Genomic DNA, 55632 nt, shown 5'->3' with positions numbered 1-55632 from the left:
GAGTCTCCGCCGATGACGCGCGCCGCATAGTTGACCTCATTGGGCGCGTTGCCTCGGTCTCCGTCGAAACCGTGAGAATCGCGAGCACCCTGCCTTCGTACGAGCAACTCGAGCAGCAAGTTTGGGGTCGGGAGAGCTGATCCTGACCAATCAGACGGGCCTCAGTGCGCGGCCGATCACGTGTGACACTCGTGGCACGGCAGGAAACACCGAGAACCCAAAGCGCCGCACGCGTTGCAACCGAAACCCAGCGGCGACGATCGCCCCAACGGTGTCGCGGTTGGGGTGACAGTTTCCCGCGATTCGGCGCCAGACCGGGGTCACAAGATCCTCAATCGCTCCGCTGAGAGGGCTTCTCGAGCGCACGTGCTCATAAAACGCGAGCACACCGTCGGGTCGCAACACCCGTGCCGCCTCTGCAAGTGCCGCTGCCTGATCCCCGACGCTGCAAAGCACCAGGCTGAAGACGACGGCGTCAACCGTGCCGGTAGGCACGGGGATCCGCTCCGAGGTGCCCGCTACGACACGGATGGGAACGGAGCTTGCCGTGGCAGCCAGCTGCGCCCGGCGACGCAGCCCTTCGTCTGGCTCAACGGCAGTCACCCCTCGCACCGCCGAGGAGTAGAACGGAAATGTTGCTCCGTATCCTGCCCCGACTTCGACGACCTCACCCGAGAGCCCTGCCACAAGTTCGCGGCGATGCTGATCGGCGCCACGCTGATCCATCGTGGGCCCCACCCGCGCGAACGCGGTAGCAAATCGCGACTCTGCGTTTTCCATCGTGCTCCCTTCTGCAGCTGCCTAGACCTAGCCCCTAAATACACCTAGGGGTATTCTCGTCATCATAGCGTTGTCGAATCTGCGCGGCGAAAGGACGAGCGATGGTTCAGCACTCAAGCAGCATCCCGAATCGAGACACTGAAGCTGAAGCGATCGCGATGCACGCGAGGGCCGGGAGGTTAGACCTCGGTGACCCCGATATCCGTCGCGAAGCGACTAGTGCCGTACGCCACACCTCCCGTGCTGACGTATGGGGCGACAGCAGCAGTCGACGCGTGGTTCGTTGGGCGATCACCGCGGGTCTAGCCGCACTGGTGGTGTGGGTGGTGGCCCTGGTCGTTCCGGTGCTCATGACCGCAACCTCGTGACGGCGGCGCACGGGGGCCTCTTGTAATGAGATACCCCTGGGGGTATTCTTGAGTATGAAACCGAGGTGCCGAGATGAACATGAAACTCGCAGTTGTAGCCATCACGACGGTCGTGGCTCTGGGGGTGACGGGGTGTACGGCGGCCACGCAGTCGACCGAATCTGCCACTGCCCCCTCCGCAACAAGCTCCACCCTCGATCCTCCAGGCGAAACTTCTGCCACCGAACCGGCCACCGAGGCTCTGCCCGATGCGCCTGCACCCGGCACTGTGGCCGCGATCGTCTGGGAGGCCCTGATGGGACCCGACGGCGAGTACGCAGCTTCTGCAAGCTATCTAGACGTCATTGAAGAGTTCGGCAACGTCGAGCCCTACGTGTCGATCCAGGCAGCAGAGGATCGCCACAGTGAGGCGCTGATCAAACAACTGAACAGGCTCGGCGTTGCGGTGCCCGACAACCCCTATCTGGGCAACATCCCCGCGCCTGATGACCTCGAATCTGCCGCGATGGCGTGGGCCGAAGGCGAGGTGGCGAACGTCGCCATGTATGACGACCTTCTGGCACAGACCGACGACACCGCGATAGTTCGCGTGTTGACGAACCTGCGCGACGCGTCAGCCGACTCTCACCTGCCGGCATTCGAAGCAGCTGCAGCGAACGGCGGAACCCTCACGTCTGATCAGATGACGAGCTACCTCGGCGCAAACTAGAGGCGCGTTGGCTATCGTTTCGCGTGCCCGGCGATTGGCCACCCTCGCCTGACCATCGCGAAGAGCGCTATGCCGCGTCGCCCTCCCAGGCCGCGGTGAGAGCGCCGATTGCGCCATCCACTTCGCCGAGAAGCGCGCTCTTCTCATCGTCGTCGCACCAGGCAGCTTCAAATCCCGCGCGCGCGATTCGCGCACCTTCGGCTCCGCCGAATCCCATCGCCGGCAATGCCACGCTGTATTCCTTGCCGATGTCGGTCTTGAAGAAGACTGCATCATCGGTCGCGAGCGTCACGAACAGGCCCGCGCGAATCATCTGAGCGATTCGGTGATCGGGCGTGAACTGCCAGCTCGAGAGCATGTCTGTCGAATGAGGTGTGCAGGTGTAGGCAACTCCGCTGGCAGCGACTTTTTCGAGCGCTGCGGCGTCATCCACGACGCGGTACCCGTGGTCGATGCGATCGACATTCAGAACCTCAACAGCATCGACGACGTTCTGCGCAGATGCGTTCATTGTTTCGCCCGCATGGGCGCTGCGACGCAATCCGTGCCGTTCCGCCAACGCATAAGCCTCGCGAAACCGCAGCGGGTCTTCGGTCAACTCGGGCGTGAGGTCGTCCTGCCCGATACCGACCACAGCGTCACGAGGATGGTCAATGACCGTCTGCACCATTTCGACGGCGGTCGTGGGGGGCAACGAGCGGTTAATGGCGGCGACGATCCGAAACCCGACACCGAAGTCGCGTTTGGCCTGTGTGAGGCCGTCTGTCATGGCGTCGATGAGCGACGGGTAGTCGAATCCGAGCGGTGTGAAGTTGTCAGGGTTCACGAAGTACTCGCGATAGCGCAGATTGCCGTCGCGCACGGCATCGTGAACACCTTCGTAGGCAACGCGCGCGATCTCATCACCGGTGGTGAGCACCTTGTGCGCAGCATTGAAGACATCCAGAAAGTCGGGCAGTCCCTCATAGTCAAGCAACGCCGAAAGATCGTCCGTCTTCAACGGCACGTCGTGTGCCGCGGCAAGCTCTTGCAGTGTCGTGAGTCGCATTGTCGCCACGAAATGGCAGTGCAACTCCGCTTTGGGCAGAAGCCGCAGGTAGTCAGTGAGGCTCAACATGGTGTGTCTCCCGGGTATTGATGTACTGCACGCTCGTCCTGCACGATGGTCCTGCACGCTGGCGCGGAGCCTAAAGCCTAGCCAACCCCGCGCACTGCACCGAGCCGCGGCGGCGAGCGAACGTCACATGCTCGCTTCGATGGCGGCGGCGAGCGCACGGAAAGTCTGGTCTGCGGGATGCGCTCCGTCTGCCACGTTCGACTCGTTCATGTACACGACGATGCTGGTGCCAGTCTCGGGCTCATAGAACGTTGCGGCAGTGAACCCGATGCCCTCGCCGTTGTGACCCCACCACCCATCGGTAGTGCCAATGCCCACTGCATAGAGGTCGTACGGTGGGCTGGGGATCTGGTGGCCGACCTCGCGGATCTCCTGCATCTCCGGCGTCACGAGTGCGCCGGTTCCGAGTATCTCGGCCCACACTCGACCGTCATCAAGGGTCGAGAACATCGAACCCGCCGGGCCGAAGATCGAGGCGTTCTCCTGCTGTGCAATCGGAACACCGTCTTCGACGATGTAGCCCACCGCGTGAGGCTCAGCCCAGTCGTCAACGTCGGTGATGTAGCTCGTTCCCGTCTGCGCGAGAGGTTCAAGAATGCGCTCGGTGAGCACCTCGGTGAACTGCTGCCCCGTGACCTCTTCAATCACCGACCCCAGAAAGTTGATATTCGAGTTCGTGTAGAGGTACTCACTGCCGGGCGCGAACTGCGCCGGCTGCCCGATCGCAGCTGCATTCAGTTCGTCGAGCGTGAAGACTCTCGTGGGATCGGCGACGAACTGCTCAATGAAGCCTTCATTCACATAGTCAGCATTGCCGCTCGACATGTTCGCCAGTTCGAGCAGGGTGATCTCGTCGCCGTTCGGCACACCGTCAATGTACTGATCCAGGGTGTCGTCGAGACTCAACGTGCCCTCGTCTGCCAGTTGCAGCAGCAGGGTGACCGTGTACGACTTGGTGATGCTGCGGATCGGCCACACCATGTCAGTTGTCGCCTCGACGCCGCCTTCGATGTCAGCGATCCCCGCCGCGGTGGTCCATGAGCCTTCACCCGGGATCCACACACCGGCCACAGCCCCCGGCACGTCATACTCGGCCATCTTCTCGTCGAGTGTTGCCTGCAGTTGCGACTGCAGCGACTCCGACAACTGCCCCTCCGGCGCGGCCGGGCGCAAGACGTCGTCGGGCGCAGCATTCGTTTCGGCGTCACCGCCAGCAGACGTGCATGCGCTGAGAGAGAGGCCCATCACTGCGATGGCAGAAAGAGCAAGTGCCCGGCGTCGGTGCGGGTTACTAAATCTCATCGGCATACTCGTCTCTGCTGCTGTTCCACGCGGGGCTACGTCTCCCATGATCTCAGCGCCAGACGCTCGCGCCCATAGACCTAGGTCGCGCTTGACTCTAGGGCGTCACTGTTTCGTGAATTCGACAGTGGTGCTCGGCTTTTGCACCACCGCGGTAAACCGACCGCTGATGTGCGCCGCTGCGGCCAGTAGCGCCATCGTGAACATGACCACCGCGAGCGGAAGGGTCGCCTCGCTGCCCCCCAGCCCGACAAGCGGCGAAACAATCGCGGCAAACCCGAATTGTGATGCCCCGAGCACCGCAGACCCAGTGCCAGATGCACCGGGAACCGCTGAAAGCGCGAGAGCCGTCGCCGGCCCCATGACAAATCCGAGCGATGCAACCGACACGAAGATGGGCAGCATCAGCCAGGCCGCGGGAAGCGCTGAGAGCGCGAGGGCCAACACTGCGGTCGTCGAGCCAACGAGCCCAATCACGCCCCAGCCGAGCACTGTGCGGGCGGTAAACCGACGCAACAGCCGGCTGCCGATGAAACTGCACCCCGCAAGCCCGAGGGCGTTAAGGCCGAAGAACATTCCATAAACCGTCGGCTCCAGCCCAATCACGTCTTGATAGAGAAATGGGGATGCTGAGATGTAAGCCATCATCACCGAGAACCCGAACACGAAGGTTGCTGCAGGCGTCAGGTACCGCGCAGAAAGCAAGAGGCGAAAACGGCCGGTCCCTGCTGCAGAACGCTGCTCGCGGGGCAAGGTCTCTTTCACGACAAACCATGAGCCCAAAAGCATCACGACTGACAGCGCGACGAGCACTCCGAGCACTCCTCGCCACCCCAACTGATCAAGCACGAGGCTTCCGGCAAGCGGCGCGATCACGGGGGCGATGCCGCCCACGATCATCATCAGGCTGAACGCTCTCGCCGCCGCGTCGCCCTTCTCGCGGTCCGCAACAACGGCACGGCCGAGCACCATGCCTGCCGCTCCGCTGACGCCCTGCAACAGTCGCGCGGCAATCAGCAACTCGACCGACGGCGCGAGCATCACCGCAACGCTCGCGAGCACAAACACCGTCGAGCCAATGAGAAGCGGCCCGCGCCTGCCCACCCGGTCCGAGATCGGACCGAAGACAAGCTGACCGATCGCGAGTCCTATCAAGAAGCTCGTCAGGGTCAGCTGAATCGTTGCCGCCGAGGTGTTCAATTCCTCTGCCATGACCGGAAACGCCGAGAGATACAAGTCGGTCGAGAACGGCGCCACACTTGCCAACAGGGCCAAAGTGACCAACAGCAGCGGGCCTAGGCCTGTCGATCGCGAGGTGCGATTCATGAAACTCCTTATCAAAGGTTAACTATCCACAGATAAGGATATAGCATGGCGTCATGGATCAGCCCCGCTCACCATCGCTGTTCGCTCTCGCTGATCTGATCCATGCGGTCTCACGGCAGATGAACTTCAACGACGACAGCGGGAAGCCAGTTCTCACGCCGCTCGAAACCACCGTGCTTCGCTATGTTGACCGCCACCCCGGCACCGCCGCCGGTGCGGCCGCGAAAGCAGTGTCGCTCCAGCCGAGCAACTTCAGCCGGGCCCTACGCAGCCTTGAGACCAAGGGATACCTGCGCCGAGAGCAAGACGCTCAAGACGCGCGCGCAGTTCGCTTGCATCCGACCGAACTCGCCGCCAGAAACCTCGAGATACTCGATGCCACATGGACAGCCATGCTTCAAGGCATCGTCGATGACGACACTCGCGACACCATGATCACGGGCCTGGAACGCATCGAGCATGCACTTGTCGAGCGTCATCGCCACCGCTGATCAACGAGATGTGAGCCGGCCCGACTCCAACCCCAGCAGTGGCTCAACAGCTCGCTCAAGCAGCTCGCGCCGCCCCCCTGGCTCACCCCACCGCACTAGCGTATGGGCGCTCAGCCCGTCGATCATGCCAAGGAGCAACCACGCGACTCCCTGGGTGTCTTCGACGCGAAAGTCACCCAGAGCGACGCCGGTATCGAGCAATGCCGCGATGAACTGCTGCCACTCATCCATGCGTGAACGCGCTTCGGCCGCGAGCGCCTCGTTGCGCTCTCCCATCCCCCAAGACTGCACCCACACCAGCGTGACATCAGTTCTCGACCCGTCGAGCACTGTCGCCAACAACGTCGCTACTCGAGCTGTGGGGTCGGCGATCGTGCTGAGCAGAGCCGACAGCTCAGCCAACTCGCCACCGACAATGTCGCCGAAGGTTGATGCCACCAACTCATCCATGCTGGGCGCATAGTGCGCAACCAGCCCAGACGCGACGCCAACTCGCGCGGCGACCGCGCGCAGGGTGACAGCCGCGAGCCCGTCGGCGAGCGCAAGTTCACGAGCCGCATCCGTAATTTCGGCTCGGCGCTGCTCGGCCGATCGTCGAGTGCGTGGTGCGGGCATGACAGCGATTCTGTCGCTTCCGCCGTGATTGATCAAGTGATCAACATGCCCGAGCAGACTAGAAGCTACCGATGCCCTTCCCGATGAGATTGACGCCAATCACGAGCATCAGCAGTGCCATGATGAGCGCATTCTCTCGTGCGAGCCACTCACGCATCTTGCCCAGGGGCGCCCGAAGCTTGTCTGGTGCGATCAAGTAGGCAATCACGGGAACAGCGACAGTGGAGGCGCCAATCACGACGAAGATCACGATCGCGATCACCGTCGACCCCACGTCGAGTCCCGCCGTGCCGATGCTGACACCGGCAGACGCGGCCAACAGCAGATTCTTCGGGTTGACCGCTGCGAGCAAGAACGCGAGTCCGAACGCACTGAAGAAGGTCACACTGTCGATGGCCTTCATCCATTTCGGCAACTTCGGCGTCTCGCCTGCCTTGGGTCGGCTCTTCCACTGACGAACAGCCACCACCAACAGCAGCAGGCCCAGCACCAACTGAATCGTGCCAACCACCGGGTTTGACCCGTTGGAGTTGTTCGCAGGAACCACCGACGACAGCAGCGTGAATGCAGTGACCGCCACCACAATGCCGACAATCCAGCCCAGCATGAAGCCGACACCGGTCACCTTCGCTTTGGGCGAGAGCAGCATCAGGATTGCCGCGATGATGGGCACAACGCTGATCGCTACCCCCAACGCGAGCGGTAGAACTGATCCGATGACACCGTTCATGCCGAAACCCCATTCGTTGATCACCGCCAGCCTATGGCCCTTGCTTGATGGCTGATGTCGCAGCGGTCAGAGAGCATTGACGCCGCGGTGCGATCTGAGTATTCTCAGTTCTAATTGATCAGGCGATCAATTAAGAAGAGGATGCTATGAACTGGCGCATGCCCGCAGAAACCGCACCCCACGCCCGCACCTGGATGGCATTTCCTCGTGAGGGCGTCACCCTCGGCGCATCCACCGCCGAGCGAGAAGCTGGCTATGCCGCATGGGCCGCCGTGGCACACGCCACCGCTCAGTTCGAACCCGTGACAATGGTCGTTGACCCCACCGAGTTGGTTCGCGCCCGACGCATGTTGAGCCAAGACATCACGATCCTCGAAGCGCCGCTCGACGAGTTCTGGATGCGCGACATGGGCCCCACCTTCGTGGTCGACGATGAACGACCAGAAGTGCTCGGCGCAGTCGATTGGACGTTCAATGGCTGGGGGGCTCCCGAATGGGCGGAGTGGCGGGTTTCTGCTGAAATCGGCCGCTTCGTGGCTGACGCGCGCGGCGCAGAACTGGTGAGCTCGTTGCTCGTCAACGAAGGTGGCGGCATCCACGTCGATGGTGAAGGCACCGTGCTGCTGACAGAAACCGTGCAACTCGACCCGCGCCGAAATCCCTTCGCCGATCGCGCCCGCGTCGAAGCCGAAATGCTGCGCACCCTCGGTGCGACGCGCGCGGTCTGGCTTCCTCGCGGCCTCACTCGTGACTACGACGACTTCGGCACCAACGGCCACGTCGATATCGTCGCCACGCTCACCTCGCCGGGCACGCTGTTGCTCCATGACCAGCCGAACCCCGCCCACCCCGACCACGCGGTCATGCAAGAGATCCGCGAGGCGCTCAGCGAGCAGACAGATGCCGCAGGTCGACGTCTTGAGATCGTCGACATCGCCGCACCCGAAACTCTGCGCGACGACGAAGACTTCGTCGACTGGAGCTACGTTAATCACCTTGTTGTGAACGAAGGCGTGATCGCCTGTGGGTTCGGAGAAGACCGGGCGGATGCTGCGGCGCGCGCCACGCTCGAACAGGTCTACCCTGGGCGCCAGGTCGTCACCGTTGACGCGCGTGACATCTTCGCGCGCGGTGGCGGCATTCACTGCATAACCCAGCAAGAACCCGCGCTCACGGAAGGTGCCGCATGATCGACGTCGTCGAAGCATCCATCGCTGATCTACGGGCTGCGCTTGAGTCTGGCGAGGTGACTGCCGTGCAACTCGTTGACGCCTACCTGGCACGCATCGACGCTTACGACGCGCCAGATACGGCCACCGCCCTCAACGCCATCGTGGTGCGAAACCCCGACGCACGCACCGAAGCTGCGGCCTCCGACGCACGGCGCGCGGCAGGCGAGACGCGCGGTGCGCTTGACGGCATTCCGTACACCGCGAAAGACAGCTACCTGGTCGCGGGGCTCACCGCGGCAGCTGGCAGCCCGGCATTCGCTGAGCTCGTCGCTCAACACGATGCGTTCACAATCGCGCGATTGCGGGCGGGCGGCGCGATCTGCCTCGGTCTGACGAACATGCCCCCGATGGCGAACGGCGGCATGCAGCGCGGCCTGTACGGACGCGCTGAGAGCCCTTACGACGACGGCTACCTGACCGCCCCGTTCGCCTCGGGCTCGTCGAACGGCTCGGGAACAGCGACGGCCGCGAGCTTTGCAGCATTCGGGCTCGGCGAAGAGACGTGGTCAAGCGGTCGCGGCCCCGCCTCAAACAACGCGCTGTGCGCCTACACACCGTCGCGCGGCGTGATCTCTACCCGAGGCAACTGGCCGCTCGTTCCCACCATGGATGTCGTAGTGCCCCAGACGCGGACGATGGCTGACCTCTTCGAGGTACTCGACGTGATCGTCGCTGATGACGCGGAGACACGCGGTGACTTCTGGCGCGCGCAGCCATGGGTGTCGCTACCCGCAGCATCCACTGTTCGTCCCGATTCCTATCCTGCTCTCGCCGCAGACGCCGACTTGCTGGCTGGCGTACGCATCGGCATCCCTCGCCTTTACATCAACGCCGATCCTCTCGCTGGAACGGCAACGGCGCCCGGAATCGGGGGGCCGACCGGGCAGGCAATCGACACGCGAGAATCCGTTATCGCGCTCTGGCAATCAGCCCGGCAAAGCCTCGAAGCTGCGGGCGCAACTGTTGTTGAGGTCGACTTTCCCGTCGTGTCGAACTACGAGGGCGATCGCCCAGGGGCACCGACCATCGCCACTCGCGGACTCGTGAGCGCGGAGTTCCTGCAGAGAGAGATCGTCGACCTCTCGGCGTGGGGCTGGGAAGACTTTCTCAGCGCGAATAACGATCCGGCCCTGGATTCTCTGGCCCCCATCGACGGTGCCACGATCTTTCCCCACCCCGAAGGCGCGCTTGCCGACCGCTACACCGGCTTCGATGATGACATCGCCGAGTATCCCGACTGGGTTCGCGAGAACCCAGGTGCTCGCTTTGAAGACATGCCCGAGCTGGCAGCCGGTCTGCGCGGGCTTGAAGAAACACGTCGCGTAGATCTCGAACAGTGGATGGATTCACATCACCTCGATACCGTCGCGTTTCCCGCAGTCGCTGATGTCGGCGCCGCCGACATGGACGTCAACCCCGTCTCAGCCGACGCGGGGTGGCGCAACGGAGTGTGGATCGCCAACGGCAATCTGACAATCCGTCACCTCGGAATCCCCACGGTGACCGTGCCGATGGGCATCATGGAAGATATCGGAATGCCGGTCGGTCTCACTTTCGCGGGCCGAGCCTACGACGACTCCGCCCTACTCAGCATCGCGGCAGCGTTCGAAGCCACCGGCGCCCGCCGCACGGCACCACCCCGCACCCCACCCCTGTCTGGAGATCCGTCATGACCCACGGTGCCAACCCCGCCCGCATGCACGAGATCAGCGAGGAGACGACCGCGATCGTCGACCTCGTGCTCGCCTATTCACGCGAGCGACTGCTCGCCACCGAGAATCCGCTCGACAAGCCACTGCCCCCGGCTGAGCTGGCTCGCCTGGCCGGACGCACGATCAGCGAGAACGGCATCGGCGCACGCAAAGCGCTGTCGACCTTCGAGCATGTGCTCGCACCATCGTGTATCACCACCGATGACCCGCAGTACCTGTCATTCATCCCGTCTGCACCAACGAAAGCGTCGGCTGCTTTCGACGTCGTCGTCTCGGCGAGCGCACTCTATGGTGGCTCGTGGCTTGAGGGCGCAGGCGCAGTGCACGCCGAGAACGAGGTGCTGCGCTGGCTTGCAGGCGAATTCGGCCTGCCCGCGACCGCCGGTGGTGTTTTCGTGCAGGGCGGCACGCTCGGCAACCTTTCAGCCTTGGTCGCCGCCCGCGAAGCCGCGCGCGAACGAGGCATCCGCCCCGACAGGTGGCGCGTCGTGTGCAGCGTCGAAGCGCACTCGTCGATTGCGTCGGCGGCTCGCGTCATGGATGTCGAGATCGTCAGTGTGCCCTCCGGAGACGATGGGATGCTGCGCGGCGCGGCCGTGCGCGACGCACTCTCTGCCCACGGCGACAGCGTGTTCGCCGTTGTAGCCACCGCCGGCTCAACGAATTTCGGCATAGTCGATGACATCGCTTCGATTGCTGAGGTCACCACCGAGTTTGGCGTCTGGCTGCACGTTGACGGCGCCTACGGCCTTGCCGCCATGCTCTCGCCCGTTGCTCGATACCGCTTTGCCGGTGTCGAAAGCGCTGATTCCGTGGTGGTCGATCCACACAAGTGGCTGTTCGCGCCGTTCGATGCGTGCGCGCTGATCTATCGCAACCCCGAGCTGGGCAAGCGCGCACACACCCAGCACGCGGAGTACCTCGACACCCTGACCGAGACCGACGACTGGAGCCCATCTGACTACGCGGTGCATCTCACCAGACGGCCGCGCGGGTTGCCGCTCTGGTTCTCACTCGCGACATATGGTGCAGCGGCATACCGCGACGCCATCACATCCTCGCTAGAACTCGCGCAAGATATTGCCGACGAGATCGACGCGCGCGAAGAGTTCACGCTCGTCAGGCGTCCACAGCTGTCTGCCGTCGTTTTCGAACGCAACGGCTGGCAGAAGGCCGACTACGGCGCATGGTCGAGTCGACTGCTTGACCAGCAACACGCGTTCGTGACACCAAGCAGTCACAAAGGACGCACGAATGCGCGCTTCGCAATTCTCAACCCGCGCACCACTCGCGAACATCTGACCGCGATCCTCGACACGATGTAAGGGCGGCGTTACGCGAGCGGTTCGGCCGTCTCTCGCGCGGCGCGATTCGATGAACGCACCGCGCCAATGCTCGCGACGACAACCAATGCAATGCCGAGAAGCTCGAGCCAAGACAGGTGCTGCTCAAGAAGCAGAAAGCCCGCTAGCGTCGCGGTCGCTGGCGACGAGGCCATCAGAATGGCGAATACCGCAGCGGGCAATCGACGCAAAGCGACAAGCTCGAGCGCGTACGGGATCGTTGACGACAACATTGCCACTGCGGCCCCCATCATGATGATCTCGGGGCGCATCAGCGCCGGCCCCGCATCGATAATGCCGAACGGCAGAGCCATGATTGCGCCCACAGCCATCGCGAGCGCGAGTCCGTCGAGCTTGGGGAACGCTTGACCGACCTGGGCCGAGGCGAGAATGTAGAACGCCCAACTCGCCGCTGCCCCGAGCGCAAAGAGCACCCCGAGCGGGTCGAGTCGATCCCAGCCTCCGCTGCCGAGGGCCAGCACCCCCGCGAAAGCGAGCAACGCCCACAGCCAGGCCGAAGCGCGCCGGCTGGCGACGATCGACAACACCAGCGGCCCGAGCACTTCGATGGTGACCGTCACCCCGAGTGGGAGCCGTTCCAGCGCGAGGTAGAACAGACCGTTCATTACGGCGAGCACGACACCGAACCACAACACAGCCGTCCAGTCTGAGCGGGTGTGTCCGGAGAGCTTCGGTCGAGCGATCAGCAGCAGGACTATCGCCGAAAAGACCAGTCGCAGCATCACCATGCCGAGCGGTCCCACGGCGGGGAAAAGAAGTACCGCGAGCGAGGCACCAACCTCTTGGCAGGCCAGCCCGACCACCACGAACAGAATCGCGGTGGTCTGCCTCGGGCCGGTCACCGAGGTGCTCGAAAAGCCGCGCGGTCAGTCACCGACGGTCATTCAGCAGGAGCCGAGCAGATCGCACGCTCGGCAAGGTCCGCTTCGTATTTTTCTGCAGTCCAGGGCAGGCCCGCTTCGGGTGCAGTCTCGTCCGCTGCTGCCGGCGCTTTCGAAGCGATTGCCGCAAGTTCCCAAGCCAAGTTGCGAACGAACGTGGAGCCGATGGCCGAGTTGTTGAGAACAACGGCTACCGTCATGCCAGTTTCAGGATCCGAAAACGCTGCGGTGAGATAGCCAGGAACCGAGCCGTACTGACCGATCAATGAACCTGCCTGGAAGGACCCACCGATCGTGGTGTACCAGGACGGCGATCCGGAGGAAGGCGGCTTGGGGTTATCGAAACGATCTGAATCATCGGGCATGAGTGACTGCGCCGCAAGCGCCCGCGCATAGCGGCCCAAGTCCTCTATGTCGGTCACCGCGCCTGAATCAGTGAAGCCCGCACTCGTCGAAAGCGAGGTGATGTTGAGGGGCTCGAGGCAGTCATAGGCGCCGTCCACCTTGCGTGAAATATGACCCTCAAGCACCGTGTCGCCGTAGAACGCGCTACCGAGCCCAGTTGCCGAGAGGTCGAGAGGCTGCGTGATGTAGTGCTCGAAGTAGTCGGCAGCGCTCATTTGGGTAGCTCGTTCAAGCGCCATGCCCAACAGCACGTATCCGGTGTCCGAGCTAGAAAAAACCTCACCCGGGTCGTTTGCACGTTCTTTGCCGAGACCGAAGCTCGCAAGCTCCTGCGGATCCCAGACGCGCTCCGGGTTCTGCAACCACATGTCGAACAGTGTGCTCGTGTGCGAGCCAATCCCCGAGGTGCTGTCGCAAAGTTGACGAAGCGTGACATCTTCAAGATCTGGCACACCGGCGACGTAATCCACAACGCTGTCGTCGACATCGAGCTTGCCTTCTGCCTGTGCGACAAACAGCGCGTCACAGGTCATCTCGCGTGTGACAAGTCCCGCACGAAACTGCATGTCAGTGGTTACGGCTGCTCCGTCGCCCACCTCTTGCGTGCCAAGCCCTGCCACCCAACTGCCGCTCCACGGCGCCCATACTCCGACGATGGCGCCGGGTGAGCCCGATCCGATCATGGCCGAGGTGACCGCCTCTTCGAGGCTTGCGACAGTCTCGGCCGGCAGGGATTGGTCCACCTGTTCAGGAACATCAATGGTGGCTTGCGAGCCACCTGAGCAGCCCACGAGCGCTGCCGACAGCGCGAAAATAGCGACCGTCGCGCCTGCGACTCGACGTCGAGCTCTTGTCATGCTCACTGAATACACCCCTGGTACTTGTACCATCCAGCCTAACCGCGATTGTTGCCCCTCCAATGCGTACTCTCAATACATGACCCTTCTTTTCGACGATTCCACTGTCGCGGGCGTGCTGACTCATATGAACGGCGACCACGCCGACGACAATCTGCTCATCAGTCGTGCGTTCGCCCCGGATTCAGACATCGTGTCAGCCACCATGGTGGGCTTTGATGGCGAGAGCGGCCATTGGATGGCGCAGCTAGCGAGCGGCCGCGAGCTTCCTGTCAGCGCAGCGTGGCCATCCGGCCCGATCTCTGCACGCCCCGACGTGAGACGCGAGATCGTGGCGTTGTATGACGAGGCCTGCCGCAGACTCGATGTCGTTCCGCGACCTCACTCCTGAAACTGTGCTGGGTTAGGTCACCCTAAACCCCTACTATGGGACTCATGACCGACCCGATCTCGTTCTCCACCGCGTTGCGTGACCGCTCGAGCAAGGCGCACTCCTCAAGCGAGCACGCTGGTTTCATGGCCGATCTGATGAAGGGTGAGGGCACCCGCGAAGACTATGTCGCGCTCGTAGTGCAGCACTGGTTCATCTATGAAGCGCTCGAGCGCACCGCAGATCAGATGCGCAACGACCCGGTCGCGGCGGTCTTCATCACCGACAACCTCACTCGGCTTCCCGCCCTTGAAGCCGATCTCGAATTCTTGATCGGTCCGGATTGGCGTGACGAGGTCACCGCCCTTCCCACTACGCAACGCTACGTGCACCGGATCAACGAGGTTGGCGCAACGTGGGCTGGCGGGTTCGTTGCCCATCACTACACGCGCTACCTCGGTGATCTGTCGGGCGGTCAGTTCATCGGGCGCCTGATGGCGCGTCGGTTCGGCTTCGAAACGAACGGCATCGGGTTCTACCTGTTCGATGACATCGCCGACCCCAAAGCGTTCAAAGATGTCTACCGTGAGCAATTGGATGCCGCACCCTGGGATGCTGCCGAGCAAGAGCGCGTCATCGACGAGGTGCTGCTGGCTTACCGCTTCAACACTGAACTGTTCGACGACCTGGCAGACGCAAAGGCTTCGCAGGTCGCCTAGCAACTCCCCTCGGGCCCCACGTTGATCTGCCTGAATTGTTGACGTGGTAACAACGAAGAATGCTGACACTCTCGGGCGCAAAAAGTATCTTCGTTGACTCGTCTACCGAACGAACCGGCGACCTGGTCATCGCCGACGATGGCGCCGTGGTCGCTGCACCGCCCGCCGGAACTGGGTCAGAGGTTCTGGATGTCAGCGGGTGCGTGATCACCCCCGGACTCATCAACGCACATCACCATCTGCTTCAAACCGGTTTTCGCACCATTCCCGCAACCCGTGGCGTCGCAATGCGCGACTGGCTGCCGCAAATGGCCGCCGCCTATGCGTCTGCCGGCATCGACGCGTCTCTCACGCATGCGACAGCTGCCGCAGGCCTCGCAGAGTCGCTGCTAAGCGGCGTCACGACAGTTGCCGATCATCAGCTGAATTGGCCCAACCCGGCATCGTCGGCCGATGGCGTGGGCGACACCGTGCGCATTGCGCAGGCAATCGCTGCAGCGGCCCGGAGCCTTGGTGCGCGGCTGGTTTTTGTGCGGGGTTCGGCGCGAGACGATCCGCGCCAGGCTGCCGAAAGCGCCGAGGCGATCGTGGAATCTCTCGTCGGCACCCAGGCTGTCGGGGGAATCTCGCTCGATGGAATGCTGCAACTGGCTGTCGGCCCTGCGGGCGTGCACTCCGACTCTGAAGAAACGTTCCGTCTCATGGGGGAGATCGCAGCACGCTTTGGGTTGCGTCGCCGCACGCAAGCCAACGAGCAAGTCGACACCGAAATAGCGCTTCAGAAGTACGGCCGCCGACCCCTCGACCTGCTCGACGAATGGGGGTGGGTTGCCGACGACGTGACAATTGCGCACTTGTGCGATGTGACGCAACCCGAAATCGAACTTCTCGCATCGCGTGGTGTGACCGCGACGCATGCACCGGGCTGCGATGTTCCCATGGGTTGGGGCATCTCCCCCGTGCAGGCACTGCGCGAAGCGGGAATCGTCGTCGGGTTGGGAACCTCAGGCGGTGGCTCAAACGACGCAGGACACCTTTTGGCTGACGCCCGTCTCGCGATGCAGGTGTCGGGCCTCATCAATGCACCGCTCCCAGCGCGCACGGCGCTCGAGATGGCGACATCCGGCGGCGCCATCGGGCTCGGGCGCACAGACATCGGGCATCTTCGCCCCGGCGCGCGCGGCGACATCTGCGTGTGGGACGTCTCGGGCGTTGCCGATGCAGGAGTGACGGATGCTGTCGCTGGCTTGCTCTGGGCCGCGCCAGGGCGGCGACCTCGCCACGTCTTCGTTGATGGCCGCGCGGTCGTTCGTGACTACCAGCTGGTCACCGCCGTCGAGACAGAGGTCGTCAGCACTCTGAACGATCGCCTCGCCCTACGCGATTAAGGTGCGGTCGGAGTAACCAGGATCTGCTTGCGCATCAGATATCGAGCACGATGCGCTCGCACGCAGCACGCGATACGCAGGTCATGAGAGCCACACTTTGTTCACGCTCGAGCGGCGTGAGAATCGAGTCACGATGCTCCACCTCACCCTCGAGGATGGGAACTTCGCACGTGCCACAGGTTCCGCGTCGGCAGCTCGAAAGCACCATGGTCTCAGGGGACTGCTCAGCAATCGCGTCGAGAATTGATTCGCCCGGGTTCACTGTCACGACATCGCCGCTGAGCGCGAGTTCGACCTCGAAAGACCCCGACCACACTGGTTCGCCGAACTCCTTCGCCTCGAAACGCTCAACGTGAAGCGATTCTTCAGGATGGCCATCAAGTGCGTTCTCGAGCGCTTCAATGAGCCGCGCTGGTCCGCAAGCGAACACAACGGCGTCTTCGGCGATTTCGGCCGCGAACCCGGCAATGTCAAGGCGCTCGCCCTCATCACCTGCGTGAACGCGAACCCGGTCAGGATGCGCTTCAGTGAGCTCGTCAAGGAACGCCATTGTTGTTCGCGAGCGACCGGAGTAGTCGAGAATCCAATCGACATTCGCCTCGTCGACAGCTTTGATCATCGCAAGTATCGGGGTGATCCCGATTCCACCCGCCACAAACCGGTAGGTCGCGCCAGCGCTGACAACGAACGGAAAGTGGTTGCGGGGTCCGCGCAGTCGAATTCTCTCGCCGACGGCGAGTTCATTGTGAATGCGCGCCGAACCGCCACGGCCTGCATCTTCTTTGAGCACAGCGATTCGCCAAGTGCCACGCTTCGAAACATCGCCACACAACGAATACTGTCGTTCAACCGGCAAAGCGCCTTCGCGCGCGCGAAGGATGACATCTACGTGCGAACCTGGGCTCCATGCGGGCAGATCACGGCCGTTGGGCGCAACCATATCGATTGCAACCACACCGTCTGCGACAGTCGTTCGGGCTGCGACAACGAGGTCGCGTTCGACGTCACTGAAATAACTCACGGAAACTCCTGCTCACTTTTGCTGGACAACGGTATCTCGAAGACGACGTTCCCAGATACGCCGGGCAAGGCGTAACAGAGGCGCAACAACCATTGCGCGTCGTGGAAACAAGATGAGCGTTGAATGCTCAGTAATTGTTGGTCACGCCAACAGCTTGCCATTACTTCACCACCCGCGCGAAAGCGAGCGTCATGCCCCCCATACGCCCAGAGCACCTCCTGCCAGGTCAAGATCTCATCAACCTGCACGGAGTCCTTACGCTCGACGGTGAGCTCGTCTCAATCTCGATCGCGAACCAGCACGTCGCCACGCGCGAACTCCACGTCGGTGCGCCCGCCGACGGAGTCGATGCGTCGGGTTGGATCATGCTTCCGCCCTTGGCCGACCTGCATGCCCACATTGACAAGGCGTACACCTGGAGCATGGCTGGCGGACCTGAGGGCTCGCTAGAAGACGCGGTCGCCTGTTGGCAGACCTTTGGCGCTGAACTGACCTACGCACAGATCAAGATCAACGCACGACGCCAATTGACCGCGGCGCTCAGCGCTGGGGTCACCGCCATGCGCTCCCACGTGAACTATCACGTGGGGGATGACCCCCTCCGTGGAATTCGCGCGGTGATCGAGCTACGCGAAGAATTTCAGGGAGCGGTCGATCTTCAGGTCGTCGCCATGAACAGTCACCTCACCGAGTCAGCGCTCATCCGCGAGGCGATGGCGATGGGAGTCGATCTGCTCGGCGATGCGCCTCACCTCGGGCCCGATCCGCGGGGCGAGCTGGAGCGCACTATTGCGCTCGCCGACGAAGCCAGCATCGGTGTTGACATTCACACCGATGAAACGCTCGACGTGAACTCGCTCGATCTGCGCGACCTCGCCGCGCTCACCGCGAGCTGGCCGCTCGAGCGCACGCGCTCTGCTGGCCACTGCGTGAGCCTTGCCGTGCAGCCCACGGAAGTACTTGCCGAACTTCTCGATGAGGTTGCCGCAGCCGGGGTCAGCATCATCACCAACCCCCTCACCAACCTCTATCTCCAGGGCTGGGAGCACCCAGTTTCAATGCCGCGAGCTATTCCCCCGCTGCTCGCAATCCGCGATGCGGGGGTGCACCTGGCGGCGGGCGGTGACAACGTGCAAGACCCGTTCAATCCGCTCGGCAACGCTGACATGGTCGACACGGTTGCGGCGCTTGTCCTCGCCGGCCATGTCACCCCGCGCACCGCCTGGGAAATCTCGGCCGCTGGTCGTGAGCTCATGGGCCTGCCTAAGGCAAGTGGGCACGTCGGCGATCCAGCCGACTTGATTCTGGTGCGCGCAACGTCCGTTGCTGAAGCGATCGCCGAACGCGCGCCTGATCGGGTCGTGATTCGCGGCGGCCGCGTCATGGCTACCCGCGCACTCACTATCAACGCGATTCAGATCCCCCCGCTAGAAACCCCCACCACCAAATTGCATACGCACGCCACGAAGGAGATGCAGCTATGAGCAGCCCCACACCGACGGCGACCCCGACGGCGAAGTCATCTTCCGCCACTCCTACCCTCAGCTTCCGCAATGTCACCAAAGACTTTGCAACGGGAACGCGTGCACTCACGGGAGTGTCACTCGACATCTCTCGCGGCGAGTTCGTTTCGGTGGTTGGTCCGTCTGGATGCGGCAAGTCGACCCTGTTGCGACTCGCCGCGGGCCTTGATGACGTGACCTACGGCACACTCAATGTTGACGCCGATGTGACTAGCTTCGTGTTTCAAGACCCCACGCTGCTCGAATGGCGTAGCGCGCAAAAGAACGTCGAGCTCGTTGGTGAATTGGCCGGCGTGTCTGCCGAGGAGCGCAGGCGACGCGCCAAAGAAACGCTTGATCTGGTGGGACTGACTGGGTTTGAAAACCAGCACCCTCGCGAGCTTTCGGGAGGCATGCGTATGCGAGTGTCGATCGCGCGCGCGATCGTCGCCGAACCGCAGCTCGCACTGTTCGATGAGCCTTTCGGCGCACTCGACGAGATCACGCGCCTGAAGATGCAAACAGAGCTGCAGCGCATCTTTCAAATGAAAGCGTTCGCCGCGTTGTTCATCACCCACTCAATCTCTGAAGCGGTCTACCTGTCGAGTCGCGTCATCGTCATGAGTGGTCGGCCCGGAGAAGTCGTCGACGACATCGAATTGCCCTGGTCGTATCCGCGCCCGCCCGAGCTCAGATACGAACCCGAGTTCGGCCGAATCGCGGGCCACCTTTCTCAGGCATTGGAGGCGCACTCATGAGCGACCACACTCTGATCACCGGGTCGAACAACGCTTCGTCGACCGACGGCGTGATCACGCGAACCGCCCCGATCGACATCGACGCCCCGCCGCCACCGCCCGTGGCAACCGTAAACGCCGATCGCTCGGCCCGGCGCGCCGCGCGAGCTGCGCGCGAGCGAGCATTTCCGCTGCTCACTGCACTGGTGGGCATCATCGCCGTCTGGTACTCAATCTCGTACTTGCTCCTCACTGAAAGCCGCCGCTTTCTGTTGCCACCGCCGCACGAAGTGTTTCTTGAGACACTCGGAAACCCGCAGATTCTCGGGCCAATGCTCGCGGCACTTGGTCAAACGACGATGGTGGCGCTGATCGGACTGACGCTCGCCGTTCTCATCGGAATGGGCTGGGCGATTCTGATGTCGCAATGGAAGATCGCGGAACGCGTGCTTTACCCGTACGCGGTCATTTTGCAGACCATCCCCATCCTTGCGCTCACCCCGCTAATCGGTATTTGGATGGGCTACGGCATTCCCGCCCGCGTGGCCGTCTGCGTGATCATCGCCGTCTTCCCCATGATCTCCAACACGCTATTCGGCTTGCAGTCGGCTGACCCTTCGGCTCACGACCTATTCACGTTGAAGAAGGCTTCCAAATGGCAGCGGCTCACAAAACTTCAGCTTCCCGCGGCCATCCCGTCAATCTTCACAGGACTGCGAAATGCAGCCGGCCTCTCGGTCGTCGGCGCGATCGTCGGAGACTTCTTCTTCCAACAGGGCTCGCAGGGCATCGGTGGGTTGCTTCGTACCTACACTCTGCGCCTGAATATGGAGCCGTTGTTTCTCGCAATCATCTTGACCGCGCTGTTCGGAATCATCGTCTTCTCGGTATTCGCTGCCCTTGATCGCGCCGTCGTCGGGCGCCTGTTCGGATCGCGTCAGCGCTAGCACCCCCTTTCTGTCCCACCCGCTCCACACCGCACCACCACCCACCAGGAGGAATCTGTGTCAACTATCTCGTCCGCGCGTCGCTTCCGACGCGCTCTCGCAGCCGGCGCCGTGCTATCGGTCGCCATCAGCCTCGCGGCATGCTCAAGCGATGCTGAATCTGAAGAAACTGAAGAAACTGAGTCATCCGGCTCGAGCGCACCTGCCGCCGAAGCTGGTAGCGCACTAGATCTGGCAGACTCTTGCCCCGCGACGGTCGTTATGCAGCAAGACTGGCAGCCCGAAGCAGAACACGGCGCCATGTACGCGCTCGTTGGCGACGATTACACCATCGACACCGAAGTGAAGTCTGTTACCGGAACGCTTGTCGCTCAGGGCGTCGACACCGGCGTAGACATCGAGGTTCGACCCGGCGGGCCGAACGTCAACTTCCAGCCGGTTCCGGCACTGATGTACCTCGACGAAGACATCTTGATCGGCGCGGTCAACACCGACGCGGCGATTGTTGCCGCCGACGGCCAGCCCACTGTCGCTGTCACATCGCAGCTCACGTACAGCCCTCAGATCTTGATGTGGGACCCCGAGAGCCACGATGGCGCCGAAACGATCGCCGAAGCAGCAGCCGACGGTGCACCAGTGGTAACAGCCGGAGATGTCATCCCCAACCTGTTGCTCTCGCAGGGGCTCATCGAGCAGTCACAGATCGACTTGAGCTACGAAGGCACGCCTTCACGCTTCGTATCTGACCCGAGCATCTTGCAGCAGGGGTTCGCGACCGCAGAACCTTACATCTATGAGAATGAGCTTGAAGACTGGGGCAAGCCTGTCGGCTACCAGCTGGTCTCGGACGTTGGATATTCCATCTACCCTGAGCCGCTCGCCGTGCGCGCTGACGCTATCGACGAATACAGCGAGTGCCTGTCGAAGCTCGTTCCGATCATGCAGCAGTCTCAGATCGACTTCTTGAACGACCCTGACTACGGAATTGCGCTGATCGTCGAGCTCGTCGAAGCCTATGACACCGGTTGGACCTACTCGAAAGAGGTCGCAGAGTTCTCCGTCGAGCAGCAGATGGCACTCGGCATTGTCGAGAACGACCCGGCGTCGGGCGTGTTCGGTCAGATTGATGGCGACCGCATGCAGGCCATCGCCGATGATTTCATGCCGTTCCTCGTGACAGCGGGAAGCATCAGCCAGGCCGATGCCGACGCAATCGATATCGAGTCGCTTTACTCGAACGAGTTCATCGACTCCGGCATCGCGATCAACTAGTTCTTCGCGTCAACGATATGAGTGCCTCCTTCTTCCCTCGCGATCGTCGCGTAGGCGACTGCGGGCAGAGGGGGGCACTCTTGTCGGAGCGGAAGCTAGCGCGGGCGACTTGTCATCTCAGCGACTCGCCCGAGGTTCTCGGCAAGCCGAACTGCGTCGGTAGAAGACGAGCGCATGTCAGACGTGGCATCAGCACTACCCGCCTCCTGACATGCAGCCGAGGTCGCGGCCACGTTGGCATCGAGATTAACAACGCTCGCTCTCACCGCAGCAGCCATGAGGTGCGCGGCTACCGCGACATCGGGCATCAACCGAGCCTCTCCGTGAACAACCAACCACTCGAGCACCGGCAACACCGGCTGGGCAAGCTGTGCAACAGCAATGCTCGAACGCGCAGCTGCGGCAAGCGTATCGACACGCATCGCAGCGGAGTTCTGATCTTGCGACCGATAGGCGGCGGACAAAGCAGCGGATGCTGCTGCATCAGTATCGGCAAGGATGATCGCTTCGGCCCGCGCCGCAGCCAAAACCGCAGCGAACCTGTCGCGCTCAGCGGACTCAGCCGCATAGCCAAGAGCCATCTGACCAGTCGCCACGCCCAACGCCATGACCACGGCCGCCCCCGCACCGCCGCCAGGGTCAGGAGTGGGCCCAGCCAGCTGGTCAATCCATTCGGGAACAGAAGCGTGCGCCACGGAAATGTACGTCGAGTCCACGCCGGAAGTCTAGGCCCCATACGCGCAGGAAGGCACCGCGATGTCGGCAGCCACTGAAGCCTGCGCCAAGCGGATGGTCTACGGTCCGTGTGGCGGCGTGCGGGCAAACGGCACCTGTGAAGTTGCAGACACCCGTTGTAGTTTTCTCGATGCTCCCGTGCGGGCATGGTCAGCATCCGATCTGTTCATTTCACCTGTCGACGGACTCGCCGATCTGCGCACGCAGAACCCGGGGCACCATCCGAGCGCGGCGAGGTTCGCCCAGCGCACGCAGACAGAATTTTTGGTCACAGCAGACCTCACCGCGAAGGCTACGACCTTCAGTGACCTGCAGCGCGCTAGCGAAACGCTGGGGGAGTCGCTGACCGCGGTGGTCGCCGGTGAAGCGCCCGGTGTTGATTCCGCGCTAGCTCCCTCACACCGCGCAGCGCTGCTGCGCGATCTCGGCCTGCGAGTGATCGCAGGAATCACCTGCCGCGACCGCAACCGCGTTGCGCTCGAGGGCGAACTTGCGGCGCTCGCTGATCTGGGCGTCGAGGGTGTGCTCGCGCTCACCGGCGATCATCCCCTCAGCACTCTGCGCGCTTCATCGAAAGCAGTGTTCGATCTCGACTCCACCCGGTTGGCTGCGCTTGCGCACCGCGCTGGCCACTTCGTCGCGGTGGCAGAGCAACCCGCCGCCCCACCTCAACATTCACGAGCCGATCGACTGGTTCAAAAAGTGCGGGCTGGCGCGGAGCTGTGTTTCGTAAACCTCTGCGGAGACGCGCAACTGATCGCCCACTTTCAGCGCTCCGTTGCCGCGCACCAAAGCACCATTCCTCTCGTTCCCGTAGTGCCGATCATCGCCTCGGCGAGCGCGGCGGAACGCCTAGCCTCACTGCCCGGCATTACGCTGCCACCCACGCTCATGCGGGCGGTCGCCGAGGCAAGACACCCCGAACGCGAAGGCATCGAGCAGGCGATCATCTTGGCGCGACAGTTCGCCGACATCGCGGGAGTGGCCGGGGTACATCTCAGTGCGGTGGGCGTTCCCGACGACGCCGACGGGGTTCGCTCCATGGCGCTTGTGAACAACGTCGCGACGGCGCTTCGTGAGGAACAACAATGACCACTGCCACCTGCCCCAAAGAGATGTCCTACGGCCCGTGCGGAGGAGTGAATCCCGACGGAAGTTGCGAGGTAGCAGCCCATCCCTGCACTTTTTTGCAGCGCGATCTGCCGATCCGGTGGGCGGGGCATTCAACGTTCGAACCCAGCCTGGCTACCAGCGCTGCGCGCGAACTTCGAGAGATCATGTTTCGTCGGCCAATCGTTGCGACCGGCTTCCCGGTGCGCGCTATGGTCTCGGCTGACGTTCCCGCCGTCGCCGAGGTACTGCGCGAATCAGTAGATGTGGTTCTCTCCGGCGATGCCGGCCGCTCTCGCACCCAGTTTCCGCCGTCGTATCGCGCGATGCTGATGTCACGAGCAGGCATGCGAGTGTGGATGGGATTCAACGCTCGCGACCGCAACAGTGTCGCGCTCGAGCGAGAGCTGACGTCGCTTCGGGAGATTGGGGTCGCCGGCGTGCATTGCGTCACGGGCGACCACACTTTCACGGGTGATCGCGCCGATGCCCGTCCCGTATTTGATCTTGAGTCGTCGAGCATGCTTCCGCTCGCCCGCGCACAGGGTTTGTGGACGTCGTTCGCGGAGTCGCCGGCTGCGCCGCCGCTTGGCCTTCGTGGGGCTCGCGTGAAGCAGAAGCAACGAGCCGGCGGGCATCTCTGCTGGACGCAATACTGCGGCGATGCTGAAGACGTCACCACATTCATCGACCTGTGCCGAGCTGCGGGTGCCACCGTGCCTGTTCTGCCCGGCATTCCCCTCGTCGTCGACCGCGACGGGGCTGAGCTCCTGGCCTCATTTCACGCGGCGAAGCTACCAAGCGGACTGGTCGATCGGCTTCTGAGCGCTCGAGATGTGCGCGCAGAAGGTATTCGCGCAGCGATCGAATACGGACAGTCATTGCTAGGCCTCGACGGCGTCGGAGGCGTCGTTGTTGCGGGAGGAGCGCGCTACGGAGACGAAGCTCAATATGCCAGTGACCTCGCAACGGTGGCACGAGAACTCGGCGGGGGGTCTTGATGCCGCTTCTAGCTACTCGCAGCGGCGCCGTCGTGCTGTTGCTCCTTGACGACCAGAGCGCGACAGGGCTTTCCAGGACTCGTTCGCCATTTGTGCCGCACGCCGCTCTCGAAGTACGTGGCGTCGCCAGCTTCAAGAGTCGCTACCTTGTCGTCGATGGTGACGATCAGCTCTCCCTCGAGGATGTAAACAAACTCTTCTTCGTCGTGTTGCCACCAGAGACCATCTTCGGGAAACTCGCCCGCAAAGATCATCGGCAAAAAACGCGCGCGCTGTTGCGCAAGCACGGTAACGGCACCGCTACCGGCATCGACCGGGGACGCCGCCTCACCACGGAAGACATGAAAGTCGCCGCGTGGTCGCTCGTCAGGCTCCGCAGTGAGCAACGCCTGCTGCGTGGTGCCAAGGGTGCGAGCCACCCGGTACAGCGACGACATGCTGAGCCGTTCCAGCCCGCGCTCCACCTGGCTCAAGAACGAATGCGACAGACCCGCTTCGGTCGCTGCCTGCATAAGCGTCATCCCACGACTCTTGCGCAGAGCCCGGATGCGGCTGCCCAACGCCTGAGCCAACTCTGCAGGATCAGTCGGCTCCGGCAGATTCGTCGGCTTGGCGGATTCGGGCACGTGACCAGGATATGCGGCACAAGTACACGCCCACCGACCACGGCGACCCCAAGCCTGATTCTTGACAGCCCAATGAGGGACTCATCACCCGACTCATTGCGCTCACCATCCGGGAGATGCGAAAAAGGAGAAACCCCGTGACCGCACCTGACTACCCCGCTCTTGAAAGCGAGCTCATCGCGCTACTCGGAGCGCGCGGCGCCACCAGTGACATGCGCCAACGAGAAAAAGCGTCTGTTGACGGCGCAAGAATGTCACCGATCATCGCCGAGCAGCTACCGCTAGGAATTGCAGATCTCGTCGCCTTCCCCACGACGGCGGAGCAGATCGCTCAGGTGGTGGGGCTTGCCGCAAAGCATGGCGTTGCCATTACTCCTCGCGGAAAGGGAACGGGTAACTATGGCCAGGCCATCCCGATGCCGGGCGGCTTGGTTCTCGACATGTCGCGTGCCCGCACCGTATACGAAGTGACCGAAGACACGATCACCGCAGACGCGGGCGCTCCGATGACCGTTCTCGAGCAAGCCGCAAAAGCCGCCGGAAAACAACTGTGGATGTATCCGTCGACCGTGCATTCCTCTCTCGGCGGTTTTCTAGGCGGAGGCTCAGGCGGCACCGGGTCGATTGCGCATGGCAGTAACGACAACGGCTTTGTTGTTGCGCTCGACGTTGTCACACCCGAATCCGGCGGCCAGCTTGTGCACGTTGAAGGCGACGAAGTGCTCGGCTACGTGCACAACTATGGCACTGCGGGAATCATCGCCCGAGCGACGGTGCGCGTCGAACCCGCCCAAGACTGGCGCGCTCTCTATGCGTCGTTCGACGACTTCTATGGCTCGCTGTCGGTCTTGCGCGAACTGGGAAAGCTCACACCAGCGCCACGCCTCGTTTCGGCTGACACCCCACACATCAGCGCGCAGCTGCCGCCGGATGACGCGATTCCGGCTGACCGCAGCTCGCTTCGCATGATCGCTGATCCCGCGATCGTGACCGAAGCGTCTGCCATCATCGAAGCAGCGGGTGGGCGCATCGAAGAGGTACACGAAGGCGCCGGCGTATCGGCAGCGCTTTCCGTGCTGAGCTACAACCATCCCATCGAGTGGTTGCAAAAGTCTGAGCCTGGCGTGTACTTCCACGTGGAGGTGTCAGGCGATGCTCTTATCGATCGAATTGACGAGGTACATGCGGTGTATCCCGGCGGTCTTCTTCACGCCGAAGCTGCCTACACCACCCCCATTGGCATGCTGGCCGGTATCTACGAAAGCCCCGAAGCGGTCTATGCCGGCATGGACAAGCTTCGCGCCCTCGGTGTCGGCGTTCATAATCCGCACCAGTGGAACGTCGACTTCAGACTCGCCCAGACCTTGGAGCTGGCCGCTCAGACTGACCCTCGGGGTCTTCTCAACCCTGGAAAACTCAACCCCGACTACGCGGGCTCTACTAAAGGAGCAATCGGATGACCTCCGAATTCACCCCAGCATCACGTCTGTGGGCAGACTTGTCTGGCCCGGCACTGATCTCTGCAACGAACGAACGTTCGATCGCCGTCGTTCCCATTGGTGCAATCGAGCACCACGGCCCGCATCTGCCGCTTCGTACCGACGCGCTGGTTGCTGAGACAGTCGCCTCGGCCGCCGTAGAGCGCGTCGCCGCGGCCGGGATCGATGCCTGGCTTCTGCCGACTCTTTCGTACGGCAAGTCTGACGAGCACTACTGGGCGCCTGGCACGCTGTGGATGGAAGGCACGACGCTGCTTGACCAACTGATCGAGATCGGTCGTTCTATTGCGATGACCCCGGTCAAGACGATCGCGTTCGTCAATGGCCACGGCGGCAATGTCATGTTGCTGGGATGGGCCAATCGCGAGCTTCGTCGCCAGTTTGGGCTGCGCACTTTTTCTATGTCATCAGGAATTGGGCTTCCGGGCGACGGCGTCGATGGACGGCCCGATGAGCAGGGGCAAGGCATCCATGCGGGTTTCGCAGAAACGTCGATGGTCATGCATATCGCGCCTCACCTGGTCGCCCCTGAGATGCCACCGCGAAACGTTCCCGAGAAGATTGCGAAGCTGAAACACATCGGCTTCAACCGCAAACCGGTGATGTTCGGATGGACCAGCGACGACTTTGGCCCCACCGGTGTCATTGGCGACGCAACCGGCGCCAATGCAGAGCACGGCAAGAAGCTGTTTGAGGCGAGCGTGAATTTTGTAGGCGAAGCGCTCACCGAAATCGACGGATTCGAGTTCGCATGAGTGCAGCGGCGCCCGATGAGCCTCTCGCGAACCCGCTACGCATGCAGGTAGCCGAAGCCCCGGTCATCGATCATGCAAACGATCCGGTGCAGTCAGACCACCAGGCCTCCGATCCTTCGGCGCTCGCGCTTTCGTGGTTGCCCAAGTCAGACGAAGACCGCATGCTCATGACAGTGTCGACGATCGATAGTGAAGGCTTTCCACGCGCACGCACAGTGATGCTGAGCGAATTCGACGGCGAGCATTTCTTCTTTCATACCGACGCAAGTAGTCAGAAGGCGCACGATATCTCGGCGAACCCGCGAGTCTCGCTCAGCATTGTCTGGCCCGGGTTCACCCGACAGCTCGTGGTCCAAGGCACCGCCCTGATCGCTCCGCCCGACGAAGTCGCCTCAGCCTACGCAAAGCGATCTCCCTATTTGAAGCAGCTCGCATGGCTCAACACGCCCGAGTACGCGCTATTGCCCCTGCGCGAACGCGTCTCGGGTTGGCGCGATTTTGCGGCTACCAACCCGACGCCAGCCCAGCCACGTGCTTGGGCTGGGTTCGCGGTGCGCGCTCACAGAATGCTGTTCTGGGTATCGAACCCCGATGCTGCCAGTCGACGCATCGAATACCGCCGAGGTGAAGCGGGGTGGTCCCGGCAGATTCTGCCCGGCTAGGGCATTTGCTGTTGTGCGCTCAGCATCCATCTCTGCACATCAGCATCGACACGTATATCGCTCGGCCGTAGTGGCCGGGAAAGATACAGCCCATCGAGCGAAGTAAGCCGAGACAGCGCGACATAGGTTTGCCCGGGCGCGAAGGCCCCCGAACCCAGGTCGATCACGGCACGGTCATACGTCTTACCCTGCGACTTATGGATGGTCACCGCCCATGCGAGTCGCAATGGAAATTGGGTGAACTCTGCAACAACATCGCGAGAGAGTGACTTGGATGCTGAATTGTACGAGTATCGGAATCGTTCCCATACGGCGGGCTCCACGTCGAACTCTTCACCATCGACATCTACCCGTACTGTCTCGCCGGCAATGCGCGTCACGGTGCCGATCGTTCCGTTCACCCATCTCGGCGGCTCGCCATATGACCCTGTGTCGTTGCGAAGAAACATCACCTGCGCTCCGACCTTGAGCTTCAGTTCTGCATCAGCGGGGTAGCCCGCCTCACCTCGGCCGAAGTCGCCGCTGATCTCGGCAGCCGCCGTCTGCTCTCGGCCGACCAATTCATTGAGGTGGCGGCGGTTAATGTTGTTGACGATGTCGTTGCGCGTGGCGAGGGTGATAATCGGGTGCTCGCCATCGGCCGGGTCAGGTGGCGTGCGCGCGCCGGTGTCATTGAGCACCTGGGCGATGTCGGCGGTCACGCGGCCATACCTCACCGCATTGAGCATTGCTTTGAACGCCGGGTCTGCCTGCCGGTGAATGTCGACGAGTTCACGCACGTGCAACTCTGCGCCGTGGCGTCCGACGTCCAAGATTCCATCGCCTGCGCTTTCGCCCACCCAGACCTTGGCATCGAAGAACCAGAACGAGCGATAGTGGTCGCGAATATACATCAGCTCGTCGCCGCGCGGCGGCACCGGAGCGAGTTGGTAGGGATCGCCGAACATGACAATCTGCACGCCCCCGAACGGCTCACCTCGGCGCCCACGCGCTTGGCGCAACGATCGATCGATGGCGTCCATCAGGTCGGCGTTGACCATCGAGATCTCGTCGATCACCAGGGTGTCGATGGCGTTCATGATCTTTCGTGCCGGGTCAGACTGTTCGATCTGACTCCCGGCGATGAGCCCGACTGGCAGACGGAACAGCGAGTGAATTGTCTGACCCTCGACGTTGAGCGCGGCAACGCCTGTGGGCGCGCACACCGCTACCTGTTTTTTGGTGTTCCACGCGAGGTGCTGCAGCAGAGTCGACTTGCCCGTTCCTGCTCGCCCCGTGACGAAAACGTGCTCGTTCGTGTCTTCGATAAGCCGAAACAGCGCCTCTTGTTCTGCGGAGAGGGCGGGGGTAGTCACTGATTCATGCTATCTGCGCCCACGAGGCGCGCGGACTATGCCCAGGCCATCAGGCACATCTTCAGGCGTACCTTCTTAGAATATGAGCGTGACCGAAGACGCGCTGAGCGAAAAATCGGACAGCGACTCTTCGCTGGCCGTTCCCTCAGCTGGGCTCGTGACACCGCCCGCGAGCAGCCGCACCCGCCGCCGCATCGCGATTGACCTATCGCTCCTCACCGTCGTCGGGGTTGTGCTCATTGGCGCCGTCGCGGCAGCCTATGGAGCGGTCCAGCGAGAGTTTTACAGCCCCACGGCGTTTGTGGAGCAGTATCTCTCGATGCTTGAAGAGGGCCGAACCTCTGATGCCCTTAGCGTTCCCGGGGTGGCCGTCGCATCAGCAGACCTCGAAGCGGCCGGGCTCCCGCCCACTGCGCACGATGCCCTGCTGCGAAGCACCGCCCTTTCCACGCTCACCGACGCACGTGTTGTGTCAGAAGAGCAGAACGACGAGTTCACCACCGTGAACGTCGCCTACACGGCGGGTGGCTACGCAGGCACTGCATCGTTCGACGTAGAGCCAAACGGTTCCATCGGTATCGCACCCACGTGGCGTTTTGCATCGAGCCCGCTCGCCGTGTTGAGCCTTGACGTGGGTGGGTCGATGTCATTCAACGTGAACGGCTTTGCTCTGGATAAGAGACAAGTCTCTCCCGAGGGAGTGGATGCTGACCCCACCGAAGCTGTCAGCCTGCTCGTCTTCTCCCCTGGCCTCTACTCAGTGTCGGTCGAGACCGCCATCGCCTCGACACCCGGTGTCGCGGTGCTGTCAGACAGTCCGTTCACGAGCGTGCCGGTCACCGTGCAGGCCCAGCCGACACAAGAGTTCGTTGAAGTCGTGCAGGAGCGCGTCGAGGAGTTTTTGACGACCTGCGCGAGCCAAGAAGTGCTTCAGCCGACCGCCTGCCCCTTCGGCTACGTCGTCGAGGACCGGATTGCGTCGCTGCCTGAGTGGACGATCGAAACGCAGCCCACGATCTCCATCGAGTCCGACGGCGCCGACTGGAAGATTCCTGCGACTGCAGCGGCGGCACGCTTGAACGTCGACATCCAGTCGCTCTTCGATGGTTCCATCACGAACGCGAACGAGATCGTGCCTTTCTTCGTGACGGGCACGATTCGAGTGCTTCCCGACGGAAGCGTCACTATTTCAGTCGGAGGCACCGAGGGCGAGTAGCTTCGACTCAGTGCCTCTTCGCGGCCTCACGCTCATCGCGCTCAGCGAGCGCTGCGAGTTTCGCGTTGTAGGCGTCGAGTTCGGCATCACCCGTGCGATCGGCGTGCCGGTCACGACGCTTCTGAGTGCGTTCATCGGTGCGATTCCATTGAATCGCCACGGTGATGGCCAAGATCAAGGTGGGAATCTCGCCGATCGACCAGGCAATACCGCCGCCGGTGGCTTGATCTTCGAGCGGTGTCTCACCCCAGGTGCGCCCCATTGAGCCAAACCACTCCGCGACCATCAGACCCGGTTGCATCATGATGGCAATGCCGAAGAAAGCGTGCATTGCCATGATGCCGATCAGCAACAACAGCCGCCCGGGGTAGGGCAAGCGATACGGCACGGGGTCGATGCCGGCGAGGCTGAGCACGAAAAGATAGCCGGTGATCAAGAAGTGTGCGGTCATCCACTCGTGACCGAGGTGATCATACAGAGCCCAGCGGAAGAGGTCGGTGTAGTAGAAGATCCACAGCGAGCCGATGAACAGCCCTGCTGCCACGAAGGGGTTGGTGAGCACGCGCATGACGGGCGAATGGACGGTCCACAGAATCCATTCCCTGCCGCCCCTCGTTCCATCGTCGCGTTTGTGGATCGCACGCGCAGCCAGCGTGACGGGCGCCCCGGCAACCATCAATGGCGGAATAGCCATCGTCAACAGCATGTGCCCAATCATGTGGTAGCTGAACAGATACGCCTGATAGACGTTGATGATCCCGCCGGTCACCCACAGCAGCAACACCATGCCGAACACCCATGAGAGGGTGCGATGCAGTGGCCAGGCATCACCGCGGCGGTGCAAACGCCATGCGCCCGCCAAATAGAAGAAGGTGCCGAAACCCGCGACGGTGGCCCACACCCAGTCAATGTTCCATGCGATGAGCCAATCGATCAGCACCGGCTCATCGGGCAACGGAGCGTAGGTGAGAATCTCGGCTGGAGTGCGCACGAACGCCGGCAGCTCTCCAAGCGGCGGAGCCGTACGGGCGAGGGCCGCGGCGGCACCACTGGCAATTCCCATAATCGCCAGCTCACCCGCAATCAGAATCCAAAACGCACGAGATGCGGAGTCTTCGCGCAGTCTGCCGATAAGGCGGCGGCGGTACCACGCGCCGAGCAGCCCGAGTGCTATCAAAGCGAGGACCTTCACAGTGAGGATCGCGCCATATGGCGAGAAGAATGCTTCCCACGATCTGAGCCCCACGATCGCGCGCACCACCCCCGACACGGCAACCACGACGAAGGCCGCAACCGCGATGCTGGAGTAGCGAGCCACCACATCAGCAAGCGGGCCGCGTTTGAGTGCCGGTCGCACGATGACGAGCAACAATAGGCCACCCAGCCACACGGCAGCTCCGATGATGTGCAAAATGATCGCAGTCATCGCGATGTGGTGGTCAGCTTCGTCGCCGGAGTGGCCCTGAGTGCCCATGGGCACCAAACTCGCGAGCGCAAGGATCGCCACGAACAATGTTGCCGTCCACGATCGAACAGCGAAGGTCAGGACCGTGAGCGCAGCACCGGCGACCGTTGTGATGAGCCAGGTTCGACCCACCTCGGTCTCGATCAGATAGCGGCCCAGCTGTGCGCCGAATTCGGGGCCAGCGTTGATCACGGGGTTGAATGCGTCAATAAAGGTAAGGAACCCAGTGGCTGCCGCAGTGACGGTGAAGATGGCCGCAGAGATCGAGGCAGTGTCCAGTGCCAGATCGAACTCGCGTTCACCTGCTTTGAGCGTGAAGAGTGCCGTCACCAGCACGCCTGCCATGCCAGCCGCCGAGAGGTTGACCAGAAGTTTTGCGGTGGGCAGACCCCACCGTGCGAACGGACCGGGGTCGCCGATTGTCAGGGGATCTGCTCCGCCGCCGTAGGCGAGGGCGATCGCCATGGCCACCAGCGCGACCACAACGAGGATCGCAGGCCCGACGGCCCGCAGGAGGCGGGGGTTCACCCCTCCAGCCTAAGCCGAAGGGGGACACCGCTCGCGCGGTATCCCCCTTCGGTAAAGCGTCGTCGAGTGTTACTTGACGGCAGCCTTGAGCTTCGAGCCAGCGGTCACCTTGACGCGCTTGCCTGCAGGGATCTGAATCTCTGCGCCAGTCTGGGGGTTGCGACCGGTACGAGCCGAGGTCGCAACCTGCTCGAACGCGATCCAGCCGGGGATGGAGACCTTGCTGCCCTTGGCAACAGCCTCGGAAACGGTGGCGAACAGTGAGTCAAGCACGCCCGATACGGCAGCCTGGCTCTGTCCGGTGGCGCTCGCGATGCTCGCGACGAGTTCGGTCTTGGTGATGGACTTGTCGGCCATGGGTGTTCCTCCAAAGGGGGCGGAATCGCCGCCCTCTCATTGCTGGGACCGGGCAGCTGAACGCTCCCGGCTGGTCGGATCGACCGCCTCGACTATAGCCAATTTGCCCCGTAATCACGCGGATTTCAGCGGGTATTGGCGCTTTTGGTCGGCGTGTCGTGGCTCAGATGGGGTTTTTGTGACGAATGTGACTCCATTTGAGGCGCGCAACGCGAAAGGCCCGCAGTTCCGAGGAACTGCGGGCCTTTCGACGTAAGCGGTGCTTACCAGCTGGACTTGGTCACGCCGGGCAGCTCGCCACGGTGTGCCATGTCACGGAAGCGGACACGCGAGATGCCGAACTTCGTGAGAACACCGCGGGGGCGCCCGTCGATGACGTCGCGCGAGCGCAGACGAACCGGCGACGCGTTGCGGGGAAGCTTCTGCAGACCGAGACGTGCAGCTTCGCGCTGCTCGTCGGTCGACGTGGGGTCAACAAGAGCCTTCTTCAGCTCCAGGCGCTTTGCGGCGTAGCGGTCAACGACGGCCTGACGCTGCTGGTTGCGCGCGATCTTGCTTTTCTTAGCCATGGATCAACGCTCCTCTCGGAATTCAACGTGCTTGCGGATAACCGGGTCATACTTCATCAGCGTGATGCGGTCAGGGTTGTTGCGACGGTTCTTGCGCGTGACGTAGGTGTAACCCGTGCCAGCGGTCGAACGCATCTTGATAATCGGGCGAACTTCCTGTGACTTCTTAGCCATTAGAGCTTCACTCCCTTCGCGAGGAGGTCCTTGACGACGGACTCGATGCCGCGTGCGTCAATGACTTTGATGCCCTTTGCCGAAACGTTGAGCTTGATGTTGCGACCAAGCGACGGAACGAAATAGGTCTTCTTCTGCACGTTCGGGTCGAAGCGGCGCTTCGTCCGGCGGTGCGAGTGTGAGATGGTGTGACCGAAGCCGGGAACAGCTCCAGTCACCTGGCACACTGCTGCCATAATGATTTCTCCTTAGTACCGTGGCACCGGACGGTGCCACCCAAGATCCCTTGTCTGCACCCCGCGCAACAGCGGGCCATTTCCGGCCGGAATGTGGTGTGGGGGGCGAACTGCGTGCTGGAGTGCGCGCAGACAAGGAGTCAGTCTAGCATGCCCGGGCGTGTCGCCCCGCTAGTCGCCTGCTGTCACGATGGCTGCTGCGCCGCGACCCCAACGAAACGCCGATACCGTTGCATCGCCAGCGATCCAGAAGCGCCACGGAAAGGCGTCGGTTCCCGCCACCCCAGCCACGCCCACACGTGGTCCTGATGCGTACGCGGTCACGGGTGACTCGCGAATGAGCAATCGTGCAGACGCGCCTTCTCGAGCGACTCCAGTGATCGCATCGATGCCATCGTGAACGGGATGCTGCAGCCTCACCGCTTGTCCAAGCTTGCCTGGCCCGCGAGCGAGTTCTCTGGGAGTGCGCGCCGCGGCGCGGCGACGACTGGCTGCATCCACCCCATCAACGATCTCGCCCGCACGCAGCAGCACTCCGCCAGCGACGCCCCGGGGGGCGCACACCACATTCACGCAGGAGTGGATGCCGTGGCTGAGATACACATAGATATGCCCGGGTTCGCCCCACATCGTGGCATTGCGCGGAGTCTGGCCCATCCTTGCGTGCGATCCGGGATCGGGCACTTCACCGGTGCCCTGGCCGTGATAGGCCTCGACTTCGGTCACTCGGACGGCGACTGTATCTCCACCGACCTCGGTCACAAGCAGCGCCCCGAGCAGCCGGGACGCGACCACGACCGGCAATTCTGCGAGATCCTCGCGCGTGGCTTCACGCACGCCGGGCCGTTTCATGCGGAGATTCTACGCGGGATCTCTTCGCAACCGAGGTGCGCTTCTCGCTAGTGTCCAACTATGAAGCATTGGTCTGCGCTGATCGTTCTCGGGATCTCACAGTTCGTCATGGTGCTCGACAGCACCGTGATGAACGTCTCGATATCAACGGTTGCCGCTGATCTCGGAACCGATATCTCGGGCATGCAAGCGGCCATAACGCTCTACGCGCTCACGATGGCATCGTTCATGCTCACCGGAGGAAAGCTAGGAGACCGGTGGGGCCGTAGCAAAGCCTTCCGCGTCGGTTCGATCATCTATGGGCTCGGCTCCATCACGACGGCACTGAGCCCGACTCTTCCGGTTTTGCTCGTCGGATGGTCACTCGTAGAGGGCTTGGGTGCGGTACTTGTCATACCCGCTATCGCTGCGCTCGCAGCCACCAACTACGCCGGGCGCGACCGTGTGATTGCGTTCTCGGCACTCGGTGCCATCACGGGCTTCGCCGCCGCAGCTGGCCCGCTCATCGGCGGCTTGATGACAACGTACTCATCTTGGCGATATGTGTTCGTCGCAGAAGCGATCATCATGGTGCTCGTCTTGTTTGCTTCGGGCACACTCAAAGACACTCCCCCCAACAAGTCGATGCGCATCGATGCGGCAAGCGTGTTCCTCTCAGCCGCAGGAATGGCGCTGCTCGTCTTCGCCGTGCTGCAAAGCAAGACGTGGGGCTGGTTGCTGCCGCTGAACCCGCCGACGGTGGGCTCGGTCACGCTCGCTCCGTTCGGCATCTCGCCCGTGGCCTACATGATTATCTTCGCGATCATCTTGCTCGGCGTTTTCGTGCGTCGGCAAAAGCACCTCGAAACCAGTGGAAAAGTTCCACTGGTCAAGGTCAGCATGCTGACAATCCCCGCGCTACGCAGCGGGTTGACGATGTTCATGGCACAGTACTTTGCGATCGCCGCGCTCTTTTTCGTCGTGCCTGTCTACCTGCAGACGATTCTTGGGTTCGACGCGCTAGAGACCGGTTTGCGAATCTTGCCGCTGTCGTTGGGGCTCATCATGCTGTCGATCGTCGGCTCGCGAATGTCAACTGTTCGCTCCGCTCGCAATATCGGAAGAATCGGACAGGTTCTGCTCGGCGTTGGCATCTTCATCGTGTTCGCTGCCGTTCAGCCGACGCTCGCTGGCTGGCAGTTCGCGACAGGAATGTTCATCGTCGGTGCAGGGTTCGGCTTGCTTGCGTCACAACTCGGCAACGTCAACATGTCTGCTGTGGGAGCAGACGACACATCCGAAGTCGGAGGCTTGCAAGGCACTTTTCAGAACCTGGGAACCTCGTTCGGCACCGCTGTCGTGGGATCGGTGTTCATCTTGATGATGACGTCCGGCTTCGGCAGCGCCGTCACCTCGAGCGACACTCTGTCAGAGGATGTGATCTTGCAGGTGACCGAGAACACGGCCAAGGGCGCTCCCATCATCTCGCAGAAGCAAGCAGAGCAGGCGATGCTGGATGCCGGTAGCACCGCCGAACAGGCAACAGAAGTCGCCCAGATCTACGCCGACGCTCAGGTCGAGTCGCTGCAGCAGTCTTTGTTCATCGTGTTCGCGCTAACCCTGTTCGCCCTGTTGCTCTCACGAGGGCTTCCCTCACAGATCGCCGTGCCTGAAAGAGGTGAATCACCCGAAACGGGCTAAGACGGTGGCACCTGGCACCACGAGATCGACGAGCCTGTGACCGCGATCGTTTCTTGGCCGTCGGCGATCTCGAGAACGCGCGTTTCGAGGTAGCCCGGCAACGGCAGCTGGTAGCTGTCGTATGGATTGTCGATGACATCTGGGGCGACGATCACTGCGAGGTATCGTGCGCTCGGCGATACGCATACCTGCACGAGCGCGTCGGTCTCGGCGATCTCGGTGAGTGCCCTGGTCTCACCGTTGGCGGCGACCAAATCGACGGTGGTACGGCCAGTCGGGGTGCCGTCGTCTAGAACAGCACCGGAGCGCACGGTCGAGTCATCAGGTAACGGAGTGACCGTCGTCACGAGCGGCAGTTCTCCATCTGCGGCGACGAGCGCATCTTCACTCGCATCCGTCAGGTCTAAGACCGTGCGCTGATCGATGCGCTCAATAATGGCGTGCGATGATCCTCTCGCGATGCCGTCAATCCCCTGCGCGGTACCCAGATTCGTTGCTTGTCCCGAACCGTCTGCCGATGCACCGAGGCCTTCAGCGCTGCCGAGCAGCAGCGCTCCATCAAAGGGCAGCAGCAGAATGCTGTCGGTGTCTGGCACGAAACGCCAGTCATTGATGCGCGGATCGGCACCCTCAACCTCGATGGGCACCGGGGCAGCATCCGGATCATCAAGCGAGACGGTGAACAGCATGCTCTCGCGTCCGCTCGTCTCGGTGAGTTCGGCATCAGAGTAGGTGTACCCGACCACTTCTCCCCGATCCGCGCTCTGCAGGTTCGTGACATAACCATCTCCAGGCAACGGCAGATCCTGCGCGTTCTCACCGTTCAAATCGGTCATGATCAGACGGGCTTCATCTGCCTCGGTGCGCGTCGAGATCACGAGGTGCGTGGCTGTCGCGCGAAAATCCTCGATATGAGGATCGGTGAACACGGCTATCGCTTCGTCACCGTCAAGATCGGTGCGAAAGATGGTGTCTTCGTCAGCATCCCTGCGCAGCAGATGCACTTCAATGGCAGGAGTCGTGAATGTCTCGGTGACGGTCGTAGTCGGGCCGCCTCCGAGCGACTCCACATCGTCGATCGTCACCGTGTACTCGGTGTCATCCCACAGCGGCAGGGTAAAGCGCACCCCGACGCTGCGACCCGAGGTGTCAACAGCGAACGGTGTCGCAGGGCTTACCGTCACTTGAGAGGGGTCGACCTCTGCAATGGACTGCGAGGTAGTCACAATGAGTCGCGATCCCGATGCTGCGACCGCCGCTTCGGGATCCACCTGCACGTCGGTGACGCGCGGGCCCTGGGTAACATTCGCCGCAGCCCCCACGACACCAATGAGCGCGAGCACGCCAACCACGATCGCAAAAGAACGAATGAACGCTCGCCCTCGACGCTGCCGTGAGGCACCGCGGCGCGTTGGCGTCGCGGCCCGGTGCGATGCTCGCGAATCAGAACTCATAGGGAATCTCTGGTTCGTCGATCTCTTCAATACTGGTGGGCTCGATCGCAAGTTGCCCATCTGACGTCGAGCGCACTGTTCCGGTAACCGTCACCCACTGCCCGGTTTCGGGAATATCCGCGTTTGACGCGATCGAGACGCTGGCCGGCTGCGCATCGATGACGCAGTGCGTGATCACCAGCCGTGTGATGTCGAAGTCGCCGCTTTCACTCGGAGTGACAAATCCGGTGAGTTCGACCGCGTTGCCGTCAAACGCATCAGGGTTCGTCGCGGTTGCGAACACGCTCGCCCATTCCCCGACGCCGAATGAATCCGTGTCGCCGGTGGCTGCGAGGGTGACGATGTCGCTTCCCGCGAATAGAGGTGCGGCACCGACATCTCGAGAGATGGCAATCTCTGCGGACAGCGAGGCGGGAGCGAGGCCGAGCGTGAGCAAGACGACGCCGGATGCGGCCACGCCCCCGACAACCGTTGCCGCAACCGCCCCGGGGTGCGCCGAGTGCGAGTGTGCGCCCTCATCGTCAGCATCGTGGCCGTGATCATGACCGTGGTCACTCTCAGCACCAAGCGGCAGCGCAAATGACGCAACCGTGCCGATAAGAACGATGAATGCCATCGACACCGCGAACCACGTGGAATCGGGATTGATATAGAGCGCGAGCCGATCAGTGAACGCCAGGCTGAGTGTCACGACCGAGAGGATGGCGGCAAGCCCAACGCCGAGCCAACGGGTGCTGAGCGCTTCGAGCTTAGGCAAGAAGATTCACCACCGTTCCGATAGCAAAGGCGGCGAGCAGCACGACGACGACGACTCCCGCCAGCGTGCGGGTGGTGAACGTGGTGCGCATGAGCGCGAGCATCTTGACGTCGACTAGCGGTCCCACGAGCAAGAACGCGACCAGTGAGCCGGGCGTAAATGTCGAGGCAAACGAGAGCGCGAAGAATGAGTCAACGTTCGAGCAGATCGACACCACCATTGCCAACGCCATCATGGCGACGATCGACAGCGCAGGGTTCGATCCGATTGCGAGCAAAGTACTGCGAGGCACAATCACCTGCACCAGACCGGCGAGCGCTGAGCCGATGATGAGAGCAGGCATGACAGCACGAAGCTCGACAACGAACTGAGCGAGTGTTTTGCGGCCTCGTCCTCCGGTCTCGTGCGTGACCATCTTGCAGGTCGCGCTAAAGCGATCGGTAAGGAGTGCGTCAGGTGATGGGTGGCGGCTGTAGAGCCATCCGATGAGGTTGGCGATCGCAAAACCTCCGAGCAGTCGTGCGATCAAAATGCCGTCGTCCATGCCGAACGCCTGGTGGGTGGTGATGATGACGATCGGGTTGACGATCGGAGCGGCGATGAGGAACGTCATCGTGTCGGACACCGAGAAACCGCGCATAAGCAGGCCTCGCGCGAAGGGCACGTTTCCGCACTCGCATACCGGAATGAACATGCCCAGCAGCGACAGCACCGCCCGGCGTGCCCACGCACGCCGCGGCATCCATCTCTCGATCATGCCCGGGGGAATCCACACCTGCACCACGATCGACAGCACGACACCGAGCGCGACGAAAGGCATCGACTCGATCAGCACACTGATCGATAGGGTCAGGGCGTCTTGAGCCCTGGTTGAAAGCGGATCGTTGAAAAGCGTGGGCACAAATGCGTCGATCACAAAGAGCGCGGCGACAGCCAGCACTCCAATACCCAACGCAACGACGGTGCCTCTCACGCCCGAAGGCGTGTCGACCCGTCGGGTGTCAGTGATCGACACGCTCGTCTTGCGCCTGCGTGCATGCGGCGCAGAGTCCGAAGATGTCGACGATGTGCTCGGCCTCTGTGAAGCCGTGCTCTTCGGCGGTTTTCCGCGCCCACTGCTCGACCGCTGTGGCTTCAATTTCGACGGTGCGCCCGCAGTTTCGGCAGATCAGGTGATGGTGGTGCCCACTCGAAACGCAGGCACGATAGAGCGCTTCACCGTCGGGGCTCTGCAACGAGTCAGCACCACCATCGGCAGCGAGTCCCGCAAGCGCGCGGTACACGGTCGCGAGACCAATGCCGGTGTTCTCGTCCCGAAGGGTGGCGTGGAGCGCCTGTGCGCTGACGAACCCACCCGCATCAGCAAGCGCTTCGCGCACGCGATCGCGTTGCCAGGTGTTGCGCTGAGCCATTGTCGGAGTCTACCGGCGCGTACCCGAGCCATTGCTGGACGAATACCGAGTCATTTCGCAATCTTCGCAATCGTCACACGATCGCGTCGAGCCCCGATGATGCGGCAGACCACGTAGATGAGAAACGACAGCGTGGTGATGTAAGGACTGACGGGAAGAGTGCCGGCGATGGCGAGCAGAATGCCCCCGACTGCTGAGATAAACCCGAACACTGCCGACAGCAGCGGAACACTCAGCGAGCCCGAAGCCACACGCATGGCGGCAGCCGCAGGCGTGACAAGCAGGGCCATCACCAGCAACGCACCGATGATGTGCACCGCGACAGCCACCGTCAGCCCGAGCAGCAACATGAACCAGAGCGAGACGCCCGTGGTCGGCACACCACGCGCAGCCGCAGACTGCGGGTCGAGTGAGTCAAACCGCAGCGGCCGCCACACCAGCAACAAGGCGATCAGCACGAACGCGCTGATGCCGATCAGCCAACCAAGCTGGCTAGATTGCACTGACACGATCTGGCCGGTGAGCAAGCTGAAGCTGCTCGCGCTGCGCCCGTCATAGAGGGCGAGAAACAAGATTCCGAGACCAAGACCGAACGGCATCAGCACGCCGATGATCGAGTTGCGGTCGCGTGCACGGGCTCCGAGCCATCCAATGATCGCCGCAGCGACGAGCGAACCGACGATCGAGCCACTGACAACATCAGCGCCGATCAGCAGTGCGGCGGCGGCACCCGCGAATGAAAGCTCGCTGATGCCGTGCACAGCGAATGCCATATCGCGCTGAATCACGAAGACACCGATGAGACCGCCGATCAGCCCGAGAACGGCACCCGCCCAGACTGAGTTCGACACCAGCGCGAGAATCTGCCCGTAGTAGGGCAACCCGCCGAAGAGCGCGTCGTAGATCGCGTCCCAGTTCATCCGTGCACCTCGTCACCATGGTGGTGGTGTGAGTCCTCCGCGTCGGGCGCACCCACTACGACCAAGCGGTGTCCGGCGCGAAGAACGAACACGGGTGCCCCATAGAGAGCGCTGAGCACAGTCGAGTTGAGAACTTCTTCTGGCGTGCCGAGGGTGAACCGCCCCTGCGCAAGATAGAGCACGCGATCCACCTGATGCAGCAACGGATTGATGTCGTGCGTCACGAGCAACACCGCAGCGTTGTGCTCGGTGCGGTGTTTGTCAATGAGCGAGACCACCGCTTGCTGGTTGGCCATGTCAAGGCTCGTCAGCGGTTCATCGCACAGCAACAAGCCCGGGTCGTCGGCGAGCGCCTGGCCGACGCGCAGCCGTTGCTGTTCACCACCCGACAACATTCCGACAGGGCGGTCGGCGAACTCGGCGGCACCCACAGCTTCAATCAATGTATCCACACGCGCTCGTTCGCCGCGTCGCGGAATCGGGAGTCCGAAGCGATGCCCGCTGACTCCGAGAGCAACAAGATCCCGGCCGCGCAGCGCAGTGTCCGGCGGCAACGGCCGTGACTGCGGAATATAGCCGATCTCGCGGTTCCCTTTGCCGCGCACAACCTCACCAGCGACGGTGACGGTGCCTTCGCTCAGCTCTTCGAGCCCGAGGATCGCGCGAAGCAGGGTGGTCTTACCTGAACCGCTTGGTCCGAGGACGGCGATCATCTCACCCGCGTGAACCGTCAGGTTGAGGCCGGCCCACAGCTCTCGCCCGTCGCGCCTAAGTGCAGCATCCTGGATTTCGAGCGCGACTGGCCTCTGGCTCACGAGTCGAGCGCTGCCGCGAGGTTTTCGATGTTCTCCTGCATCCACGAGATGTAAGTCTGGCCCTCTGGGAGCGTTTCCGAAAACGCGACCACCGGAACATCTTCGTTTTCAGCCTCAGCGACAACCTGCTCCGTCTCGGCGCCACCTGTCTGCGTGTTGGTGATCATGACGCTCAGGTCGCCATCGGTGATGATCGACAGCGCCTCCAGCAGGGTGGCTGGCGCAACATCTTGCCCCTCTTCGACGGCCTCACTGAACTCGGCTGGGGTGACATCTTCAAGACCCGCTGCAATCACCAGGTATCCGCCAACGGGCTCCGTCAAGAACGCTTCTTCGCCCACGTGTGCGGCGGCGACTTCTTCTAGCGACTCTTCGAGTCCCTCGATCTCTTCGTGGAAAGCTTCGGCATTCGCCGTGAAGGTCTCAGCGTCGTCTGGGCTGATCTCGCCGAGCTCTTCGGCGATAGCGTCGGCGACATACGCCATGGTGTGCGGATCGTACCAGACGTGCTCGTTGAAGCCTTCGATGTGATCGTGACCAGCGTGGTCATCCTCATCGGAGTGCTCCTCCTCATCGGAGTGCTCCTCGTCTTCCTCATCATGGTCGTGATCGGAGTGATCTTCCTCACCCTCCTCGGTCGGCCATGAATGCGAGAACTCGGCCGCCGTGATGACGTGCGCCTCAGAGCCGCTGGCCTCGACGAGAGAGTCCATGAACGAGTCGTATCCCCCACCGTTTTCGATGACCAGGTCGGCTTGCTCAACCGTCAGCTGGTCGCGTGCGCTTGCCTCGAAGGAGTGCGGGTCTTGAGCAGCGTTGGTCACGATCGATGTGACCTCCACAAGGTCCCCGCCGATCTCTTCCGCGATCTGCCCGTAGACGTTGGTCGACGCGACCACTGTGATCGCATCCGTCTCAGAATCAGAAGTTGCATCAGAGGTGGTGCTCGCGCAACCAGAAAGGACGAGAGCGGATGCTGCACCGAGACCGAGCAGCACGAGGGGGCGAGGGGGCGTCTTCATGCCCCCATCGTACGTCTATTGATAATGGTTATCAAATCCGGTAAGGAGGATCTGATGTCAGTTCAGGATCAGTCGAGCAGTAGCGCTGGTTCCTCAAGGATCGACGCGACATCGGCGATGAAACGGCTCATTCCGTCACCATCAATCACCCGATGATCGAACGATCCAGCGACCGTCGTCACCCAGCGTGGCCGCACCTCACCATCAACCACCCATGGCTTCTGGCGGATTGTGCCTAGCGCCACGATCCCCGCCTCACCGGGGTTGATGATGGGAGTACCCGCGTCCATCCCGAATACGCCGATGTTCGTAATCGTGATCGTGCCGCCCTGCTGATCGGCGACTGCGGTCTTGCCCTCGCGCGCCGTCAACACCAGCTTCTCCAGTGCCCGCGCAAGTTCACGCATCGACATGTCTTGCGCGTCTTTGATGTTCGGTACGAGCAAGCCCCTGGGCGTCGCGGCCGCAATGCCAAGGTTCACGTAGCGTCGCATCGTGATCTCGGCCGCTCCATTGTCGCCATCAACCCAGGCGGCATTGACCATCGGCGTGCGCTGCGCGGCCCACACCACGGCTCGAGCCATGATCAACATCGGTGAGACTTTGACATCAGCGAAGTCGGTCGAGCTCTTCAGACGCTTGACCAGTTCCATCGTGCGCGAGGCGTCAACGTCGGTCCACACACTCACGTGGGGCGCCGAGTATGCAGACTGCACCATTCCGGATGCCACCGCCTTGCGCACGCCCTTGACGGCGAACGTCTCTTCACGCCCCTCACCGTTGGCAACGGTGAGCTCAGGTTCTGTCGTGCGCGCGGGCGCCGAGCGCGGCGGCACGGGAATCGACTCCTCGCGCACGTCACCCCACTCGGGTGTCTCGATGTTGCGAAAGACGCTGGCCTGTGATGCGTGACGCAAGACATCGTCACGGGTCACTTCTCCAGCAGCCCCCGTCGGAGCCACCGCCGCAAGCTCCACACCGAGGTCGCGGGCGAGCTTGCGAATCGGGGGCTTTGCCACGACGCCCACCGACGCGGTGACTCGCTCTCGGGCTGACGCTACCGGCTTGCGGCGACGCGACTTCACCTGTCCGCCGGTGCCGTACCCCACGAGCACAGCCCCACCACCCTCGTCTTCTGCGGAGGCTGCAGGCTCGCCGTGCTCGCTCTGACCGATCGTGGCGGGCGAGGGAGCAGCATCCGCCACTGAGGCGATCGTAATGATCGCATGCCCCACGCTCACGGTGTCGCCCTCGGCTGCCAGAAGTGCGCCGACCGTGCCGGCAAACGGCGAGGGCAGTTCGACGAGCGACTTGGCGGTCTCAATCTCGACCAGCACGTCATTCACGGCGACGGTGTCACCAGGGGCGACGCGCCATTGGACGATCTCAGCTTCGGTAAGTCCTTCGCCGACGTCGGGAAGAACAAAGGTCGATTCTGCGGAAGTGCTCATCGGTGTCTCCTCAGAGAGTCAGTAGGCCAGAGCTCGGTCGACCGCTTCGAGAATGCGGTCAGCGTCGGGAAGGAACTTCCCCTCGAGCTTGGCGGGAGGGAAGGGAGTGTCGAACGCCGAGACACGCAACACGGGCGCCTCGAGGGCATAGAACGCCCGCTCCATCACCGTCGCGGCAATCTCGCTGCCGACCGAGGTGAACCCGGGCGCCTCTTGGGCGTAGACCATCCGCCCGGTGTTTCGGACGGATTCAAGGATCGGCCCGTAGTCGACCGGTGACAGTGAGCGAACGTCAACGACCTCGCAGCTCGTACCCTCGGATTCGGCCAACGCCGCGGCTTGCAGAAGCGTCGTCACCATCGCACCGTGACCCACAAGCGTCACGTCGGTGCCGCGCCTGACGATGCGAGAGGCATGAAGCGGCACCGAACGCGCCGAGAGGTCGACGTCGCCCTTCTGCCAGTACTTGCTCTTGGGCTCAAGAAAGATGACCGGATCAGGCGAGCGAATCGCATCCTGGATCATCCAATACGCATCGTTGGCAGTCGACGGTGAAACGACCCGCAGGCCTGGCGTGTGCGTGAAGTACGCTTCGGGGCTCTCTTGGTGGTGCTCGATCGCGCCGATGTGGCCGCCGTACGGAATGCGGATAACCACCGGCATCTGAATCGCGCCCTCGTGGCGATAAGTCAGCTTGGCCAGCTGCGAGGTGATCTGGTCAAAGGCAGGAAAGACAAAACCGTCGAACTGGATCTCGCAGACAGGCCGAAATCCGCCCATCGCGAGCCCGATCGCTGTTCCCACAATGCCAGATTCAGCAAGGGGAGTGTCGAGCACGCGACGTTCGCCGAATTCCGCCTGAAGCCCCTCAGTCACGCGAAAGACGCCACCGAGCTTTCCGATGTCTTCGCCCATCAGGATGACGTGGTCGTCTTCCGACATGGCCGCACGCAGACCCGCGTGAAGTGCACGGCTGAGCGGCATGTTGGTTAGTTCGCTCATGACGCATCTCCTTCGAGGGATGCTTCGTACTCCGCGAGCCACGCCCGTTGCTCTTCGAGCAGTGGATGCTTTTCGGAGTACACGTTGTCGAAGATCATCGACTGCTCCAGCCCGCCCAACTCATTTGTGCGAACGCGGATGTCATCGGCGACGTCTGCGCACTCGGCCTCAACGTCATCGAAGAAAGCGTCAGTGGCGCCGCGGCTTCGCAGGAACGCACGCATGCGCACCAGGGGATCGCGCAGTTGCCAGGACTCTTCCTCGGCCGCGGTGCGGTACTTTGTGGGGTCGTCGCTGGTGGTGTGAGCGCCAAGCCGGTACGTCATCGCCTCGATGGCTCGGGGCCCCGCGCCAGAGCGGGCCTCATCGAGCGCTCGGCGGGTGACGGCATAGCTCGCGATGACATCGTTTCCGTCGATCGGAATCGAGGGCATGCCGTATCCCTCACCGCGCTTGTAAAGCGGTGACCGAGACTGCGTGGCGACGGGCACTGAGATTGCCCACTGGTTGTTCTGCAAGAAGAACACCTCGGGAGTCTGGTAGCTCGCGGCAAACACCATTGCTTCGTGTACGTCGCCTTGACTTGACGCGCCGTCACCGTAGTACACGATGACCGCTTCGTCTCGATCAAGGTCGCCAGTGCCGCATCGCTCATCAAACACCAGGCCCATTGCGAGGCCGGTGGCGTGCAGAGTCTGCGATCCGAGCACCATCGTATAGATGTGCGTGTTGCCGTTCTGCGGATCGGTAGGGTCCCAGCCACCGTGGGTGAGTCCGCGCATGATCCGAATGATGTGAATCGGATCGACGCCTCGAATGCGCGCCACGACGTGCTCGCGGTAAGAGGGAAAAAGGTGGTCTTGGGTGCGCGCCGCTCGCGCTGACCCTACCTGAGCAGCTTCTTGCCCGTAGCTAGGCGGCCAGAGCGCCAACTGGCCCTGCCGTTGCAGGTTCGTGGCCTGCACGTCAAACGCGCGAATCTCGGCCATATCGCGATACAGACCTTCAAGCTCTGCTTCGCTCAAGGAGTCGACGAGTTCCAGGTATGGCTCTGCCGCCGGGGTGGGTGCAAACGACCCATCGGCGGCGAGAATGCGCACGAAACCGGGGGCGTCAGAGCGCGCTGGGGCGTCGGTGGTCAACGATTCTTCAGACGTCACGGCTCTAACGCTACCGTCGGCCCCGATGAGCGACTGGGAGGGCTCCAACAACGGATTCGGCGATTCGTAAGACCTTGCCTACAGATTCCTCCTCGCCGACACTGATCCGGATACCTTCACCGGCGAAGGGTCGAACGATCAGTCCCGCCGCTTCGAAGGCCTCAGCGGCCGCCATCGTCTCGTCGCTTGTCGCGAGCCATACGAAGTTTCCTTGCGCCTCAGGTACGCGCCACCCAATGTCGCGAAGACCCGCAGCAAGGCGATCCCGGCGCTCGGTGATCACCGCAACCCGCGCCCTCAGTTCGGTCTCTGCGTCGAGGCTGGCCAACGCAGCCGACTCGGCTTGGGCGGTGACCGAGAGTGGAATGCCGGTGCTTCGCGCGGTATCGAGGATTCTCGGGTGACCCACCGCATAGCCAATGCGCAAGCCTGCCAAACCCCACGCTTTTGAGAATGTGCGCAGCACCACGACGTTTGGGTGGGTACCGCGTGCGAGTACGACCGTTCCGTCGACCGCGTCTGGCGCTGTCACGAACTCGGCATAGGCCTCGTCAAGAATGATCAGTACGTCACTCGGGATCTGCGTGGCGAAGTCGTCGAACTCTGCTTGCGTCACAACCGGGCCGGTCGGGTTGTTCGGGGTGCACACGATGATTGCTCGAGTGCGGTCGGTGACGGCTCTCGCCATCGCGGGCAGGTCGTGACGTGCGTCGTCGGTGAGCGGCACCTGCAGGCCGGTTGCACCGGGAACGACGGTCAGCCATGGATACGCCTCGAACGAACGCCACGCGTAGACGACCTCGTCGCCAGCCCCGGCGGTGGCGAGTATCAGCTGCGACAGAATCGACACGCTCCCTGCTGCCACATGCACGTCGTTAGAGGTCACCCCGAACCGCGCCGCGAGACGCTCGCGGAGCCGCCTTGCGGTGGCATCGGGATATCGGTTGACGGCGGTTTCGGCGCGCAACGCTTCAGCTACACCCGGCAGCGGATCGAACGGGTTCTCGTTGCTCGAGAGCTTGAAGGCATCGCCACTAGCCTGCCGACCCTGTTTATAGGCAGGGAGGGCCGCAATCTCGGGGCGAACGCGAACGGGGATATCTGCGGCGTCGGTCACCTGCTGAGTCTACGAGCCGCGGGCGTGCGAGACTATCCGCACTATGAGCTTCTTCATTCGCATCATCGTGAACGCATTCGCTATCTGGGTGGTGACCCTAATTCCCGCCCTCCAGGTGAGCGTTATTCCGTTCGCCCCCGGTGACACGCTGCAACTTGTGCTCACGCTCCTGCTGGTGGCGTTCATCTTCGCGTTGGTCAACATGATCATCGGCACGGTCGTGAAAGTGCTGGCCTTTCCGCTTTACATCCTCACTCTCGGCCTCATCGGTCTTCTTATTAACGGCTTCTTGCTTTGGTTCAGCGCGTGGATCACGGAGTTCTGGGACTTTGGCCTGCGCGTCGAAGACTTCTGGTGGGGCGTCGTTGCAGCGATCATCATCACGCTCATCAACTGGTTCTTCGGCATTATTCTTCGTCCCCAAGAGAAGCAGTAGCACCCTCGGAATCGGCCCGAGTCGCCGCAAACTCGGTCACCTCAACGGTCACCGCGTGTGAGAGCTCCTCAAACACATCTCCCAGCTGGTGCACCCGAGGGTCGGCCGAAGCATCGAGCATTGTTGCCGTTTCGACGTAGCTCGTCATCTGGTGCGAGGGAAGGCCAAGATCGTCCGTGCCGGCCAGCGGGTGTGCCTCGCGCTCGACTATGAAGCTGCCGGGAGCCCCCACCGATTCCATGAAACCCCCACCGGCGAGCGCCGCGACCGGGTCATCAGTGTGGCGGATTCCGACACTCAACGTCGATGAACCCACGTCCGCCTCGACAGGCGAACCAAAATTCACCAGAGTGCGGGTGTCGTACTCGCTCTCGAGGGCGAGGTGACTGGTGATCATCGCACCCTGCGAATGACCGAACGCGTGCACGACATCGCCCGGCTGTGCCCCCGCGGCACGCAGGGCGGATTCGGTGGCGTCGTATGAGGCGGAGCGCGATCCGCTGTATAGCTCGACATTTGAGCGCGAGTCCCACGGCTCTTTTGCGCTCACCGCCATCGTGCGCGTGCCCGAGACGTAGACCGCAAACTGTCGAGATCCGTCAGCCATCGTGTACTTCTCGACCCTGACCTGGCTCGCCCCGGTGCGGGGGATCCGCTCTGCCGCGCCGGTGAGGTTGCTGGGGGCAGGAAGAGGCGGTCGCTGCGATGCAGACACCCGTATCGGCTGCGCCGCACCGTTGAGCGTCGCGTCACTTCGCAGTCGCCCCCACCCACCGACTCCGGTGAGCGCCGCGAAACCAATGGCGGTACCGCCAACGGCCACGCCGCCCACCGCTGCCGCCAGCAAGTCAGAGCCTCGAGCGGTGTCGAACAGTCCGCCGAGGTCATAGCCCGCCTCGGTCGCTTGGCGTACGAGGTCACCAGGCCAGAGAACGGCTCGCTCAAACTCGGCCAGACGAGCCCGTTCCATCGCTTCGGGATACTGCGCTATCAGCACAGCTCGCTGGCGCTCGATGAGCGCGAGGGCATCGTCGTCGCCAGCCCAGAACGCCACTGCGAGGCGCGCATTCAACTCAACGAGCTCGTAGATCGCGGCCGCTGCCTCCAGATCTGCGGCGATCCTCTCTCCGCGCACGACGGCGTCAGTCAATCGCGTCGCCAGCAGCGCGAGTGTTGACAGTGCCACCCCCGCAAACTGTTGCTGGGCAAAGAGCATGTTCTGCAAGCTGCCTACGCGTGCACAGATTCGAGTGAGTTCATCGGCGGCGAGCACAAACCTCGCGGCGGTATCTCGAAGGGTGGCGGTGTCGACTTCGACCGCTCCGCCACCTCGAATGTCGAGCTCGCCGCTCACTCGCATGCCCACGCCGCGAACGCGGCATGTTCGTGCGCGCGTCTCACTTCACCAACGCCCTCATACGCGAGCACGCCAAGCCGGCTGAGGTCGTGTGCCCAATCCTCCGCCATCAGATGAAATGCCTCGGCCGTCTTGGACTGCCACTGCGTCGCGGAATCCAGCGCATGTGCCTGCGCAAGCGCTGCGCACAACGGAGCCATGATCAACTCCAATTCCCGCACCACGATTGCTAACTGCTCGGCAGCGGCAGTGGTTGGCGAACAGTGCGCATCGACGAACATGATGTTCATCCTCGTTGCCGGGTGCGCGGCAGCATCCACTCCAACTCGAGATGTGAGCGCGGCGCACTGCGTCGTGTGTGGGGAGGAGCGAGGCCTTCGCTACACGCGAAGTCCACCGGTCGATCGCGACCGCGACTCGATGAATTGGTGCGATCAGGGCCACAATGGAAACTATGACCGTGAGTGCCGCCGAGCCATTCCGAGTCGTCTTCGTCTGTACGGGAAATATCTGCCGATCGCCTATGGCTGAGGTCGTGTTCCGCAAGGTCGCCGACGATGCTGGTCTGAGCGCGCGAGTCACTTCAAGCAGCGCGGGAACCGGGGACTGGCACGTCGGTGAGCAAGCTGACCAACGCACACTCGACTCGCTCACTCGAGCGGGCTTCGATGGCAGCCATCACCGGGCACGGCAATTCACCCATGCCGATTTCGCCCACAATGACCTGGTCGTGGTTCTCGACCGAAGCCACGAGCGAATTCTGCGCGGGTGGGCACGATCCGACGCAGACGCAGACAAGATCGCACTGCTGATGTCGTTCGACGACTCGGCCACCAGCGTCGATGTCCCGGATCCCTACTACGCGGGGCCCGGATTGTTCGATGAGGTCCTCGGTATGATTGAAAGCGCGAGCCGGTCTCTCTTCCGGCAACTCGAACCTGCGATTCGCCCGGCGCGCTGATGCCGGCTATCGCCTCAATGCGCTTCGACGGGAGCACCGTGTCCACTCTCCCCCCTCAGCCCCTCAGTCCGCTCGATGGTCGCTACCAGGCCGTCGTCACCGGCCTCGCCGACTACCTCTCCGAAGCGGGTCTCAATCGCGCTCGCGTCGAGGTGGAGGTGGAGTGGCTCGTGGCCCTCACCGACCGTTCGCTGTTCGGAACATCACCACTGACTGACGACGACAAAGCTCGCCTGCGCGCGCTCTACCTCGAATTCGGACAGGCTGAGATCGACTGGCTCGCCGACAAAGAAGCGGTCACCCGACACGATGTAAAAGCCGTCGAGTACCTGGTGCGCGACCGCTTGTCGGCACTCGGCCTCGACTCGATCGCCGAACTGACGCACTTTGCCTGCACCAGCGAAGACATCAACTCGACCGCGTACGCCCTCACTGTGCAACGTGCAGTCCAGCGGGTCTGGTTGCCCAAGTTGCAGACCGTCATCGAGGCTCTCTCTCAACTCGCCGTCGATCACCGGGATGCTGCGATGTTGTCGCGCACACACGGTCAGCCGGCGACTCCCTCAACCATGGGTAAAGAGATCGCCGTGTTCGCGTGGCGCCTCAAGCGGGTAGCCACGCAGATCGAAACCGGCGACTACCTCGCGAAATTCTCAGGCGCAACCGGCACATGGTCTGCCCATCTCGCTGCCGAACCCGATGTGGACTGGCCCGAGCTCTCACAGTCGTTCATCGAAGGCCTCGGTCTGGGATTCAACGTCCTCACCACACAGATCGAGTCGCACGACTGGCAGGTAGAACTCTACGATCGCGTGCGTCACGCCGGTGGCATTCTGCACAACCTCGCCACCGACATCTGGACGTACATCTCGGTCGGGTTCTTCACCCAGATCCCCGTTGCTGGTGCCACGGGCTCCTCGACCATGCCACACAAGATCAACCCGATTCGCTTCGAGAACGCTGAGGCGAACTTCGAGATTTCAGGTGGACTGCTCGCAACGCTGTCGCAGACCCTCGTGACCTCTCGGATGCAACGTGACCTCACTGACTCGACGACCCAGCGCAACATCGGGGTCGCTTTCGGCCACTCGTTGCTAGCCCTCGACAACCTGTCACGCGGCCTGCGCGAAATCTCCCTTGCAGAAGCAGTGCTGCTCGAGGATCTAGACGCAAACTGGGAAGTTCTCGCGGAGGCGATCCAGACTGTCGTTCGCGCGGAGATCGCTGCGGGTCGCTCACAGATCACAGATCCGTACGCGCTCTTGAAGGAGCTCACGCGCGGGCGCCGCGTTGGTGCGGTGGAGCTTGCGGAGTTTGTGCGAGGCCTCGATATCGGCGACGCGGCCAAGGAACGGCTGCTCGTCCTGACGCCGGCTACCTATGCCGGTCTCGCTTCACAGCTCGTCGACGAACTGTCGTAGCGGCGTACGCTTACGCCTTCGGGCCAGCGTCGCCTTCAGCATCGTCAGTCGATTCTTCATCAGGCAACAAGACGGGTTTTTCGAGCGGTTTAGTGAACTCGGTGGGATCGATGGCGAGGAGCAACAACGACACGACGAGCAAGACCGCAATGAATGAGATACCTGCCACCACGAGGGCGGTGATGATTGCGACCTGCGCATCGCTCCCGGGCCGGTCTTGAAAGAAGCCCATCGATACCAGAGTGACGACTCCCGCGAACAGCGCTGCGGCGAATGCGAGGCCCAGCAACTGCACCGGCTTCATGAGGTCGCGACGGGTGGTCGGCTTGTCGTCAGTCACGCTGGGTCCTTCTGCTCGAGCGGGGAAGACTCCGCCGCTTCGGTAGTTGTTGGCGCGGTCGCACGCGGCGAGAAACCAGCGATTGCGAGGTATACGGCCACGATCGCCGCGTAGGCGCCAAAGATGCCGACGCCGACGACGATGCCGGTGAGGGTGAAAGTCTCGCCCGCTTGGTCGATTGTGTAGTTGAGCGCGAACTCCGGTCGCACGAACAACAAGGCCGCGGCGAGCATCAGCGTGAGTGCACCGATTACCACGCCGTCACGAGCCTCACTCTTCGCTGCCGGATGCTGCGCAGCGAGCGCCGCCGCGGGTGCCACGCGTTGCTCGACACCACCGATCGTGGGCGCGGTGCCCGGCTTACGTGCATTGCGCAATGCGCGTGCCCCCGCCAACATCTCAATCAAACCGGTGATGACGGCCCATGTGATGACGAGCACCAGATAACCCACTGCGGTGCGCGCAGGAGCAATGCTTCCGACCATGCCTGCAACGAGGGTGGCGATGCCCAAAAGGACTGACGGCCAGCGTGCGCCGGCCGGATAGACCAGCCACACCGATAGCAAGAACACCATTGCGGTGGCGACTGCGAATCCGCTGAACACGGTGGTGCCGATGAGTGCCGAGTGGTCGGGAGAGAAGGTGATCATCACTGCCGCGATCGCCGCGAACGCGGCACGGGCAAGTTGCACGTGCCGCACTTCGAACGTCGGAATACGGGCTGGTGATGTCAAGGGAATCCTGCGGGGATCTCGGGTCTGCGATCGCAGACGAATGGTGCAAGTCTAAGTCGTGTCGCTGGGAGCGACCGCTGAGCGCAGATTGTTACTGGGAGAGAAAAGACAGCGCCTGCTCGCGGAAGTCGCGCGACCCTGGGGTGTTGAAGTGGTGACGTTCGGGGATGGGCTCGAAAGTGCCCTGAGGCGTGGCCGTGGCGAGCAGCCGCGATCGTTCGAAGATTGCGTCCTCCGTTCCGGTGGCAAACAGCACCGGCTGGGTCGGGGGGTTCGCGGGGTCAGGGTCGCTATCCGCGAGGCGCATTCCTTCAGCGAGGGCGATCAGGGCTCTGATGTCGTTGCCGGCCACGCGCTCTGCGAGAGTGACATAGTTCTTCGTCACGGGATCCTCAACCGAAATTCCCTTCTCAGCGTACGCTCGCGCCTGTTCGATCTGCAGACGGGCCAGCGGTCTGCCATCTGGAATGCCGCCGAGAACCGCGCGCGAAACGTGTTGCGGTGCGTCAACGGCGAGCTGCCAGCCGACGCGCGCGCCAAGCGAGTACCCGACAAGTGCCACGTCGTCGAGCAGATAGGTGTCAAGCACCGTGAGCAGGTCACCGACGAGTGACGGCATCGTGTAGACGCGCGCTTCGTGCGGCTTCTCACTCGCTCCGTGCCCGCGCTGATCGACAGCGAGAACGCGGTAGCCTGCGCGGGTGAGGTCACGCACCCAGCCCGTGCCTACCCAGTTGTCGCGAGAGCTTGACGCAAAGCCGTGCACGCAGAGCACGGTCTGAGCATCAGTGTCGCCCCAACTATAGGTCGCGATGCGAATACCGTCTCCTGACATCACGAATCGCGGGTCTGGCACTTCAGTGACGAGCCTCGACGAAAGCTTGGGGGTGGCCGCGTGCCTCTTCTTCGACTCGGTTGCGTTCCTGTCACCCGATTCGCTCACGGGTGGCGTGCTCGGCGGCAACGTTGCTCGAAGGCTCGGCGACCCCATCAGTTTCTTCGGTTCGATGCGAATGACGACGCGCTTTGGGTTCGGCTGGGGTTGGCGATATCGCGCTGAATACAGCTCCACCGCGCGAGCAACCGCTTCTGGATCCCGCTCAATGGTGGCCTCGCCAGCGATGCTCAGCCATTGGGGTCCGGCCACCTGCCCGACCGTGGCGCGCGGGTCACGTTCAATGTTGCGTACCTTCTGGGTGCCATCGCTTGTGATTATGCGAACAACGCCGTCGGCGAACGTGAACCCGACGGCAACCACGTGCAAACTACCGTCAGGGGCGACGGTAGAGAGCGTGGCGAGGTGATAATCGGAAACCAGCTTGCGTCCATCGTCACTGAGCGCAGCATCCAGATCCATCTCGTTCCTCCCGGCACGCCTGTGCGGCGTCTACAGCACGACGCTACACGGCGAGCACTGCGGTCTGGCAATGTCTTAGGCGAGAGTCAGGAAGAGCTTCTCGAGTTCGTTCACTTGAGCGTCAGATTCCCCATCCGTGTCAGCAAGGCACTCTTGCATCGCCGTGGAGATGACAAGGAACCCGGCACGATCGATCGCCTTCGAGACGGCCGACAGCTGTTGCACGACGTCGCGGCAGTGCGCCTCGCTTTCGACCGCTGCGATAACCGCTGCCAGCTGGCCATGTGCCCGTTTAAGCCGGTTTGCAATCTTGCGCTGCGCCTCAGGATCGTGCACGGCGGGTGAATCGCTTTCTGCAGGCATTTCAGCATCCTCTCAATGGTCAAGTCCTCTCTAAAATACCCTAAGGGGTATAGAGAGCGAGAGCCTCCGGCAGGTTCGATCCGATTCATGCCCGCTGCCCCCAGGAGAACGCGGTCCGGTTGATCAGGCTTCGTCGGAAAAATCGAGCGGTTCGGTCGCACTGAACGGGCACAGAGATCCCATGAAACACAAGTCAGGTTGATGAAGTGGCGACCTCTGGTCTAGATTGGTGTCTATACATCCGATGTTTACACATTGGCATGCGGAGAGGAAGACATGGCTGTCATCACCAACGTCGTCACGCACGACATTCGATTTCCCACATCGCTGAGCCTCGATGGCTCCGATGCGATGAACCCCGACCCCGACTATTCCGCGGCGTACGTGGTTATTGAAACGGACGCCGACGACAACCTCGAGGGGCATTCGTTCGTGTTCACGATTGGACGCGGCAACGACGTGGAAGTCGCAGCGATCGATGCGCTGCGCGATCACATTCTTGGGCTCGATATAGACGAGCTGCTGTCAGATATGGGCGCCGCTTCGGCGCTACTCAATCACGACTCTCAATTGCGCTGGCTCGGCCCTGAGAAGGGTGTCATGCACATGGCGATTGGCGCTGTCGTCAATGCGCTCTGGGATCTCCGCGCGAAGCGCGCTGGCGACCCGCTGTGGCTGCACCTGTCGAAGCTCACGCCTGAAGAGATTGTCTCGATCGTTGATTTCCGCTACTTGAGTGACGCCATTACACCAGAGGAAGCGCTGCAGATTCTGCGCGCCGCTGAGCCCGGCCGCAAAGAGCGCATCCAGAATCTTCTTGACTCCGGCTACCCCGGATATACAACCACACCCGGTTGGCTCGGCTACTCCGACGAGAAGCTGGCCCGA

At 62.4% G+C, this 55632-nt stretch carries 60 protein-coding genes and 1 pseudogene (2 of these 61 only partly in view); 25 read left to right on the top strand and 36 right to left on the bottom strand.

Annotation, left to right across the window (positions count from 1 at the left end):
* A protein-coding gene (locus AB0O81_RS08840) for a type ISP restriction/modification enzyme (RefSeq protein ID WP_363583328.1) crosses the window boundary here: on the top strand, positions 1-140 show its final stretch. Its footprint begins 1195 nt before the window's first position; the window shows 140 of its 1335 coding nt (coding positions 1196-1335); its start codon lies off the left edge, out of view; the stop codon is at positions 138-140.
* 10 nt (positions 141-150) lie between these two features.
* Here the strand turns inward: AB0O81_RS08840 and AB0O81_RS08835 are convergent, their stop codons facing one another.
* A complete protein-coding gene (locus AB0O81_RS08835; protein ID WP_363583326.1) occupies positions 151-780 on the bottom strand; it encodes a class I SAM-dependent methyltransferase in 630 nt (209 codons plus the stop codon).
* 101 nt (positions 781-881) lie between these two features.
* On the opposite strand from AB0O81_RS08835, the gene AB0O81_RS08830 reads away from it, so the two are divergent.
* Both AB0O81_RS08830 and AB0O81_RS08825 read left to right on the top strand, forming a co-directional pair.
* Positions 882-1148 (top strand): hypothetical protein, encoded by a 267-nt coding sequence (locus AB0O81_RS08830; RefSeq protein ID WP_363583324.1) that lies wholly within the window; start codon positions 882-884, stop codon positions 1146-1148.
* Positions 1149-1221: 73 nt separating this feature from the next.
* Entirely contained in the window at positions 1222-1857 is a 636-nt protein-coding gene (locus tag AB0O81_RS08825) for a hypothetical protein (RefSeq protein WP_363583322.1), read from the top strand.
* A gap of 67 nt (positions 1858-1924) precedes the next feature.
* Here AB0O81_RS08825 and add read toward each other — a convergent pair whose 3' ends face one another.
* The 3 genes from add to AB0O81_RS08810 form a co-directional block, all read right to left on the bottom strand.
* Positions 1925-2974: an adenosine deaminase gene (gene add, locus AB0O81_RS08820; protein ID WP_363583320.1), complete on the bottom strand. Its 1050-nt coding sequence runs from the start codon at positions 2972-2974 to the stop codon at positions 1925-1927.
* A gap of 123 nt (positions 2975-3097) precedes the next feature.
* Entirely contained in the window at positions 3098-4276 is a 1179-nt protein-coding gene (locus tag AB0O81_RS08815) for a serine hydrolase domain-containing protein (RefSeq protein ID WP_363583318.1), read from the bottom strand.
* 105 nt (positions 4277-4381) lie between these two features.
* Positions 4382-5602, bottom strand: coding sequence for a multidrug effflux MFS transporter (locus AB0O81_RS08810; RefSeq protein WP_363583316.1), 1221 nt, complete (start codon positions 5600-5602; stop codon positions 4382-4384).
* 53 nt (positions 5603-5655) lie between these two features.
* Between AB0O81_RS08810 and AB0O81_RS08805 the strand changes: the two genes are divergently transcribed.
* Positions 5656-6093 carry a MarR family winged helix-turn-helix transcriptional regulator gene (locus AB0O81_RS08805; RefSeq protein WP_363583314.1) on the top strand — a complete coding sequence of 146 codons (438 nt, stop codon included), beginning with the start codon at positions 5656-5658 and terminating at the stop codon, positions 6091-6093.
* Here AB0O81_RS08805 and AB0O81_RS08800 read toward each other — a convergent pair whose 3' ends face one another.
* Entirely contained in the window at positions 6094-6708 is a 615-nt protein-coding gene (locus AB0O81_RS08800) for a TetR family transcriptional regulator C-terminal domain-containing protein (RefSeq protein ID WP_363583312.1), read from the bottom strand.
* A 58-nt stretch (positions 6709-6766) separates the two neighbouring features.
* Complete coding sequence (locus AB0O81_RS08795) at positions 6767-7462, bottom strand: GAP family protein (protein ID WP_363583310.1); 696 nt, start codon at positions 7460-7462, stop codon at positions 6767-6769.
* A 122-nt stretch (positions 7463-7584) separates the two neighbouring features.
* Between AB0O81_RS08795 and AB0O81_RS08790 the strand changes: the two genes are divergently transcribed.
* Genes AB0O81_RS08790 through AB0O81_RS08780 form a run of 3 tightly spaced genes read left to right on the top strand, consistent with a single transcriptional unit; the run spans position 7585 to position 11707 of the window.
* The gene (locus AB0O81_RS08790; protein WP_363583308.1) at positions 7585-8628 is read left to right on the top strand and encodes an agmatine deiminase family protein; all 1044 of its coding nucleotides are present in this window, start codon (positions 7585-7587) and stop codon (positions 8626-8628) included.
* Positions 8625-10343, top strand: coding sequence for an amidase (locus tag AB0O81_RS08785; protein WP_363583306.1), 1719 nt, complete (start codon positions 8625-8627; stop codon positions 10341-10343). The genes AB0O81_RS08790 and AB0O81_RS08785 overlap by 4 nt, the downstream gene beginning before the upstream one ends.
* Positions 10340-11707 carry an aminotransferase class V-fold PLP-dependent enzyme gene (locus AB0O81_RS08780; RefSeq protein ID WP_363583304.1) on the top strand — a complete coding sequence of 456 codons (1368 nt, stop codon included), beginning with the start codon at positions 10340-10342 and terminating at the stop codon, positions 11705-11707. The genes AB0O81_RS08785 and AB0O81_RS08780 overlap by 4 nt, the downstream gene beginning before the upstream one ends.
* An 8-nt stretch (positions 11708-11715) precedes the next feature.
* On the opposite strand, the gene AB0O81_RS08775 is transcribed toward AB0O81_RS08780, so the two are convergent.
* Together AB0O81_RS08775 and AB0O81_RS08770 are read right to left on the bottom strand one after the other, a co-directional pair.
* Entirely contained in the window at positions 11716-12588 is an 873-nt protein-coding gene (locus AB0O81_RS08775; protein WP_363583302.1) for an EamA family transporter, read from the bottom strand.
* Between the two features lie 38 nt (positions 12589-12626).
* Complete coding sequence (locus AB0O81_RS08770; protein ID WP_363583300.1) at positions 12627-13889, bottom strand: serine hydrolase domain-containing protein; 1263 nt, start codon at positions 13887-13889, stop codon at positions 12627-12629.
* Positions 13890-13968: 79 nt separating this feature from the next.
* On the opposite strand from AB0O81_RS08770, the gene AB0O81_RS08765 reads away from it, so the two are divergent.
* From AB0O81_RS08765 to AB0O81_RS08755, 3 genes are read left to right on the top strand one after another with little or no spacing between them, the layout of a single operon-like run.
* On the top strand, positions 13969-14280 hold the full coding sequence (locus AB0O81_RS08765) for a DUF2470 domain-containing protein (RefSeq protein ID WP_363583298.1): 312 nt from the start codon (positions 13969-13971) through the stop codon (positions 14278-14280).
* 44 nt (positions 14281-14324) lie between these two features.
* Positions 14325-14978 carry a biliverdin-producing heme oxygenase gene (locus AB0O81_RS08760; protein ID WP_363583296.1) on the top strand — a complete coding sequence of 218 codons (654 nt, stop codon included), beginning with the start codon at positions 14325-14327 and terminating at the stop codon, positions 14976-14978.
* 59 nt (positions 14979-15037) lie between these two features.
* The gene (locus tag AB0O81_RS08755) at positions 15038-16366 is read left to right on the top strand and encodes an amidohydrolase family protein (RefSeq protein ID WP_363583294.1); all 1329 of its coding nucleotides are present in this window, start codon (positions 15038-15040) and stop codon (positions 16364-16366) included.
* Positions 16367-16400: 34 nt separating this feature from the next.
* Here the strand turns inward: AB0O81_RS08755 and AB0O81_RS08750 are convergent, their stop codons facing one another.
* Complete coding sequence (locus AB0O81_RS08750; protein WP_363583292.1) at positions 16401-17387, bottom strand: PDR/VanB family oxidoreductase; 987 nt, start codon at positions 17385-17387, stop codon at positions 16401-16403.
* A 191-nt stretch (positions 17388-17578) separates the two neighbouring features.
* Between AB0O81_RS08750 and AB0O81_RS08745 the strand changes: the two genes are divergently transcribed.
* Genes AB0O81_RS08745 through AB0O81_RS08730 form a run of 4 tightly spaced genes read left to right on the top strand, consistent with a single transcriptional unit; the run spans position 17579 to position 21845 of the window.
* Complete coding sequence (locus AB0O81_RS08745) at positions 17579-18871, top strand: amidohydrolase family protein (RefSeq protein WP_363583290.1); 1293 nt, start codon at positions 17579-17581, stop codon at positions 18869-18871.
* Positions 18868-19647, top strand: a complete 780-nt coding sequence (locus AB0O81_RS08740; protein WP_363583288.1) for an ABC transporter ATP-binding protein — start codon at positions 18868-18870, stop codon at positions 19645-19647. The genes AB0O81_RS08745 and AB0O81_RS08740 overlap by 4 nt, the downstream gene beginning before the upstream one ends.
* On the top strand, positions 19644-20573 hold the full coding sequence (locus AB0O81_RS08735; protein WP_363583286.1) for an ABC transporter permease: 930 nt from the start codon (positions 19644-19646) through the stop codon (positions 20571-20573). Before AB0O81_RS08740 ends, AB0O81_RS08735 begins: the two co-directional genes overlap by 4 nt.
* 57 nt (positions 20574-20630) lie before the next feature.
* Entirely contained in the window at positions 20631-21845 is a 1215-nt protein-coding gene (locus AB0O81_RS08730) for a hypothetical protein (RefSeq protein WP_363583284.1), read from the top strand.
* A gap of 95 nt (positions 21846-21940) precedes the next feature.
* On the opposite strand, the gene AB0O81_RS08725 is transcribed toward AB0O81_RS08730, so the two are convergent.
* Complete coding sequence (locus AB0O81_RS08725) at positions 21941-22561, bottom strand: cyclodeaminase/cyclohydrolase family protein (RefSeq protein WP_363583282.1); 621 nt, start codon at positions 22559-22561, stop codon at positions 21941-21943.
* Positions 22562-22601: 40 nt separating this feature from the next.
* Between AB0O81_RS08725 and AB0O81_RS08720 the strand changes: the two genes are divergently transcribed.
* A complete protein-coding gene (locus tag AB0O81_RS08720) occupies positions 22602-23672 on the top strand; it encodes a methylenetetrahydrofolate reductase C-terminal domain-containing protein (RefSeq protein ID WP_363583281.1) in 1071 nt (356 codons plus the stop codon).
* Positions 23669-24691, top strand: a complete 1023-nt coding sequence (locus AB0O81_RS08715; RefSeq protein WP_363583279.1) for a methylenetetrahydrofolate reductase C-terminal domain-containing protein — start codon at positions 23669-23671, stop codon at positions 24689-24691. Before AB0O81_RS08720 ends, AB0O81_RS08715 begins: the two co-directional genes overlap by 4 nt.
* 8 nt (positions 24692-24699) lie before the next feature.
* Here AB0O81_RS08715 and AB0O81_RS08710 read toward each other — a convergent pair whose 3' ends face one another.
* The gene (locus tag AB0O81_RS08710) at positions 24700-25317 is read right to left on the bottom strand and encodes a cupin domain-containing protein (protein ID WP_363583277.1); all 618 of its coding nucleotides are present in this window, start codon (positions 25315-25317) and stop codon (positions 24700-24702) included.
* A 137-nt stretch (positions 25318-25454) separates the two neighbouring features.
* On the opposite strand from AB0O81_RS08710, the gene AB0O81_RS08705 reads away from it, so the two are divergent.
* Genes AB0O81_RS08705 through AB0O81_RS08695 form a run of 3 tightly spaced genes read left to right on the top strand, consistent with a single transcriptional unit; the run spans position 25455 to position 28233 of the window.
* Positions 25455-26777, top strand: coding sequence for an FAD-binding oxidoreductase (locus AB0O81_RS08705; protein WP_363583275.1), 1323 nt, complete (start codon positions 25455-25457; stop codon positions 26775-26777).
* Positions 26774-27571, top strand: coding sequence for a creatininase family protein (locus AB0O81_RS08700; protein ID WP_363583273.1), 798 nt, complete (start codon positions 26774-26776; stop codon positions 27569-27571). The genes AB0O81_RS08705 and AB0O81_RS08700 overlap by 4 nt, the downstream gene beginning before the upstream one ends.
* A complete protein-coding gene (locus AB0O81_RS08695; RefSeq protein ID WP_363583271.1) occupies positions 27568-28233 on the top strand; it encodes a pyridoxamine 5'-phosphate oxidase family protein in 666 nt (221 codons plus the stop codon). The genes AB0O81_RS08700 and AB0O81_RS08695 overlap by 4 nt, the downstream gene beginning before the upstream one ends.
* On the opposite strand, the gene AB0O81_RS08690 is transcribed toward AB0O81_RS08695, so the two are convergent.
* Entirely contained in the window at positions 28230-29588 is a 1359-nt protein-coding gene (locus AB0O81_RS08690) for an AAA family ATPase (RefSeq protein ID WP_363583269.1), read from the bottom strand. The genes AB0O81_RS08695 and AB0O81_RS08690 overlap by 4 nt on opposite strands.
* 88 nt (positions 29589-29676) lie before the next feature.
* Here AB0O81_RS08690 and AB0O81_RS08685 point away from each other — a divergent pair, with 88 nt between their 5' ends.
* Positions 29677-30804 carry a hypothetical protein gene (locus tag AB0O81_RS08685; protein WP_363583267.1) on the top strand — a complete coding sequence of 376 codons (1128 nt, stop codon included), beginning with the start codon at positions 29677-29679 and terminating at the stop codon, positions 30802-30804.
* Positions 30805-30811: 7 nt separating this feature from the next.
* Here the strand turns inward: AB0O81_RS08685 and AB0O81_RS08680 are convergent, their stop codons facing one another.
* The 6 genes from AB0O81_RS08680 to AB0O81_RS08655 form a co-directional block, all read right to left on the bottom strand.
* Entirely contained in the window at positions 30812-32797 is a 1986-nt protein-coding gene (locus AB0O81_RS08680; protein WP_363583265.1) for a cytochrome c oxidase assembly protein, read from the bottom strand.
* A gap of 69 nt (positions 32798-32866) precedes the next feature.
* Positions 32867-33154: an HU family DNA-binding protein gene (locus tag AB0O81_RS08675; RefSeq protein ID WP_363583263.1), complete on the bottom strand. Its 288-nt coding sequence runs from the start codon at positions 33152-33154 to the stop codon at positions 32867-32869.
* A 263-nt stretch (positions 33155-33417) separates the two neighbouring features.
* Positions 33418-33723 carry a 30S ribosomal protein S14 gene (rpsN, locus tag AB0O81_RS08670; RefSeq protein WP_337336632.1) on the bottom strand — a complete coding sequence of 102 codons (306 nt, stop codon included), beginning with the start codon at positions 33721-33723 and terminating at the stop codon, positions 33418-33420.
* A gap of 3 nt (positions 33724-33726) precedes the next feature.
* The gene (gene rpmG, locus AB0O81_RS08665; RefSeq protein ID WP_337336633.1) at positions 33727-33897 is read right to left on the bottom strand and encodes a 50S ribosomal protein L33; all 171 of its coding nucleotides are present in this window, start codon (positions 33895-33897) and stop codon (positions 33727-33729) included.
* Positions 33897-34133, bottom strand: coding sequence for a 50S ribosomal protein L28 (gene rpmB / locus AB0O81_RS08660; RefSeq protein ID WP_363583260.1), 237 nt, complete (start codon positions 34131-34133; stop codon positions 33897-33899). Before rpmB ends, rpmG begins: the two co-directional genes overlap by 1 nt.
* 171 nt (positions 34134-34304) lie before the next feature.
* Entirely contained in the window at positions 34305-34985 is a 681-nt protein-coding gene (locus AB0O81_RS08655; RefSeq protein WP_363583258.1) for a DNA-3-methyladenine glycosylase, read from the bottom strand.
* A gap of 60 nt (positions 34986-35045) precedes the next feature.
* On the opposite strand from AB0O81_RS08655, the gene AB0O81_RS08650 reads away from it, so the two are divergent.
* The gene (locus tag AB0O81_RS08650) at positions 35046-36665 is read left to right on the top strand and encodes an MFS transporter (protein WP_363583256.1); all 1620 of its coding nucleotides are present in this window, start codon (positions 35046-35048) and stop codon (positions 36663-36665) included.
* Here AB0O81_RS08650 and AB0O81_RS08645 read toward each other — a convergent pair.
* The 11 genes from AB0O81_RS08645 to AB0O81_RS08595 form a co-directional block, all read right to left on the bottom strand.
* Entirely contained in the window at positions 36662-38119 is a 1458-nt protein-coding gene (locus AB0O81_RS08645) for a hypothetical protein (RefSeq protein ID WP_363583254.1), read from the bottom strand. The genes AB0O81_RS08650 and AB0O81_RS08645 overlap by 4 nt on opposite strands.
* On the bottom strand, positions 38109-38876 hold the full coding sequence (locus AB0O81_RS08640; RefSeq protein WP_363583252.1) for a TIGR03943 family protein: 768 nt from the start codon (positions 38874-38876) through the stop codon (positions 38109-38111). The genes AB0O81_RS08645 and AB0O81_RS08640 overlap by 11 nt, the downstream gene beginning before the upstream one ends.
* Positions 38869-39885, bottom strand: a complete 1017-nt coding sequence (locus AB0O81_RS08635) for a permease (RefSeq protein ID WP_363583374.1) — start codon at positions 39883-39885, stop codon at positions 38869-38871. Before AB0O81_RS08635 ends, AB0O81_RS08640 begins: the two co-directional genes overlap by 8 nt.
* Positions 39878-40288 carry a transcriptional repressor gene (locus AB0O81_RS08630; RefSeq protein ID WP_363583250.1) on the bottom strand — a complete coding sequence of 137 codons (411 nt, stop codon included), beginning with the start codon at positions 40286-40288 and terminating at the stop codon, positions 39878-39880. The genes AB0O81_RS08635 and AB0O81_RS08630 overlap by 8 nt, the downstream gene beginning before the upstream one ends.
* A 50-nt stretch (positions 40289-40338) precedes the next feature.
* Positions 40339-41208, bottom strand: a complete 870-nt coding sequence (locus AB0O81_RS08625) for a metal ABC transporter permease (RefSeq protein ID WP_363583248.1) — start codon at positions 41206-41208, stop codon at positions 40339-40341.
* Positions 41205-42023, bottom strand: a complete 819-nt coding sequence (locus tag AB0O81_RS08620; protein ID WP_363583246.1) for a metal ABC transporter ATP-binding protein — start codon at positions 42021-42023, stop codon at positions 41205-41207. The genes AB0O81_RS08625 and AB0O81_RS08620 overlap by 4 nt, the downstream gene beginning before the upstream one ends.
* Positions 42020-43045, bottom strand: coding sequence for a zinc ABC transporter substrate-binding protein (locus AB0O81_RS08615; RefSeq protein ID WP_363583244.1), 1026 nt, complete (start codon positions 43043-43045; stop codon positions 42020-42022). Before AB0O81_RS08615 ends, AB0O81_RS08620 begins: the two co-directional genes overlap by 4 nt.
* Before the next feature lie 68 nt (positions 43046-43113).
* A complete protein-coding gene (locus AB0O81_RS08610; protein ID WP_363583242.1) occupies positions 43114-44496 on the bottom strand; it encodes a dihydrolipoamide acetyltransferase family protein in 1383 nt (460 codons plus the stop codon).
* 18 nt (positions 44497-44514) lie between these two features.
* The gene (locus AB0O81_RS08605) at positions 44515-45498 is read right to left on the bottom strand and encodes an alpha-ketoacid dehydrogenase subunit beta (RefSeq protein WP_363583240.1); all 984 of its coding nucleotides are present in this window, start codon (positions 45496-45498) and stop codon (positions 44515-44517) included.
* Positions 45495-46658, bottom strand: a complete 1164-nt coding sequence (locus tag AB0O81_RS08600; protein ID WP_363583238.1) for a thiamine pyrophosphate-dependent enzyme — start codon at positions 46656-46658, stop codon at positions 45495-45497. The genes AB0O81_RS08605 and AB0O81_RS08600 overlap by 4 nt, the downstream gene beginning before the upstream one ends.
* Positions 46659-46668: 10 nt before the next feature.
* Positions 46669-47775 carry a histidinol-phosphate transaminase gene (locus AB0O81_RS08595; RefSeq protein ID WP_363583236.1) on the bottom strand — a complete coding sequence of 369 codons (1107 nt, stop codon included), beginning with the start codon at positions 47773-47775 and terminating at the stop codon, positions 46669-46671.
* A gap of 43 nt (positions 47776-47818) precedes the next feature.
* Between AB0O81_RS08595 and AB0O81_RS08590 the strand changes: the two genes are divergently transcribed.
* Positions 47819-48211, top strand: coding sequence for a phage holin family protein (locus AB0O81_RS08590; RefSeq protein ID WP_363583234.1), 393 nt, complete (start codon positions 47819-47821; stop codon positions 48209-48211).
* On the opposite strand, the gene AB0O81_RS08585 is transcribed toward AB0O81_RS08590, so the two are convergent.
* Together AB0O81_RS08585 and AB0O81_RS08580 are read right to left on the bottom strand one after the other, a co-directional pair.
* On the bottom strand, positions 48183-49565 hold the full coding sequence (locus AB0O81_RS08585; RefSeq protein ID WP_363583232.1) for a hypothetical protein: 1383 nt from the start codon (positions 49563-49565) through the stop codon (positions 48183-48185). The genes AB0O81_RS08590 and AB0O81_RS08585 overlap by 29 nt on opposite strands.
* Entirely contained in the window at positions 49562-49849 is a 288-nt protein-coding gene (locus AB0O81_RS08580; RefSeq protein ID WP_363583230.1) for a hypothetical protein, read from the bottom strand. The genes AB0O81_RS08585 and AB0O81_RS08580 overlap by 4 nt, the downstream gene beginning before the upstream one ends.
* 173 nt (positions 49850-50022) lie before the next feature.
* Between AB0O81_RS08580 and AB0O81_RS08575 the strand changes: the two genes are divergently transcribed.
* On the top strand, positions 50023-50529 hold the full coding sequence (locus AB0O81_RS08575) for a low molecular weight protein-tyrosine-phosphatase (RefSeq protein ID WP_363583228.1): 507 nt from the start codon (positions 50023-50025) through the stop codon (positions 50527-50529).
* 38 nt (positions 50530-50567) lie between these two features.
* Complete coding sequence (gene purB / locus AB0O81_RS08570) at positions 50568-51950, top strand: adenylosuccinate lyase (RefSeq protein ID WP_363583226.1); 1383 nt, start codon at positions 50568-50570, stop codon at positions 51948-51950.
* Between the two features lie 10 nt (positions 51951-51960).
* On the opposite strand, the gene AB0O81_RS08565 is transcribed toward purB, so the two are convergent.
* The 5 genes and pseudogenes from AB0O81_RS08565 to AB0O81_RS08545 all read right to left on the bottom strand — a co-directional run bounded on the left by AB0O81_RS08565 (position 51961) and on the right by AB0O81_RS08545 (position 54744).
* Entirely contained in the window at positions 51961-52290 is a 330-nt protein-coding gene (locus AB0O81_RS08565; protein ID WP_363583224.1) for an amino acid transporter, read from the bottom strand.
* Complete coding sequence (locus tag AB0O81_RS08560) at positions 52287-53024, bottom strand: acyl-CoA synthetase (RefSeq protein ID WP_363583222.1); 738 nt, start codon at positions 53022-53024, stop codon at positions 52287-52289. Before AB0O81_RS08560 ends, AB0O81_RS08565 begins: the two co-directional genes overlap by 4 nt.
* Positions 53025-53115: 91 nt before the next feature.
* Positions 53116-53859, bottom strand: a complete 744-nt coding sequence (locus tag AB0O81_RS08555) for an alpha/beta fold hydrolase (RefSeq protein ID WP_363583372.1) — start codon at positions 53857-53859, stop codon at positions 53116-53118.
* 165 nt (positions 53860-54024) lie between these two features.
* Positions 54025-54381: pseudogene (locus tag AB0O81_RS08550) on the bottom strand (PPOX class F420-dependent oxidoreductase); the annotation flags it as partial.
* A gap of 75 nt (positions 54382-54456) precedes the next feature.
* Entirely contained in the window at positions 54457-54744 is a 288-nt protein-coding gene (locus tag AB0O81_RS08545) for a metal-sensitive transcriptional regulator (RefSeq protein ID WP_363583220.1), read from the bottom strand.
* A 276-nt stretch (positions 54745-55020) separates the two neighbouring features.
* Between AB0O81_RS08545 and AB0O81_RS08540 the strand changes: the two genes are divergently transcribed.
* A protein-coding gene (locus AB0O81_RS08540; RefSeq protein ID WP_363583218.1) for an L-fuconate dehydratase crosses the window boundary here: on the top strand, positions 55021-55632 show its 5' portion. Its footprint extends 672 nt past the window's final position; the window shows 612 of its 1284 coding nt (coding positions 1-612); the start codon lies at positions 55021-55023; the stop codon falls past the right edge of the window.

The organism is Microbacterium sp. NPDC076911, from assembly GCF_040687125.1.
Lineage (GTDB): Bacteria > Actinomycetota > Actinomycetes > Actinomycetales > Microbacteriaceae > Microbacterium.
The sequence above is the reverse complement of the archived record's forward strand: the minus strand, read 5'-3'. Positions and strand labels throughout refer to the sequence as shown.

Bases quoted from the DNA above. Each gene is read 5' to 3' on its own strand.
- AB0O81_RS08735 (WP_363583286.1), top strand. From the start codon at position 19,644: ATGAGCGACCACACTCTGATCACCGGGTCGAACAACGCTTCGTCGACC.
- AB0O81_RS08625 (WP_363583248.1), bottom strand. From the start codon at position 41,208: ATGAACTGGGACGCGATCTACGACGCGCTCTTCGGCGGGTTGCCCTAC.
- AB0O81_RS08830 (WP_363583324.1), top strand. From the start codon at position 882: ATGGTTCAGCACTCAAGCAGCATCCCGAATCGAGACACTGAAGCTGAA.
- AB0O81_RS08650 (WP_363583256.1), top strand. From the start codon at position 35,046: ATGAAGCATTGGTCTGCGCTGATCGTTCTCGGGATCTCACAGTTCGTC.
- AB0O81_RS08815 (WP_363583318.1), bottom strand. From the start codon at position 4,276: ATGAGATTTAGTAACCCGCACCGACGCCGGGCACTTGCTCTTTCTGCC.
- AB0O81_RS08580 (WP_363583230.1), bottom strand. From the start codon at position 49,849: ATGTTCGTCGATGCGCACTGTTCGCCAACCACTGCCGCTGCCGAGCAG.
- AB0O81_RS08785 (WP_363583306.1), top strand. From the start codon at position 8,625: ATGATCGACGTCGTCGAAGCATCCATCGCTGATCTACGGGCTGCGCTT.
- AB0O81_RS08610 (WP_363583242.1), bottom strand. From the start codon at position 44,496: ATGAGCACTTCCGCAGAATCGACCTTTGTTCTTCCCGACGTCGGCGAA.
- AB0O81_RS08800 (WP_363583312.1), bottom strand. From the start codon at position 6,708: ATGCCCGCACCACGCACTCGACGATCGGCCGAGCAGCGCCGAGCCGAA.
- AB0O81_RS08790 (WP_363583308.1), top strand. From the start codon at position 7,585: ATGAACTGGCGCATGCCCGCAGAAACCGCACCCCACGCCCGCACCTGG.
- AB0O81_RS08675 (WP_363583263.1), bottom strand. From the start codon at position 33,154: ATGGCCGACAAGTCCATCACCAAGACCGAACTCGTCGCGAGCATCGCG.
- AB0O81_RS08555 (WP_363583372.1), bottom strand. From the start codon at position 53,859: ATGTCAGGAGACGGTATTCGCATCGCGACCTATAGTTGGGGCGACACT.
- AB0O81_RS08615 (WP_363583244.1), bottom strand. From the start codon at position 43,045: ATGAAGACGCCCCCTCGCCCCCTCGTGCTGCTCGGTCTCGGTGCAGCA.
- AB0O81_RS08590 (WP_363583234.1), top strand. From the start codon at position 47,819: ATGAGCTTCTTCATTCGCATCATCGTGAACGCATTCGCTATCTGGGTG.
- AB0O81_RS08805 (WP_363583314.1), top strand. From the start codon at position 5,656: ATGGATCAGCCCCGCTCACCATCGCTGTTCGCTCTCGCTGATCTGATC.
- rpsN (WP_337336632.1), bottom strand. From the start codon at position 33,723: ATGGCTAAGAAAAGCAAGATCGCGCGCAACCAGCAGCGTCAGGCCGTC.
- AB0O81_RS08575 (WP_363583228.1), top strand. From the start codon at position 50,023: ATGACCGTGAGTGCCGCCGAGCCATTCCGAGTCGTCTTCGTCTGTACG.
- AB0O81_RS08780 (WP_363583304.1), top strand. From the start codon at position 10,340: ATGACCCACGGTGCCAACCCCGCCCGCATGCACGAGATCAGCGAGGAG.
- AB0O81_RS08835 (WP_363583326.1), bottom strand. From the start codon at position 780: ATGGAAAACGCAGAGTCGCGATTTGCTACCGCGTTCGCGCGGGTGGGG.
- AB0O81_RS08700 (WP_363583273.1), top strand. From the start codon at position 26,774: ATGACCTCCGAATTCACCCCAGCATCACGTCTGTGGGCAGACTTGTCT.
- AB0O81_RS08715 (WP_363583279.1), top strand. From the start codon at position 23,669: ATGACCACTGCCACCTGCCCCAAAGAGATGTCCTACGGCCCGTGCGGA.
- AB0O81_RS08760 (WP_363583296.1), top strand. From the start codon at position 14,325: ATGACCGACCCGATCTCGTTCTCCACCGCGTTGCGTGACCGCTCGAGC.
- AB0O81_RS08765 (WP_363583298.1), top strand. From the start codon at position 13,969: ATGACCCTTCTTTTCGACGATTCCACTGTCGCGGGCGTGCTGACTCAT.
- AB0O81_RS08605 (WP_363583240.1), bottom strand. From the start codon at position 45,498: ATGAGCGAACTAACCAACATGCCGCTCAGCCGTGCACTTCACGCGGGT.
- AB0O81_RS08720 (WP_363583281.1), top strand. From the start codon at position 22,602: ATGTCGGCAGCCACTGAAGCCTGCGCCAAGCGGATGGTCTACGGTCCG.
- AB0O81_RS08745 (WP_363583290.1), top strand. From the start codon at position 17,579: ATGCCCCCCATACGCCCAGAGCACCTCCTGCCAGGTCAAGATCTCATC.
- AB0O81_RS08645 (WP_363583254.1), bottom strand. From the start codon at position 38,119: ATGAGTTCTGATTCGCGAGCATCGCACCGGGCCGCGACGCCAACGCGC.
- AB0O81_RS08695 (WP_363583271.1), top strand. From the start codon at position 27,568: ATGAGTGCAGCGGCGCCCGATGAGCCTCTCGCGAACCCGCTACGCATG.
- AB0O81_RS08755 (WP_363583294.1), top strand. From the start codon at position 15,038: ATGCTGACACTCTCGGGCGCAAAAAGTATCTTCGTTGACTCGTCTACC.
- AB0O81_RS08630 (WP_363583250.1), bottom strand. From the start codon at position 40,288: ATGGCTCAGCGCAACACCTGGCAACGCGATCGCGTGCGCGAAGCGCTT.
- rpmB (WP_363583260.1), bottom strand. From the start codon at position 34,133: ATGGCAGCAGTGTGCCAGGTGACTGGAGCTGTTCCCGGCTTCGGTCAC.
- rpmG (WP_337336633.1), bottom strand. From the start codon at position 33,897: ATGGCTAAGAAGTCACAGGAAGTTCGCCCGATTATCAAGATGCGTTCG.
- AB0O81_RS08770 (WP_363583300.1), bottom strand. From the start codon at position 13,889: ATGACAAGAGCTCGACGTCGAGTCGCAGGCGCGACGGTCGCTATTTTC.
- AB0O81_RS08655 (WP_363583258.1), bottom strand. From the start codon at position 34,985: ATGAAACGGCCCGGCGTGCGTGAAGCCACGCGCGAGGATCTCGCAGAA.
- AB0O81_RS08810 (WP_363583316.1), bottom strand. From the start codon at position 5,602: ATGAATCGCACCTCGCGATCGACAGGCCTAGGCCCGCTGCTGTTGGTC.
- add (WP_363583320.1), bottom strand. From the start codon at position 2,974: ATGTTGAGCCTCACTGACTACCTGCGGCTTCTGCCCAAAGCGGAGTTG.
- AB0O81_RS08545 (WP_363583220.1), bottom strand. From the start codon at position 54,744: ATGCCTGCAGAAAGCGATTCACCCGCCGTGCACGATCCTGAGGCGCAG.
- AB0O81_RS08825 (WP_363583322.1), top strand. From the start codon at position 1,222: ATGAACATGAAACTCGCAGTTGTAGCCATCACGACGGTCGTGGCTCTG.
- AB0O81_RS08740 (WP_363583288.1), top strand. From the start codon at position 18,868: ATGAGCAGCCCCACACCGACGGCGACCCCGACGGCGAAGTCATCTTCC.